We start from the raw sequence: 57,671 nt of genomic DNA, 5'->3' as shown, positions 1-57,671 counted from the left end.
TGGAAGAGAATGCGCGCTTCACCCGCAAACTCCGAGGCGAGATCGCGCAGGATCCGCGTTGCGCCGAGCATCATGGCGATATGGCAATCGTGCCCGCAGGCGTGCATCATGCCGATCTTCTCCGACGCGTACGGCAACCCCGTCCGTTCGGTCACGGGAAGGGCGTCGATGTCGCAGCGTAGGGCGATAGCGCGACAAGCTTCCCCTGAAGCCCCCGCCGCCCCCCGAACCGAAGCGATTACACCCGTTTCGGCGACGCGCCGGTACGGCACGCCGAGGGCATCGAGCCGCCCGCAGATTGACTCCGATGTCGCATGTTCTTTCCCGCTCGGTTCGGGATGGGCGTGGTAGTACCTGCGATCTGCGATGATACTCGATTCGATCGCCGCGCCGATTGCCTTGACTCTCTCCGTTGCCCTCTGCTCCACACCATATCCCATCGCTCGCTTTTATCTCAAGCTTACCATAAACGAAAGCGACGGCGCCAACCGACGGTTCCGAACGCAACCGCAGGACGCGGCGGGCAACCCGCTACTTCACGCGCACAACGATATAGGCGAACGTCAGAACCGCGAACACCGCGGAAAACGCGAAGGCGAGCTGGTAGGCGAGCGCCGGCGTTGCAGCTGTAGGCGACACGACGGTGATGAGGTACACCATGGCCGAGGTGCCGAGCGACGCGCAGGCCTGGCGTACCGCGATGCAGAACGAGCTGCCGTCGGTGACGATGCTGCGCGGCAGATCGGCGAGGCTCCACGAGATAAGGGGCGCCATCAACCCCGAAACGCCGAATGCACGAAAGGCCTGGAACAACATGGTCACGAAAAGCGGCGTGTTCTCGTCGACGAACACCATGATGATCGACCCGAACGCCAGAAGCACGCCCGATACCATCACAACCGGCCGGATGCCGATGCGGTCGACGAGCGCACCGGCGACGGGGTTGAGGAACAGCGCCGCAAGGGTGCCCGGCAGAAGGACGATTCCCGCATCGAGCGACGTGCCCCCGCACAGCCCCTCGATGTACAGGGGAATGACGAGCGTGATGCCCATGAACGAAGCGTGGAGAAAGTTCAGCGCCATGAAGCCCGAAGTGAACTGCCGTGACTTGAAGATGCCCATGTTGATAAGCGGATCGTCAACCCGGTTCTGCCTGCGCACGAACAGAACCAGAAACAGAATGCCCAACACGAGCGGCACCCAGATGAACGGGCTCGTCAGCGCGAAACCGCTCGCGTTCGAGAACGCGAGCAGCAAGCCCCCGAAGCCGAGCGTCGACTGCATGAGCGAGACCGCATCGAGCTTTGCCGCGCCGTCGGCTGGTTTTTCGGCCGCAATGCACAGTGCCGTTGCCGCCGCAAGCACGATCACCGCAGCGAGGAGCAGGTAGAAGAAACTGCGCCACCCGAACGAGAAGATCATCGCCCCGCCGATCGTGGGCCCGATGTTCGGAGCAAAGCCCATGGCGATGCCCGCGATGCCCATGGCGGTGGACCGGCGATCCGTCGGAAACTTCGTCATGGCGATCGTCTGCATGAGGGGCATGAGCAGTCCCGTCGAAACCGCCTGGAGCACGCGGCCGCCGAGCAGCATCCAGAAGTCAACCGCTATGCAGTCGAGCAGCGATCCCGCACAGAAGAACCCGAGCGCGATGAACACGTGCTGCCTGATGGAAAAACGGCGGGAGAAGAAGGTGGCAACGGGAACGGTCACGCCGAGCACGAGCATGTAGCTGGTCGTAAGCCATTGCCCGAGCCCCACGTCCACGCCGAATTCGCCGAGAATGCCGGGCATCATGGCGTTTACCGCCGTCTGCGAAAGATTCCCGAACGCGCCCGCGAGCATAACGATGGCGAACAGCGCATACACCTGCGCGCGCTCGCCTTTTATCATCGGTGTTGATGCCATACCGCCTGCCAAACCTCGTCCCTCAAACGTCCGTGCCGCCGATGCGCACATCGGACAGCCGCGAACCAGCGCCTTACCCTATGCCCCCGAAGAAAATGCCGAGCACGTAGACAAGCGCCGTAATGCCCACGAACACGTACTTGGTCAAAACCTCGAACCATCTGCCGAGCGGCTTGCCGCGGCCGAGCTCTACTTGACTGCGCGCAAAGCCCTTCGGGCAAACCCAGAAAAACATGATAGCAGCGAGCAGGGCTCCTAAGGGGATGACGAATATGGAGATGACATCCATCCAGGCGCCAACGGACGAACCGCTTTCGATGAACACGCCGACGAGCGCCGCAACGGCGGCAACAACGCCGACGGCGGCCCCGCGAGAAAGCTTCAATTCGTGCTGAAGCGCCTCGATCGGCGTTTCGAATAGGTTGACCAGCGAAGTTACCGCTGCGCACAGCACCGCGAAGAAGAACACGACCGCGATGACGGAGCCGAACGGCATCTGCTGGAATACCGCCGGAAGCGTGATGAACATGAGCGGCGGACCCGAGGCGGCGTCGAACCCGAACGAGAACACCGCGGGAATGATCACCATGGCGGCAAGCAGGGCGGCAAGGGTGTCGAACACGGCAACGGTGCGCGCCGACGAGACCACATCGACGTCCTTCTTCAGGTAGCTTCCGTACACCAGCGTCCCGCTTCCTGCCAGAGAAAGCGAGAAGAACGCCTGCCCGAGCGCGAATATCCACGTCGTGGGATTGGCGAGCGCCTCCCATCGGGGCACGAACAGGTACTCGTATCCCGCCCCGGCGCCGGGAAGCGTCGCCACGCGAACGAGCAGCACGACGAACAGGACGAAGAACAGCGGCGTCATGACCTTGTTCAGGCGCTCGATGCCGCGCGATACGCCGAGCACCATGACGGCGAACGTGAGCGTAAGGCCGACGAAGTGCCATCCGATGCTGCCGAAATCGACGGCCATGGCTCCGAAGTACGCACCGGTATCGGCCACCTGGGTAAGCTCCCCGGTAACCGCCGAAGCCAAATACTTGAGGAACCAGCCCACGACGACCGAATATCCGATGGCGAGCGCCAACGACCCGAGCATGGGAACGAAGCCGATCGCGCGCCCGATGCGCTCGCCATTGCGGGTTTTGCGCATCTTGCACGCCTTCGCAAACGCGCCGACCGGGCCCGACTCCATCGCACGACCGAACGCCATTTCGCCAAGCACGCCCGAAAAGCCGAGCAAGGCAACGAAGATGAAATACGGGATGAGAAACGCCGCGCCGCCGAACTCGGCTACACGGTACGGAAACAGCCAGATGTTGCCCATGCCTACCGCCGAGCCGATGCACGCGATGATGAACGCCGCGCGGCTCGAAAAGCCGTCGCGCGCCTTCGCCTTACCGGACGATCCGTTTCCTTCGGAAGCCGCGGATGCCATGCGGATCAGTTAAAATCCTGCTGGGTTTTGGCAAGCCCATGATCGACGAGCGAGTACACCGCCTCGGCACCGCGCGAACAGGCAACCTCGAAATCGTCCTTGGCCTCTTTGCGCGGGAGCGAGAGCACGTAGTCGGCTACGTTCATGCGCCCGGGAGGCCTGCCGATGCCGATGCGCACGCGAAACCAATCGCGCGTATTGAGCTTATCGCAGATCGAACGCAGGCCGTTGTGCCCCGCATGGCCTCCCCCGAACTTCACGCGCACCGTGCCCGGATCGATATCGAGCTCGTCGTGAATCACGATGAGGTGATCGGCGTCGACGCCGTAGGCGTTCATAAGCTGCTTGACGGGGCCGCCCGACGTGTTCATGAAGCTCTGGGGCTTGGCGAGCACGAGATCGGTATCGCGGTAGACCGCCTTCGCGGTGAGCGCACCGCCCTCGGTCTTCCAGTAGCGCACCCCGAGCCTATCGGCGATCAGGTCGATCGTATCGAACCCGGCGTTATGCCGGGTGTGCGCATACTCGTCTCCGGGGTTACCCAGCCCCGCGATCAGGTAGGTTTCGGCCATATCCGGTCTCGTCCGCGAATCCGGCGACGGCCTACAGGGCGAAGTCGGGATCGAACAGGTCGGATACCGAGCCGTTGCTGTACACGTTCGCGATGGCGCGCGCGAGCAGCGGCGCTACCGAGACGACCTTGATCTTGCCGGTCTGATGCGCCTGGGGCACAGGGATGGTGTTGCAGACGACGACTTCCTCGATCTCCGAGTTCTCGAGACGCTCGTACGCCGGGCCGCTGAAGATCGGATGCGTGGCGCACACGTACACCGTATCGGCACCCTGGGCCTTGAGCGTCGATACCGCAGCGACGAGCGTGCCGCCGGTATCGATCATGTCGTCGTTGATGATGCAGATCTTGTCGCGCACATCGCCGATGAGCGCCGTGATCTCGGCCTGGTTGTGGCCGGGACGGCCCTTGTGCATGATGGCGAGATCGGCTTCCATGATGTCGGAGAGCTTCTTAGCGGCCTTCGCGCGGCCCACATCGGGGCTCACGACGCACAGGCGGCCCATGTCGAGGTTCTTCGCCTTGAAGTAGTCGGCGAGGATCGGAAGCGCAGTCAAGTGGTTGACCGGGGTGTCGAAGAAGCCCTGGATCTGACCCTGGTGCAGGTCGATGGTAATCGTGCGATCCACGCCGGCAACCGTCATGAGGTTGGCGACGAGCTTGGCTGTGATCGGCTCGCGGGCAGCGGCCTTACGGTCCTGGCGCGAATAGCCGTAATGGGAGATGACCGCCGTCACCGTTCGGGCGGATGCGCGCTTGGCCGCATCGGTCATGATGAGCAGCTCCATGAGGGCGTCGTTCACCTGCTCGCCGGCAACCGACTGGACGATGAACACGTCGGCACCGCGAACGCTTTCGAGGTAGCGCGCGTAGATCTCTCCATTGGAAAACTTCTCAAGCTTCACATGGCCGAGCGTAATGCCGAGCGACTCGGCAATCTGATCGGCCAGTTCGGGGTTAACCGAACCGGAGAAAACGGCCATACTCTTCTGCATTTCGGTCATCGACGCGCTCCTTTTGACTCCGCCTTGAATTCAGTCGATTCGTATTGTATCCGCTCGTCGCCGCCTGATGCCGCAACAACGGCCAACTATCGTGGTTTCTTCACCATCGGCAGGGGATTCCTGAAGCCATCTGAGATTCGCACCGATAAAACGGCATGATGCAGCGGGATGCGCATCGCCGCACATCCCGCCAACGTCAAGCGTCCGTTGCCGGCTTAACCCATGCGCTCCATAGCGGGCAGCGCTGCCATCCGCTCGTAAAGCCCATATCCTCTTTTGGCACGGCAGGATACCGGTTAAAAAGGTCGAACATGCGATCACGCCACTTGGTTTGCGGGGCCACCTTTTCCAGAAGAAAGCTCAGTATGGTCACAATGCAAAACACCCGATTCGGGTCAACCGTATACGGTTCATGCCATCGACCGTCTCGCTTTGCATTCGGGATCGCCGGTTTGGTTCCGATTACCCTATTCCACAACCTTCCATGGTGTGCGCAGATGTTGCGAACCGTGTTGAGAGACACGAGCCAGGATTCCAAGACCCGGGCCGACAAACCCAGTTCGTCGGCGATTCCGCCTCTGACCTCAGCAGGAGCACCGCGATAGAGCGTGAGCACCTGCCCGAAATCCATCGTGTTCACAATCATCCAGTACGGTGGGAGGTCATGGCAGTCGCCGTACTGGTTGAGGAAGTGCTCGACAAACGGTTCCCGGGAACGTTCTATCTTGTCTCGGCAGGTATGGATGAACCGGTCGTATTGTACCGGCTTGAGGCGCGGAAGGTTATCGGGGCTCAGGTACCCGAACGGGCCGCCCTCGCGCGACAGCTCATAGGCGAGCTTCGTCCGCAAACTCACCTCGACGCGCTCGATTGCATCAAATACGAGCAAGCGAAACTGGCGGTCGAAGGCATACCTCTCCCAAACCGTCGAGAAGCACGTCCCCTCGACAAACATATCGTCCTCTCGCCTGAAGCCATGCCAATACCCGCTCAGCCGATAGTATCCAACGTCTCTCAGGTGGTTTACAAGATCCTCCCGATCGCAGATCATGCCCCGCGCAATCACGAGATCGGCTTGCTCTTCATACGACAAAGACGGCTTGGTATAATCCATCTGCTTCCCCAAAATACAAGAAGACCCGCCAGTGAGCATGAGGCAGAGGCCGGCGGGTTTACTTGTTCCATCTTAGCACATTCGATGGGCATAAAGCTTCGCTGATACGGAAACGACAACACCGACCCGTCATTCGAGGCCCCGAGCCGAACGCGCTATCGCTTCGCTGCGGTCTGGCGCGATTTCCAATCGGCGATCTCGACCTGCTTCGACCGCTCGAGCGCAAGCGAGCCCGGCGAAACGTCTTTCGTGATGACGGAGCCGGCACCGATGGTCGCGTCTTCGCCGATGCGCACGGGAGCGACGAGCATCGTATCGCTGCCCACGAACACCCCGTCGCCGATCGTCGTCTTGTGCTTGTTCGCGCCATCGTAGTTGCAGGTGATCGAACCGGCGCCGATGTTGACGCCCTCGCCCATCTCGGTATCGCCGATGTAGCTGAGATGGGGAACCTTCGAGCCTTTGCCGATCGTCGACTTCTTGATTTCGACGTGCGTTCCCGCCTTCGCACCCTCGCACAGATGCGCTCCGGGGCGCAGGTAGGCGCGCGGCCCGCAGATCGCGCCGTCGTCGATCGCGGCTTCGACGGCAACGGTTTCGTCGATCGTGCACCCCTCGCCCACCACGGTATCGGTCAAACGGGAGTTCGGGCCGACAACGGAGTCCTCGCCGACAACGGTTGCGCCGAGCAGGAAGGTGAGCGGCTCGATCACCACATCGCGCCCGATCGCGACGTCGGGGCCGATCCAGACGAGATCGGGATCCACCATGGTCACGCCCTCGGCCATATGGCGGGCGTTGATACGCCGCTGCATGAACTTGGTGGCCTGGGCAAGCTGGATGCGCGAGTTGATGCCAAGGCACTCAGCGGGGTCTTCGGTGACGAGCGCCGACACGAGACGCCCTGCCTTGCGGCAGATTTCGAGTACATCGGTAAGGTAGAACTCGTTTTGCGCGTTATCGCTTCCCACCTGCTCGAGCGCGGAGAACAGCGCCTGCGCGTCGAAGCAGTAGAAGCCCGAGTTGCACTCGGCGATGGCGGCCTCTTCGGGCGAGCAATCCTTCTGCTCGACGATGCGCTCGACCGAGCCCGCCTCGTCGCGCACGATGCGACCGTAGCCGAAAGGGTCGTCCATGTTCATGGTGAGCACCACGACCGCCGCGTTGCTCCGCTCCCGTTCTTCCACGAGCGCATGAATGGTTTCGGGCGTGATGAGCGGGCAATCGCCCGAAAGCACGACGAGCGAGCCGTCGAATCCCGCAAGCGCATCGCGGCACACGGCAACCGCGTCGGCCGTGCCCTTGCGCTCGTGCTGCACGACGATCTGCGTATCGGCCTCGACGAGCGGGATGACCTGCTCGCGCTCGTGTCCGACCACGCTCACCACCTCGCCGATGCCCGCAACGCGCGCGGCGTCGACGACCCAGCGCACGAGCGGCTTGCCCAAAAGCTCGTGGGCGACCTTCGGTTTCTTTGACTTCATGCGGGTGCCGGCTCCTGCGGCAAGAACGATAGCACGCGGTTCCATCGAGGCGATCCTCCATCAACGTAAACGTGTAGCCGGGCGAAACGAGCTCCTTGCGGTGCGCCGCGCCCGGCCGCTTTGGGTGGAAATCAGTATACCGCAACGCCTGAAAGATCGACGATCAGTCAAGCTTGACTCCATGCGATCGCCGCCCATGCGCTTTGCTCTATTCGCGTTCCCGAATCGCCACATGGATCGAATCGCCCGGCTGTTTGCCGATCGCCGCCCGGACGTCTTTGCGTATGCCGATGACATGACCGGGCGTGCCCATCCGAACGAGGCTGCCGTCGTAGGGGTGCCCGTCGAAGGCCGCATGCACTTTCACGCGCCCCCGCCCGAACTCTTCGCGCACGTCGAAGGGGAACTCCACATAGGCGCCGTCGATGCCGTCGACCTTGCGGATAACCGCATCGAACTCGTACGTTGTATCGTTCACGGAGCTCCTTTCGCGATCCCGTCCCGAAAAAGCGCTGCCCCGTACAAGCGGGGCGGCATCGCATCGTCGGTTTACTTCGTTTTGCCCGAACCGCTCGCGCCCGCATCGTCGATCCTGTCGGGATCGGCCGATCCCTCATCGGCCGCTCGGTCGCTGCGCCTATCGTCCGATCCGAGCTCGACGACGATCTCCGCGTACCCGTCGCCTTCGCGCTGAGCAGCCTCTATCTCCTCCTTGAGCAGGGGGCTTTCGATCTCTTCGAGCATGCGCTTGCCAGCCTCGACGTACTCCTTGTCGGAGGCGGGATGGCCTGCATCGTCGCTCGCCGTAGCGATGTAGGCAACGCCTTTCTTGCGTGCCGCATTCGCCTGAACGAACAGCACGAGAAATCCGACGACACCTGCGATAAGCGAAGCCGAGAGGATCGCGAGCTTTGCCGTAGTCACGATAGCGGGGTCGTCGAATGCGAGGTTGGCCACGAAGATGGCCATGGTGAACCCGACGCCTCCGAGGATGCCCGCGCCGAACATATGGCCCCAGTTCGCATGCTCAGGGAGCGATGCGAGCTTGGTTTTGACGATGATGAAGCTGAACAGCATGATGCCGATCGGCTTGCCGAGGAGCAGCCCGAAGAACACGCCGTAGAGCGCCGGATCGGCAAAGATGTTGCCGAGGCTGCCGTCAACGAACGACACGTCGGCGTTGGTGAGCGCGAACAGCGGCAAGATGGCGAAGTACACCCACGGGTAGAGCTTGTTCTCGAGACGCGTCGCAGGCGGCACCACCTGACGCGCAACACGGCTCAGGCTCGACACCGTTTTGATGTAATCCTTCTGCCCGATAACCGGATCGTTCGGCTCGTAGAGCTCCTTTGCCTCCTTGATGCGGTTGCCCGACCAGGAAATGAAGCTCTTGAGGTTGACGCGAGAACCCGAGGGAATCGCAAAGGCCAGCAGTACGCCCGCGATGGTCGAGTGCACACCCGACATGAACACGCAGTACCACAGCACGATGCCCACAAGGATATAGGGCGTCAGGGAATACACGTGCCGGCGGTTCATGACGATGAGCGCGATGAACACAACGGCGGCCGCAATGAGCCAGAACGCCGAGGGGCTCTGCCCGTAGAAAACGGCGATGACGAGGATGGCGATGATGTCGTCGGCCACGGCGAGCGTGCTCAGGAACACGCGGATGCCGTTGGGCACGCGGTTGCCCAGAAGCGCCATGATGCCGAGCGCGAACGCGATGTCGGTGGCAGTGGGAACGCCCCAGCCGTGAGCCGTGTCAGGGTTCGTCGCATTGAAGATGAGGTAGATGACGATCGGGAAGAACACGCCGCCGAACGCAGCTACGATGGGCAGCAGCGCCTGCCGGATGTTCGTGAGCTCGCCCACCGTCATCTCGTACTTTATCTCAAGGCCTACGAGCAGGAAGAACACCGCCATGAAGATGTCGTTGATAACGTGGGCAAGCGACATCTCGGCCGTTGCCTCGCCGAAGAAAAAGCCCACTTCGGTATGCCAGAACGCATAGAACTGATCGTAGAACGCCGTGTTGGCGACAACGAGGGCGACGATGGCGGCCAGCAGCATGAACGCCGCCGCCTTGGTCGAAGAGTGGAACAGCTGGATTATCCTTTTGTAGAGCGCCTGGTGTCCGGCGACTTCTTGGATGAAAAGAGAATCTTTACCGGTGTCTTTGCCCGTATTGCTACCCGTCATATGAACCCCACTGTCGGCTTATCGGCGTTTTGGCTGATCTGTTCGTGAAAGTATACTATCGCGTAATCATGCACCGATCAGGAAGTCGATAAACTGTTTACAATTTTTCAACCGGTTTCTGTGCACACGTCCAAAAGATAGCGACTATGCGCTATCCTGTTCGTATCAGCTTGACGGAAGGAGTCGGGTTTGGGTTCGTGTCGATCAAAACGCATCGCTGCGCGCCCGAAAACGTCCTGACCAAGCTGTTTTTTATTAGCCACGATCGTAAGAGGTGATTGCCATGAGCATTACCGTCACCGGACGCAAAATGCCCGTAACCGAAGCACTGCGTCAGTATGCCGAAGAGAAAATCGGGAACTCCATGAAGGTCATGGACATCGATCCCCTGGTTGCCGAAGTAGTGCTGTTCGTCGAGAAGAATCCGGCGAATCCGCGTCCTGCCGTATGCGAAGTCACCCTGCGCACCAAAGGCCATATCGTTCGCGTCGAAGAGAGCGAAGAGGACATGTACGCGGCCATCGACGTTGCCGCTGCGAAGGTTCTCCGCCAACTGCGCAAGTACAAGACCCGCGTCGTCGATCGCAAAGTGCGCGCCGGCGTTGAAAAGGCTCCCGATGCCATTCCCGCAACGGGCGCCAGCCTCGACGAGCTCATGGAGGAGCTTGCCGACGACGAGGTCGTACGCGTCAAGGAGATCGAGTTCGAGCCGCTGACCGAAGAGGAAGCACTCGTGAAGATCGACCTTCTGGGCCACGACTTCTTCGCCTACACCGATCGTGATTCCAACCTCGTCAACGTCCTGTACCGTCGCGACGACGGCGGCTACGGTCTGTTGAAGCAGGTCGAGGAATAACCGGCATCTCGGCAACAGCGCAACCCTATGGCAGGAGCCCCGATCGGGGCTCCTGTTTTTGTGCGGGGCTCCTGCTTTACGTACGCCGGCTTCCCTCCGCACGGCCCCGCATGCCCCCTCGCGCGGGACCGCATCTACGCGAACATCGGCTTGACGGGGTCTTCCCGCACGGCACCGATCCTGACCTCCACCAGATCGAGCAGCTCCTGCTGCGAATGAATGCCGAGCTTGCGGTAGATGCTGTACACGTGGCTTTTGATGGTCTCCTCGGAAACCACGAGCTCCTCGCTGATGAACTTGCGGTTCCTGCCCCGCGCGAGCAACGCGAGGGTTTCCGATTCGCGGGGCGTGAGGCCGTTCTCGACGGTAAGCAGAGAAACGACGCTTTCGATGGCGCTGTCGGGACTCACCGCATTCGCCGGACGCGCGATCCCCCATCCGGTCGTCAGGTTCCGATTGCTCAACATGAGCAGCGCCGCCATGAGCATGACAAAGCACACGACGGTCGCGGTAATCTGGATCCAATACGCCGAATCGGGCTGCTGCACGAGAGAACTCGCCGATGCGCCTCCCACCAGCTGGCCGAGCATAAGGCAGCAAGTCGGCCACGAAACCACCCATATGGCCGGCAGGCTGAAGTTCTTCGTGAGATACGAGCACAGGCCCCACATGATCAGATGCACGTAGCAGAAACCGACTAACTGGAACGATTCGCCAATCACGGGAAGGGGCTGCACGACGGCGATGAGCAGGGCGCCCGTTGCCATGATGCTGAACCCCACCTGATAGATGAGATGGTTGAAGTCCATCCTCACGAACACCGCCGTCAGGAACAGAAGGATCGCCGCCACCACGAAGGAAAGCGCGTTGAGCAGTACGACGCCCTGGTCGTTGCCCTGCGAGATCGCGCTTCCGAGCAAAACGCCCAGTGCGAGCCCATGCAACAGCGCCGTCACAAGGAACTTGTACGGAACGTTGAGCTCGGCATCGAGCCCGTGCTCGAGCATCGTCTTCCTGGGCAAGCCGCGGACCGCGCGGTAGAACCCCATCGCAAGCGGCAGGGGGATGACGACGAACAGCAGCTGCCCGACGATGCCGGGCAGAAACGACAGCGCGCAGACGAACAAAGCCGATCCGAGCATGGCCACGATGCCGTGAAACAGCACCTCTTGGGGGCCGAGGAACCCGAACACCCTTCCCCACTCGGCCAACAGGCAAGCCGTCCCGAAGCCGACGCCGAACGATCCGACGCAGTACAGGAAAAACGCTGCGGGGGTAGCGAACGAGGCGCCGTACGAATTGATCCATACGAAGCAGAGCAGTGCACCCAATGCCATGCACGCGGCAACTCCCCCTATGTACCATCGTTTGGCGAATACCGCGTTGATGCGCTTGAAGCACATACCGAGCATAAGGTACGTTACCGCGCTGATCGCAACCGGTCCCACCCACGACGGAAAAAGCCATCCCTGGGCGAGGAAGACCGAAGGGAAGAACAGCGGACTCTGAAACGCCATATTCACCCACGTCCAATACAGCGCGAGAGCGAACAGCAGTGCAGGACGCGCGGCGATGCTTCGGTAAAGCCGATGCACGACGCGAGCGCGCTCGGGCTGCTCGTTGATAAGCGAGTTGGACTTCATGCCAAAAACCGACCTCCCCCAAGCCGAAAACCGATCGGCCGTATCTCCCATGCGCTTCCCTGCAGCTCGAACATAGCCGATCATCAGAACATCTGTCCTCCCCCGAGTCGGGGGAAATGGACGAAATGGGGCCGTTCCCCCGCAGCTGGGGAAGACCATGATACCCCAAGCGAGCACACTGGCAGCAAGGGGACGAGTTACCGCCGCGCAACCGTTCGGTCATCGCGGCAGCACTGACTTGAAACCGCGCGGTTATCGATTCTCGATCGGCAGATGGAAGAATGGATACTGCGTACTCAACTGAGTTTTTGGAAGCAATGGATTAGTGTTGAGGGAGGAAAACCATGAAAACCAACACGAACATGCACGATGAGGAACCAGTAACCTGCGCCGAGAAGCGCAGCGGCATCTCGCGCCGCGCATTCCTGACGGGCGTTGCCGGCGTCGGAGCGGTTGCTGCGGTCGGCGCACTTGCCGGATGCAGCCCGCAGGACCAGGCGCCAACCGGCTCGGGGTCGGAATCGAACTCGGGATCGACGTCAACGACCGAGCCCGAGGCGCCCGCAGCACCTGCGCAGGTCGACAAAACCTACGATACCGACCTGCTCATCATCGGCGGAGGCGGAAGCGGCCTCGCGTGCGCGGTGCAAGCGGCGCTCGACGGTACGAACTTCATCCTCATCGAGAAGAACAGTCAACTCGGCGGCAACGCAAGCTTCGTCGAAGGCATGTTCGCCATCAATTCGAAGATGGCCGACGAACAGGGCATCCACGTAACCGCCGCCGAGATCGTCGAAGACGAGCTCGTACGCGGCCAGCACCGTCAGAACGCCGCATTCTGGCTCGACCTGTGCAACAAGTCGGCCGAGAACATCGACTGGTGCCTTGAGCAGGGCGTCGAATACAGCGGCACGATCGACGACTACTACGGAGGACTCCATCCCACCTTCCATTGGTTCAAGGACAACAAGGCGGCGATCGGCTACGTCGAGCCCATGATCAAGCGCGTTGAGGACCTCGACGTAGAGGTGCACCTGAGCACGGCGGCGACGCAGCTCATCATGCAGGACGGCAAGGTCGCCGGCGCCTACGCGAACGGCCCCGACGGCACCACGCAGTACAACGCACGCGCCATCGTGTTCGCAACGGGCGGCTTCGGCGGCAACCCCGATCTCATAGAAAAGCAGGGATGGGACATCGAGCACCTCTTCGTCGTGGGATCCCCCAATGCGGCAGGCGACGCTTACACCATGGCCATGGCTGTGGGAGCGAAGGATTTCATGCCCGACTCCTGCCAGTCGATCCTCTACAACATTCCCGCGCTTCCCCCGATCGACTTCCACAACGATTCGCAAAACCCCGTCAACGGCTACTTCGGCATCGCCGCAGGCGGTCCGGTGCTCTGGGTCAACGAACAATGCCAGCGCTATTCCCGCGAGAACCTCACCGACGACAACCTCGTGCTCCAGTGCATCCCCGGAAAGCAGAACATCGCCAACTACGTGGTGTTCGACCAGAACATCTTCGACACCTATTTCGGCACGACCGACGATGCCAAAAAGATGTTCGACGACGCGGTCGAGAGCGACAAGGGCGATACGCTCGTGAAGGCCGACTCCCTCGAGGATCTTCCTGCCGCATTCGATCTGGACAAAGAGGCGTTCATGGCCACGGTCGACCGCTACAACGAGCTGTGCAAGCTCGGCGTCGACGAAGACCTCGGCAAGTCCGCCGACAAGATGGTCGCCATCGAGAGCGGTCCGTTCTACATCGCCAAGCTCGGGTACAGCTACTTCTTCGAATGCGGAGGCGTGACCACCGACATCGAGCGGCGCGTACTCGACAACAACCACGAACCGATTCCAGGCCTCTATGCGATCGGCAACGACGGAAACATGAACTACCGCCACGTCTACACCATCAACATGCCCGGCACCGCATTCGGCAATCAGGTCAATTCGGGCCGCGAAGCCGCGCAGAATGCGAAAACGTATCTGGCAGGCTAGGCGATAATCGGCCCAGCGCATCGCGATAAGGCGAGCGCACGGGGCTGCTTATCGAGCTTTCACAGTCGCCGCCGTTCGGGTCGCACCCGTCGGACCACGCTCAACTGAGTCGCGCCCCATCGAGCCGCATCCCACGATGCGGCTCGATTTTGCCTGACAACCCCTGGGTGAACCCCAAACCCCGAGACGTGCACCACGGGGGCCGCCGAAGCCCCACCCGCATAGCCCGAACAGACGAAGCGCCAGCCGCCGAACCCCGAACAGCGCCAGCCGCCGAAGCCCGAACGATCGAAAACCCCAACCTCGGTTTTTCGGGAAACCGACCTTCAGATGGCGGCCAATCGTCGTTTTGCGAAAAATCGAAGCCGAAGTTAACCACCGCTCATTTTCTGACCTGCGTCTTTCCCGAACCGCCTCTTGCCAAATTGCCCGAAACCGCCTTCGAAGCCCAAAATCCTTCGCAAAACGACGGTTCGCCGCCACCAGAGAGCCGCTTCCGCGCAAAACGCATTATCGATAAAACATGGCGGCAGCGAGGCAGACGCGCTGGGGGTTTCGCATGCTTTGGCCGCATCGATGCCCCCTTACATGCCTCGACCCGCCTCAAGGTCCAATTCGCTTCGCTTTGCGTCGACCCGGCTCGATCGAACGGATATCCGAGATCGGCAACCGAAAGCGCATCTATGAAAAAGCTGACGTGCGTAGCCTGCGCGGGCACGACAACCTCGAAATATCGAGATGGGCAACACAGCTTACCGCCTTTGGCCACGCGTTGCCCGAGCGGCGCATCGTCGTGCTCGGGATGACCGACCGAGCGACTAACGCAGTTCCCGGCCTTCGTTTTCGATGATATCCAACAATTCTTGTTTGCTGTGAACCCCCATCTTGTCATAGATATGACGTGTATGGGTTTTGACCGTTCCCTTTGATATAAACAGAGAATCGGCAATGAACGGAGCACTTCTCCCCTTGCCCAGCATCGCAAGGACCTCCTCTTCCCTACCCGACAATCCATACTTAGCGCCAATGGCGCGATAAACCTGGGCGTCATCGGGTTCGCTTGCCATTTTTGGTTTTGCAATAAATAACCGCAGATCGTGTTCGGTAAATACATATGTCGATAGAAGAATCAGAACAAGGACGATCACCAGACATATGGATATCGGTATTGAAGCTGACGCCATACCCTGGTTTATGGCGAAAAATCCGAACGTAGCTCCCGCGAAACCGAAAAGATGGAACAGGCACCTTCCCCAGCCGAATACCTTAATCGTCGAGGTCTTTGTTCGGAACACGTACTCAGGCTGAAGCAACCAGACAAGACCTTCGAACGAGTAGAACCCACACATGATTGCCGAAAAAGCCATCCACCGGTATTCGTTCGGGGCAAACGGCAGGGCGATAAAGCCTGCCGCCATCAATGGAACCACGAATCGATACAGACGCACGACGGTACGTTGCCTCGGAGCCAAAACTACAAAAACGGCAACAGCGAGGGCGAAAACCGTCATACCGAGCACAATCGAATGCTGCAGCTCGTCGAAGTCAGAAGCTTCAGCAGGAGAAGAAAAAGCCCGAGCGATACCGAAGACAAAGGGGATTACAGCCATTGCAACGATGGCCTTCCATAAGAGCCTCTTCGGTTTCGCCGAAGTATCTTCCTGCTGCCTGAGAGGCTCGTCTTCGCTTGCCAACAAGGTAAAAGCAGAGCAAAGCGGCAGAGCGGCGGTAACGATCACCGCAAGAAAATCCGGAAGAACCGTAACAACGAGATACAAACAACCAGCAAACGCATTGGAAACCACCAGATGCAACCCCATGCGGTCGGTATCCATCCTGCTCCACAACGCACCCCATGTTACGATAAGGAAAGAATTGCCTATGCCCGTCATCGCCATGCCGACAACAGCAACGGCAAATTGAACGCCAGAATCCTGCAGGGGAAGAGAGATCAGCATCGTGCCCATTGCCGTCAACGAAGCGGCCATCACCAAAAGGTAATGCCGCTTACTGAGTATATCGAGTTTTTGGCTCACGAATATCAGGCAGAATAGGCAAACCGCTACACTAAGCGAGAAAAACTGGCGCGTAAACTGTAGATGGGTCGAAAAGAAATCGGGGTCGGCAAAAAGAACCGTGCTCAGCACAGCAAGATAAATCCAAGCTTGATAGTACCCAAAGCCGAACAACCGCCAAGGCTTGACCGATAGCCTCGCCAGTGGATTACCGTGCTGCGTTATTTCAATCATCTCCCCGTCATCCAGACCAAAACAACCATTCAGTTTATGGACATCTTATACTATGCGCCTATACCCTTTTGGTATATTTTGCCTCTTTCGCCAAATGCCACCTTTGGGAAGATGCCGAATCGACTCCTGCCGTGCAACGATCTTTGCGCCATAAACTCGTACGTGAAAGGAGACACGAGAAACCATGGGGACACAGCCATCAACAATCAACCGTCGTAGCTTCATTACCGGAATGCTCGCTACAGGCGCAGCATTGAGCACGGGAGCGCTTGTCGGATGCGGTGGGGAGCCGCGGAATGCGCAGGATTCCGCCTCAAACCCTTCCGCCCCAACGAGCAAGGATTGGACCTCGCCACCTTCGCCTGTCGAAAACGGCGAGATAGCCGAGACGGTGGAGGCGGATATCGTCATCATCGGAGCGGGAACCAGCGGCATCCCCGCCGCACTGACGGCAGTCGAGGGGGGCGCAAAAACGGTTCTTCTCGAAAAAGGCGACACCTACTTCGCCGCGCCAAACTGGTTTGCGGGAATAGGCAGCCGATACCAAAACGAACTTGGCCTCACATTCGATCGGAGCGAGATAGTAAACGATCTCATGTGGTATGCCAGCCACCGCGCTGACCAAAGGCTCATCAACCTCTGGTACGACAACAGCGGAGAAGCAATCGATTGGTACGGCGACGAGTTGGAAGAAAGCGGATCGCTCGAATTCGCCGTCGAAACGGACAGCAAAAACACGGGCGGAAAACACGCAAGTCCCCCTGTCGCGCATGTACCCGTAGAAAAACCCTACAAGGAAATGCAGCCGAACAAGATGGGTACAAGACTAACCCATCCGGTATTGCTCGATAAGGCGGTAGCCTTAGGGCTTGATCTTCGCTACAAAACCCCAGCGGTTCAGCTCGTCAAGGAAGACGATCGGGTCGCAGGCGTTATCGCGAAAAACGAAGCGGGCGAATACGTGCGCTTCCTTGCAAGCAAGGGAGTCGTACTTGCTTCAGGAGGCTACTCCGGCAACCGCTATCTCATGGAGAAACTCAACCCCAATCAATCCCAGAATCTAACGAACAACCCTCAAGACAACGGTGGCGACGGATTCAAAATGGGCGTATGGGCAGGAGGAGACTACGGGCGATGCGCTTGGGTAATGAGTTCAGACCGAAGCACCGAAGGAGGCGGATGGACCCCCGGCAGCCAACCTTGGCTGCGCGTCAACAAATTCGGAGAACGGTTCTGCAATGAAGATGCACCCTATGACTTCGGCGCAAACGCGGGAGCCATGAACCCTGGAAACGATTGGTGGAACATCTTCGATTCCAAGTATTGGGATGCAATGACAAAGTATCATACCACGATCTGCTCGCGCATGGTGCCCGCTCCTGGTGCCGTCTGCACTACGCTCGTACCCACAGACGCCGACAGCTTCTTCGAAATGTACATTGCACCGCAACTCGAATCGGGAAACATGGTTCAGGCCGACACGCTTGATGAGCTCGCGACGAAAATGCAGGAGAAAAGCCCCGATATCACTGTCGAATCGCTGGCCAAAACCCTCGAACGCTATAACGAGCTATGCGATAAAGGCGTTGACGACGATTTCGGCAAGATCGGATTCCGCATGGTCGGCGTAACCGAACCGCCGTACTATGCCATGCACATGATTACAGGAGAGACGGGACTTGCGGCCCTCGACGGTCTTCGTGTGAATACAAACCTCGAAGTCGTCGACGCCCAGGGGAATGCAATTCGAGGCCTTTATGCGGTCGGCAACGATCAAGGGGGATTCTATGGCATGAGCTATCCCTGGTACTACGGCGGTTTGCACGCCGGGAAAAACCTCACCTTTGCCCGCTTGGCGGTAAAACACGCCCTTCGCTCGTAGACGATGACCACAGGGGCTGCATCTTCCCGATGCAGCCCCTGTCCAGGCGAACTCGCCGCCACGCCCCGATACGGGGCTTATTCCACGGATGCGCTCGTTATACCCACGTTCGGGCTGTTCGGATATTCGAAACCCTCACCGGGGTTCGCCGGCGGCTCGACCTCTTTCGTGATGCGCACCTCGACGATATCGCGAACAAAGTAGCTCGCCGGCGTGCGCGTCATCCACAACTGGTTGTTGCCGCCGACCGACGCAGACAGATCTTCGCCGTTGATCTCGTAGGAGATAACCCCGTGGCGGCCGATGACGTACCCGAGCGGCATCGCCTGCTCGAACCCATCGGATGAGACGAACGTAATGGTATTCGCACCATCGTTGGCATCCGCGCGCTCCAACAGGTAGGTCACGGGGATACCCTTCACATCAGCGGTTACGATGGCTGCGCCGTCTGCGGGGTTCGATCCGCATGTGCACGACATCAGGTCTTCCACGCTCTCCTCGGAAGCCATATCGTCGACGGTGGCCGTAAACTCGTTCCGCACGTCGCCCGTCACCCTCAGCTTCCATCCGAGCGGGTTGTCCGCGGAGAAATCGGCCACCGAACCGCACAAGTTGGCGACGGCGTTGCGGAACAGACTCGCAATGCGCCAGTTCGGCGTCACGGTCGTCTGATCCCAGGAAAACTCGCCTTCGCTCGCTTGAGCGCCCGAAGCGTCTGCCGCGTCCTTCGAACCCGCAAGAGAAGATGTGCTCGAGACCGTTTCCTCAGCCTGCGCGATATCGGCGGTGAACATCGGCGCAGCGCCGCCCATAAGCAGCGAGGCGGCGGCCACTCCGCTTAACGTAATACGCTTGTAGTCCTTCATAGTGCTTCCTACCTTACCGTGAACATGTAATCAGTGGTGTACGTCGGCGCATGCTCCGCTCCGTCGGAACCCTGCGAGAATGCGCGGATCTTCAGGTGATACGACCCCGCCTCTTGCGGCGTGTAGTTCATGCGCCAATAAACCCAGCGGTCGATATCGGAGTTCGGTGTTTCCATGGTGATCCACGTCTTGCCTCCGTCAAGCGAGTACTCCACACGCGTGATGGGCTCGGTATAGGCATCGGCGTAGCCCTCGAACGTGATCTCCTTTCCAACCTGGTCCTCGAACACCACGCCCGTGGGATAGTTCAGGACGCCCGCATTGGGATAGAACACCACCTCGGGATCGGGCGTAACGCTCGGGGCGACGTTGGTTCCGTGGCGCGGGTGCGTCCACAGCTTATCGGGATCGTCCTCAGTTGTGATGCTTATGGACGTCACGTATTTCGGGAATTCGGCCCCAGCAGCGCCGCCTCCGACCCATACAGCCACCGGATAGCCTTGCGACGGGCGCAGCGTCTCGCCGTTCACTTCGAGCACGAGCATAGCGTCTTCATCCAAATACTCGATCGGCATGAGGTTGCCGAACCCATCGTATCCCTTCGGGGTATAGCCGTTGGCCCCCTCAAGCGGTTGCGCGAACTCGATAACGTCCTTCAGGGGAATACCCGTCACCTCAGCTTGATAGATCGTACCCTGCCCCGTACCGTTCACGTTGCAGTGGTTCTTCAAAACGGCCGTTACGGTACCGAACCGCTCCTTAAGTTCAGGGAGCGTCATGGTGACGGGATTCGACACGTCGCCTTTGATCTCGATCGTCCAGTTCTCGTAGACAGTCGGATCGATTTGCGTATCGTCGTTGGTCCACTCGGCAGGCTCTGATTTGATCGTCTTGTAGAATTGGTTCTCAAGCGGTGTGATGGTATCTTGGTCGTAGGATACCGTTGCCCCGGAATCCTTGGCGGCAACCGTCTTGTAGCCCTTGAACAGATCGTACTTGGCAACATCCCAGAGCACGAACTCGCCGTCATCGTCGATATGGTGGCACGACATGCAGTTGCCGCCCATATCTCCAAACATATCGTTATTGAAGTGCGTTTGGTGGATGTTGTCCTTGAGCTTATTCGCCGACGGCTGCCACGTATCGTGGCACATAACGCAGTTTTGGACTCCCTGCTCCACCGGATATCCCACCATTATAAGGCGATGATAGGTAGGTTGGTTCATCTGGGCGTCTTCGAGCGTCTCGTGGCACGACAAGCATCCTCGATCCTCAGCATCGAGCCACGTAACGTTGTACCCCTTGCTGTCTGCGGGAACGGGCTGTATTTCGAAACCGTTGCGATCGGTGTATACCGACGGCTGGTTGTTCTCGGCATTCGCCGCTTCCTCCTCCTCGTGGGAGTAAATATCGGACAGCTGATCGATATTGTCAATCAGGCGCCCCTCGTCGCTGTACCCGATCTTGCTGCCGATTTTTCCGTCGACGAAATTCAGATTCTCCGCAGCGCCACCAGGCTCTGCCGCCTCGCTCGTCGCTTGCTGCGGAGAGCAGGCCGCCAGCGCCGCAAGCGCACAAACGGCACATGCGGCGGCTAAAAGAACGGCCTTCTTTTTCCGTATCATATCCTTTCCTTTCTTCTCCTCGTTTCATCACGATCCGTCCGGCTTCCGGAAGCCCAAGGGGTTGCCGTTGCAGCCGGCGAGCGCGCGATTGCCCATTGTAGAGAGAAGGAAACGCCGCAACCATCGTCCAAACACCCGATTCATGACCCAAGGCCCACAACGCAAAGCATCCTCCCATAGGGAGGATGCTTTGCGGATAATCCCACGTGAGATGCCTCGTCGACACCTTTCTGCGTCAATCGCCCAAATTAAGAACCTTGTCCATAAGCTGCTGTCGGTCGCTTACGCCGACTTTGACGTAGATATGCTGCATATGCGTCTTAACCGTACTGGCGGCAAGCGTAAGCTCGTCTTGGATCGCCCCGCCCGTACGCCCCTGAACAAGCAACAGCAATACATCCCTCTCGCGCGGGGAAAGGCCGTACTGGCTGGCAACCTCGTCGCAGCGTTCGTCGATAGCGCGTGCGAGAAGCTCGCTCGCCGGCTCCCCGATCTCCACGCCTGCCCCATCGGACGCAACACCCTCGCAGACAGAATCCTTGTCCGGATCGCCCGGAATGCGCGTTTCGACCGATTCGGAACCGCCCTTGAAAGCCCTCGCATCAAGGCAATCGGGAGAACGTCGGCCGATGCACGAGCACACCATGAACACCATGAACAGTGCGTAGATGACCACGAGGATGAAGGCGCTGCCCACAGCGTTCTCCCCCGTAATAAGCACCACCCAGAGAATGGATGCCGCCGCGTACACGGCGCCCGCCAATCCGATCATCCTGTTTGCGGGAACGTTCAGAGCGTCGATGGCAACGGCGACCGTCGACCAGAACAGCAGCAAAGCGAACGGATCGTTCACGTTGACGATGCTATCCAGCAAAAACGACGGCACAGCTGACAGCGACGAGCGCAGCGCCGCCACGACCAAACTCGCCATCACCAACAGTATGCCGAGCTGAAACCGCATGGCAACGGGATGTTTGCCGGCACGAATAATGGCAAAGTAACCGAACAGGCCCAGCGAGACGATCTGAAACGCCACCGTAAACGCCACCGACCAGAACTCGAGCCCGATCGTATGGTCGGTGCCCCACATACCCGATATGCTGCATGCGCGCACGACGGAAAGCAGCAGCGCGATAGCCACCACCATAACCATCAGATACCGGCGCTCCCCCGATCCCGTATTCGCCGTGCGAGGAAGGGTGGGCACGCCGAACACGCTCCGATCGCCGACGGTTTCGGTCGCCGCGTTACGTCGCGCAGCAGCGCACGACAGCTCGAACATGAGAGCGGAAACAAGCGGCAACGCCATGGCGACCAGTACCTGAGCCTCAAGCGCCATGGTGGCGTCGAGTGTTGCAAGCGCTATCTGGCGCAGGGGAAACGCCGCAGCGAAAGACCACACCATGCAGGAAAGCCCCTGCGTCATAGAGAGCAGCAAGACAAAACGCGATACGAACCAGAAGTAGCCGAAGCCCGATGCCACTATGCCCACGACGGCAATCGTGCGCTGATCGAAGAAATCCTGGCGAAACGAAAGGGCAAACGTCACCGCCCCGGCAGCAGCCACCAAAGGAAGCACGTAGCGCAGTACGGCGTCGAAGCGACGTGCGCGCTTCGGGATAACCATGCACACAACGGCGCAAACTAAGATTCCGACCAGCCAGAACACCCGCGCGTTCGCCCAATCGCCCAACCCCGCCGAAGCCAGGAGGAACCCCGGCGAATGACCCATGAGTTTGCACCACAGGATAGCCGCCGTTATTCCAAGGGTGGCGAAAACTCCCGGACCGACCGGCATCGATGAAACTCTTTTGGCGTGCATCATTCTGATATGTAAAGCTCGGTAACGGCGGCTTCCGGACTTTTGCGGCCGTCCTCCGTAACAGAGCGAACCTTGAGTTGATAGGCGCCCGCTTCTTCGGGCTTCCAGGAAAAGGTCCAGTGCACCATGAGGTCGGGACTGCTCTTTTCGGTGGAATGGCTCACCCACGAATTGCCTCCGTCGAGCGTAAACTCAACGGCAACGATATGGCTGCCGAAATCGTCGGCATACCCCTCTAGCGTGACCGTTTGGCCAACTTTTCCTTGAACCGGAGCTATCATATTCCCCCACTTCTCACAACGGATCGTATTCTCCCACACCCCTATCCCAAAGGCAATAAAACCCTTAGGCGCCGCACGGATCGTTCGGTGCAGGCAAAGGGAGCCCGTCGCGAACGCATAGGGAACCGCACGGGAGTCGGCTCGCGTACCCGATTCCGCCCGTCCGGTACTCAAACGCAGGCGGCGGGACCCGAAGGCCCCGCCGCCTGAAGCGCCTGGCTTTGCAAAAGCCGCATCCCCGCTGGTAAAACGCAACTGGACAGAAAGCGATCGAATAGGAACCGCCCTACGCAATCGGCTCGTCGAACGTACCCATGATCTGCTTGACTGCAAGAATGCCGCCCGTCGCCGCGCGCGACAGAGAGAAACCGCCGAACCCGACCACCGGATAGTCGTAGCCGAAGAACGAGCCCTGCACGTTGCCGGAAACGTACAGGTTGGGCACCGGCGTGCCATCCTCTTTCAGGGCCCGACAGCGCTCATCGCTCGCCAAACCGCCGCACACGGCCAACTTGCCAGGCATACGCTCGATCGCGTAAAACGGCGCATCCTTGATGCCATTCCATACAAAGAATTCGCTGGCCATGCCAAAGTCCTCGTCGTTGCCCTTATCGACGAGCTCATTGTAGCGATCGATCGTCTTCTGCAATGCGGCCGCATCGAGACCCGCCATGCCGGCAAGCTCTTCGATCGTATCAGCTTTCAGTATCTGCCCTGCCTCGACCGCACCATTCAAGGCTTTTTCGTCAGCCGGACGGCCTCCGTTAGTGTAATCGAACGCATGCTCGAGTAAATGCGAATCGATAATCTGAAACGCACGGTGTTCGGGCTGCATCGCAACGGCGGTCGCAAGCGCTTGGTAGCCGACGTTCTCGTTCGTGAAGCGCTCCGCGTTGACATTAACATGGAGCCACGGCACCGCAGAGAAGGGTGCAGCCCCTTGAGGGAGCGGTGTCGGGTCGAAATGCATCATAAGCCCGACCGACGGGGTGTCCATCTTGGCTCCGGCCCACATACCCATTTTATGACCGTCTCCAGTGTTGGTAGCTACGGCGTGCAGCGTGGGCATACCGAGCATAACGGGGCAGTACGCCTCGAGCATCTCGTCGTCGTCCGAGATGTCGCCCGTCGCAAGCACAACGCCTTTCCTGGCATTGACCTGTACGTACTCTCCACCCTTTCGCTCGCCGATCGCACCGGTGACCGCGCCCGATTCGTCAACGATCAGCTGTACCGCAGGCGTGCTGTAAAGGAAGTTGACGCCATGTTCTGCCGCCTTTTCGCCCATGGCGGCATACAGATCAGCGAATGCTTTGTACCGCGTCGAGAGATCGTCGTCGTACAGCCAACGGTAAGCAACGTAACCATCGACGATGGCGGGCGACGCCTTCGGCTCGGGAATGTTCTCGATGATGAGCTTGGAGCACTCGCCCGTGCGCTCGAGAACGTTCTTCACGAGTTTGAGATTGGCCTTTCCGTTCGCAAGATCGGCGAACGCCTGCATCGTCGTAGGGATATCCCATTCGATGCCCTGTTCGGTTCCCCATTCGTTGTTCCAGGTGCCGAAGCCCTGCCCATTTGTTTGGACGGTCGCCTCCTTCTGCATGACAACCGTGTCGATGCCCTCAAGCCCCGCATACATCGCAGCTGGCACACCAGCGGCTCCTGCTCCGATGATCAGCACATCGCAATCGATCGTTTCCGCAACATCGGTGATGGGATCGGGCTTGACCGACCAGCTCCAGCGGCCCTTCTCGCCACCCGCAACATCCGCCGTCGGCGCGTCAGCCTTTGCCGGCGAACCGCCGCCCGCGCAACCGACCAATCCGGCGCCTGCCATTACCGTACCGGTTGCAAGCGCGCCTTTGAGGAAGTTCCTCCTCGAAATCGTTTCCTTCATGATTCCCTCCTTACTGGGTATGGATCTGCCGACCGCACGTTCACATCCTGAGCCGGCAGACCCATCGCAGGAGCCACGGAGTGTTCGCGCATCATCCCGCAGCACCCAACACGGGGGGATTTCAGAATCGCCGTCTCCCCCCTCGGGGTAAAAACGGGGGGATTTCGCCTCGCCCGCCGCGCAGCGCACCGCATCTGTCCTATAATCACTTGAGTTGATTTACGCGATACAGGGAGGTTCGCGTGATCCGAGATGGCAGCAACAAAAAGTTGCTCGACAGGATATGGGATAAGATTCCCCCGACCCCGTTCTGCTTTCTGGGTATGGGGATATTTCGCGTATGGACGGGTACCGTCAACGACAGCGCAGCGTTCCCCCTCGTTGATTTCAGCGCTTACGGCTACTTCGACATCGTGACCGCAGCGTTCCTGCTGTGCCTTGCCGCCCTCTCGCGCTGGATCGTTCCGCTGTGCAGGAAGCCGTTCATCTTTCCGCTGACGGGTTTTTTCATGATCGCCTGCGCCTGCATGCGATTCTACACCGTGCTGCACCCCGAGCTTGCAGCTACGCTGACAACGCCTGCGTTGTTTCTCGGCGCATTGGGCGTCGGTCTCATCCTGATGCTCTGGTCGGAATTCTACGGTTGCATCAACCCGCTGCGCGTCGCACTCTACTACTCGGCGGGAATCATCGTGAGCGTCTTTCTTCTCTGGATATTCAAAGGCCTTGCCTTCTACTGGCTGTGGGCCGGCACCTGCATCGTCCCCGTCGTCTCGCTCGGGTGCCTATGGCGCTCGTACAAAACGCTGCCAGAGGATGAATACCCGCACGCAAGCTGGGGGAAATTCTCGTTTCCCTGGAAACCGATTCTCGTCGTATGCCTGTATTCATTCGCGTTCGGACTTCACGAGAGCATCTTCCACGGCTATTTGAGCTACAGCTCGGGGGAAGGGGATCTGTTTGCGGCTTTGTTCGTGTACCTCGGGATCATGCTTCGCCGAGAGACGTTTAACTTCTCCCTCATCTGGAAGCTGGCAATGCCGCTCATGCTGCTCTCCCTCGTGCCGTTCGGTCTGCTCCTACCGGGAGGATCATGGCTCACCGATGTGAGCGCCGTTGCAAGCTACACGCTCTACACCATCCTCATCGTGGTAATCCTCAGCAACCTATCGTATCGCTACGGGGTCTGCGCGCTGTGGATATTCGGCATAGAGCGCGCCGTAAGACTGATCGCCGTGCAAGCGGGCATCGGTGCCAGCCAGTTCATCTGGGCCGCCGACGCGCCGCAAAGCGCAGCCTTCGTGCCCACCACCGTGATCATCGCCGTCATCATCGTGATCGTAACGAGGTTCTTCTTCTCGGAGAAGCAGCTCTCTTCGCCATGGGGCGTGCTGCTCGAGCAGCCGCTCGACAAGAACCGCGAAGCCTACCTCGAAAAGAACCGCATCGGCATGAAATGTCGCGAGCTCGCCAAACAATACGACCTCACCACGAGGGAAGAGGAGATTTTGCTCCTCCTTTGCCTGGGCAAGAAGCCCGCAGCGATCGAAGAAGAGCTCTATGTGGCGAAAAGCACGGTGAAGACCCACATCAAGCACATCTACCAGAAAATGGGCCTTCACTCGCGCGAAGAGCTGTTCGAGCTTGTCGGGGTTAATCCGCGTTGCTACGGAACCAGCCCAAATACTCAACCCTGATGGGAATGCCCAGCCGTTCGGCCATCGCGCGCAGATCGTCGTCGGTCACCGCGAAGTCGATCTGAGCGCCCCCGTTCGCTGCACGCGCGGTCAGATAGATGCCCGCTGCCTTTTCGAGCGTGTGCATGAGGCCGAACGCGACATCGAGGCTTGGACCCGTCGCGAACACGCCATGCTGCGCCCACACCACAGCCGTATGCTCCTCCATGGCCTTGCTCGTGGCAAGGGCGATATCCTGACTTCCCGGCACCATCCACTCGACCATGCCTACTCCCCCTGGAATCATGAACATGCACTCGGTCATGCTCTTCCACAGGGTAACCGTCAAATCACGGCTATCGAGCTCTTCAAGCAACGTGAGCGAGATAAGGTTCGGGGTATGGGCGTGGTACACTACACGGTTTTCTCCCGCCGTCACCGCCTTGCGTACGGCATGGATCATGAAGTGGCTTGGAAACTCACTGGTGGGCGCACCGTTCGGCAGGCCCCACACCAGACGCCAGGCATCGCCCGCAGGATTGATCTCAACGATGCCGATGTTCTCGGAGGGATCGAGCGGGATATTGCGAAAATGCCTGCCCGCACCGGTTACCAAGAAGAATTCGCCGCGCAGGCTGTCGGCTTGGATGCCCATAGGTACCCAAGCGCCAGGCGTTTCGTTGAAAAACGAACGGCAGGCCGAAACGTCTTCGGCCTTCATGCGGTAGCTCAGATTGCCGCCGTTGCTCTCATGCCAACCCTGGAGCCATCCGTCGTGGCAGGTGCGCACGAATGCCTTGACGAACGAGCGCTGTTCAATCGAAGTCTCCGAAACGACGGTGCGGGCTTTCGAAATCCCCTTGTCGAACAGACGGGCTGCATCGTCGAAGAAACTTTGCGCACCCGACGGCTGCGAACCTTGGGAGTTTTGCGAGTTGTTTTGGGGGTTGTTTTGGGAGGTCTGGTTATCCATGCGGTCTCCTCGGCGTCAGACGAGACCCGGGCATCGGCGCGGGTCGTTTGCCACCATGGTACCGCACCGATCGAGCCGCGCGCTACTCCTCGGTGCACCTCGACAAAAACGCCTTGGTACGCACATGCTTCGGATCGTTCACGAGGCTTCTCGCATCGCCCTCTTCAACGATCACGCCACCCTCCATGAAGATGATGCGGTCGGCCACGTCGCGGGCGAAGTTCATCTCGTGCGTCACGATGACCATCGTCATATGCTCGGCAGCCAAGTCGCGGATGACCTTCAAAACCTCCTGCGTGAGCTCGGGATCGAGCGCACTCGTCGGCTCGTCGAAGAACAGCACGTCGGGGTTGAGCGCAAGCGCCCGCGCGATGGCAACGCGCTGCTGCTGGCCGCCCGACAGCTCGCAGGGCACCATGGTTTCCTTGCCCGTAAGGCCCATTTTGGAGAGCAGCGTGCGCGCGTGCGCCTCGACCTCTTCCTTGGGGCGCTTCTGCACATGGATCGGCGCATCGACGATGTTCTTCAGCACCGTGTAGTGCGGGAACAGGTTGAAGTTCTGAAATACCAGGCCGAAGCGCGTCTTCGCTTCCTTCTGCACAGCCTTATCCGCGTACACGGCCCTGCCCGCCGCGTCGTTTTCGGCCACGACGAGACCCCCGTACGAAAGGTTTCCGCCATCGAGCGTTTCGAGAAGCGTCATGCAGCGCAGAAGGGTCGATTTGCCGCCGCCCGAGGGGCCGATCACGGCAACGACCTCGCCTTTGGCAACGGTGAGCGAAATGTCCTTCAACACCGGCGTGTCGCCGAAACTCTTACGTGCGCCCTCGATCGAAACAACGGATGCAGCTTGCGCCATGGTGGTTCTCCTCGCGTCCTTCGGGTTAATCGTGGTAGTAGTTGAGTTTCTTTTCTACACGGGTGAGTATCATCTCCAGGATGAAGTTGAACACCCAGTAGATCACACCGGCAACCAGATACGGGATCATGCTCACCTGCGAAGCGGCAAGCGCCTTTGCCTGCGAGAACATCTCGGCGATACCGAGCACGAACGCAAGCGAGGTGTCCTTGACGAGCGTGATGATCTCGTTTCCCATGGCCGGGAGAATGCGCTTGACCACCTGGGGCAGCACGATCTTCATGAACGTCTGGGCGCGCGAGTAGCCGAGAACCGATGCGGCCTCGTACTGACCACGCGGGATCGACTGGATGCCGCTGCGGTAGATTTCGGCGAAATACGCCGCATAGTTGATGATGAACCCGATCGAGCAGGCGATGTACTTCCAATCGGGACCCATCTGGAGCCCGAGCAGGTAATACGGGCCGAACATGAGCGCCATGAGCTGCAGCATGAGCGGCGTTCCGCGCATGATTGAGATGTAGATGCGCACGATCCAGGCGATCGGTTTGATCTTGCTCATGCGCCCGAGCGCCACTACCACGCCGAGGGGCAGCGCCCCGATGAGCGTGGTGAAGAATATCTGAGCCGTAAACAGCAAGCCCGACAGCAAGATCCCCATCATCGTACCAAAATCCACGGTGCAGCCTTTCTAAACGCAGCTACGGGCGAAGGTAAGCACCCTCGCCCGTTTCCGTATCGTAGGTGTGCTGCTCGGCCGATGGCGGGCAGCTCGCAAGCGCAACCGAAGCGGCGCAGGTTGCCAAATCCTATCTGAGAACCCAGTTGTCGTATGATACACCGTACTCGGCGTACTTGTCGCACAATTCCTTGATGGTGCCATCTTCGTACATGGCCTTGAGCGTTTCGGTGACCTTGTCGGCAAGCTCGGTTTCGCCCTTCTTGAAGCCGACGGCGTAATGCTCGGTCGACAGGGGGTCAAGTTGCACATACGCGTCGGGCTTGGCAGCCATCTGGTACGCAGCGATCGACAGGTCGCACGCTACCGCATCGACCATACCCGACTCAAGCTGCATGAAAGCGTTATTGTAATCGCCGATGGTCTGCAGCTCTTTGAGCGAGCCCTTGAGGGCTACCATATCCTCGTTTTCCTCGTCACTCAGCACATCGAGCGCTGCGGAATCGACCTGCGTGATGAGCGTCTTGTCCGCAAGGTCGTCGAGCGACTTGATATCGCTGTCGGCCTTCACAACCACCACCTGCTCGTTGAGCATGTACGGCTCGGAGAACAGATAGCCGTCTTCGCGGCCTTCCATGGTGAACCCGTTCCAGATGCAGTTGATGCCGCCGCTGTCGAGCAGCGCGTCTTTGGCTTCCCAATCGATGGGCTCGAGCTTGAGCTCCCAGCCGTTGCGCTCGCAGACTTCCTTCGCCATGTCGAGGTCGATGCCGGTGAAGTTGCCGTCGTCGCCTACGAAGCCGTAGGGCGGATAGCTCTGGTCGAATCCGACCGTCAGCGTGAACGCATCGGATCCCGCCGCGTCGCCGCCTTCGCTCTTCTGAGCGGAATCGCCCCCCGAGCAGCCTGCAAGCAGAACCGCAGACAGGCACAGCACGCATGCCGCGCTCAGAATGGCCAAAAGTTTCTTCTTCATGTCTAGCTTCCTCCGTGTAATCTCTCGCACCCGCGGTGATCGGTTCGCATTCCGCGCATCGCGCCGGAAGCGACGCACCCGAGGCGGGCGCTGCACCTTCCCTGGCGCTTTATCACTCTACTTCTTTACTGTGCTAAAGCATCACGAAGTATAGCACAGCAGCGCGCGAACGATGAGATGTCAACATCTCTAATCGGGAGGCGGTACGTCGCGGCCTCGAGCGCTGAGCCGCGGAACGGCACGCACGCTGCTAGATTGACGGCAGCGAAGCCGCGATGGTGGCGGGCGGAGCGCAACCAGGGCGAGCGGCGGCCTCATCCGAGAAGCACCCGCCCGCCGAGCGGGCCGCTGCGAACAGCAGAAATCCGCCCATCACGTTCAACCTTTATATCCATCAACGCGCCAAGGGGCAGCTTCGTGGCAGAAAAAGCAAGGTGTTCGTCACCGCTTGGGACTACTTCCGCAGCCGGTTTTCAAGCCGTCTCTCTGAACTGGGATGACGAGGGCCTTTTCGCTCCGCAATTACCGACCTCTTCGCATCGGAAGACTCGAGCGACGAATATCTTCACTTTTCTGCCGCAATCCAAGGGTTCCGCCGCCGACCCGAAATCGGCATGCCCCTTTTGGCACCCCTCAACGCCAGATCGCCGAACGAGCACCTTCCACGCACCCGGCCTCACAGGGAATGCATCCACGTAAAATCGATGGGCGCAACCTCGACGCGCCACATGCAGCAGAGCCGCCCGTCATCGGTATCGGGCGAAGACTCGATAAGTTCGACGCGGTGCTTTCCCGCATACGACCAAAAGCCTCCCACGTTGTACACCCTTTCAGCATCCCACCCGAGATGGATGAGCAACTGCCTCATCTGCCCCGCATAGCCCCCTGCGCCGCACATGAGGAAAATCGCTTTATCCTCGGGGAACAGTTCGCGAAGCAGCGATTCCGATTCTCGATACGCCGGCGATGCCGAAGCGACCGAGCCGTCTTCGGCCCATTCGACCGTCCATGCTGCCAGACCCTCGTAAGCCCCCGCCACCGGCAAAGGCGGCAGCGTGGCAACAAGGGGGAATGGCACGACTTTGAACCCCTCGACCGTGGCCGTCAGATCCGGGTCACCACCGATGGAGGCGTAGTCGGCCGGGTCGAACAACATGCGAACATCACGATATGCCACGTCGTCACGTTCCAGCCACTCATCGATGGTTTCGATGTTAATGCTCGAATCGACCCCGAAACCGCTTTCGGGGTCGGGGTTCGCCGGAGGCAAGTCCCTCGGTGCGCCCTGCGTCACATCGGGCGCGACGACACCCTGCCGCGCACCCGTGCTGTCATCGCCGCCCTCACGGCTGGCGGGCGAAGCGTCGGATGGCGCAGCACTGCAGCCAATTGCCGCAAGCCCGCTCGCAACAACGGCCCCTGCTGCTACTGCGCTCTTGACGAAGTTTCTCCTATCCATGCTACTCGCCTCCCGTCAACGCGTTTCGCACTGCTTCCTTCAACCCCATGCTCGTAACCGTAGCCCCCGCCACCGCGTCGACTTCGGCTGTACCCGCCTCGTCCATGCGCCGCACAAGCTCGCCGAGAGCCACCGCACCGATATCCGCATATTCGCTATGGCGAAGCACTTCGACCGAAGCGATGGATTCACCTTCTGAAGAAACCTTGACCCAGATGGGCCCACCAAGCCCCTCGCCTACGCCAACCGCCTCGCCGGAAGCGAGCTCGGAGGCATCGGGGGCCTCGTCGTACACCGAACCATCGCCCGACCCCGGACCAAAGGCACCGCCCGACGAAGCTCTATCCAGAGCGTCGCCTTTCGACGCGGCAGCCTCACTCCCGGCAATCTTACCGAAGACGATGCATTCCGAAAGGTTGCCGCCGCTTTGGGCATTGCGAGCCGTGATGCTGCCGAACTCTCCCGCTGCGTACAGATGGGGGATGGGATCGCCGTCGAGCCCGACAACCTCGGCCCTAGCAGTGCGTTCGGGTCCACCCTGCGTGTTCACAACAACAGGAAATACCTCCATGCCGTAGTACGGGCCGTCATCGAACCCTCGCATGCTTTCGGGCTTTCGCCCAAGGGGATCGGCGCCCGCCTGCGCGGCTTCGCCGAACGCATCGATGGTCGCCTTCAGAGCGGCTGCATCGAGTGAGAACGCCTCGGCAATGCCCCATAGCGTATCCGACTTCACCACCTTGCCCGATTCCACCTCCGGCGACAGATCGCTCGACCAGTTGGGAAACGGCCGCGGAACCTCCCCGGCCTCCATCGCAAGACGCTGGCTCTCATCGAACACGAAGTAGTTCTCGTCGGGACGAGCGGGCACCGCCCATGTTCCACCCACGAGGACGCGACCGTGCCGCTGCTCGAGGTCTTCTGCAATGTAGCGATTCGCGTCACCGCCCACCAGCACCACCGAGCCCCTCATGAAGAACTCGATGTTGTCGCCCATGCTGCGCATGCGATCCTGTTCGGGCGCAAGACCGACACCGCCGCTCTTCCATGCGTTTGTATGCCAGATTTTCGCACCGGCTGCCTGAACCATCCGCATACCGTCGCCTTCGTTGTACAGCGATCCCGCCGGCAACACCTTGGGCTTGTCTATCGTCTGCTGCGTCCACGAAGCACTGTTCTCATAGCCGCCCAGTGCCATCACCACGCCGTTTTTCGCGGCGATGTTCAGCTTCCTTCCGTCGCGCTCGATCTCGACGCCGACGATCGCGCCCGTCTCGGGGTTTTGAATAAGCGCCGTAACAGGAGACGAATACCAGCAGTCGATAGCTTCTTTGCGATCGACCACACCCCTCTTCAGAAAACGCCATAAAGCCCCATCGTTGATCGACGAGCCGATAAGATTCGTGCGAATGGAGGAAGCCCCGGGAAGCTCAGGATAGCTGGGAGCGAGCCGAGGAAGGTTGTTTCTCGCAGGCATGGCCGTCGGCGCAATTGCTGCCGCCTCAGGCGCTTTCATGGGAGGTGCATCCTCGGAAACACCATCGAGGCCGGTGCCGCATTTCTTGCAGTTTGTCGCATCGAGGCTGTTCGAAGCGCCGCAGTTGGGACATACGACCGTGCTTTCGGCATCGACGCTCGGCGGTCTGAAACACATGGGTCACCACTCCCTTTCCTCGCGCTATCGATTCGCCGCAAGCGCGTTGATGTCGGCATCGGTCACGTCGGTCACGTCGAGCAGCTCCGTCTGGTCAAGCCCCCACGAAACCAGAGTGCCTCGAACCTCGCACAGGCCTTCCGCATATGCGTCCAGCACGTCGTCAGGCACCGAATAACTTCCGGCAAGCGCGCGATGGTAGTCGAAGGCCTGCTGCTTGTCTTCGGCCGAAACGAACAACTGGGAGCTGTATCGGCTGTTGCCGCCCTCGCTTCCCTCAGGTGCCTTTTCTGCAACGAGCACGTGCGCACCCGCCTCGGCCGCCGAAATGGCGGCGGCCGCTCCAGCAGCGCCGAAACCCACCACGATCACATCGAATTCGCCATCCCAGGCAATATCTTCCAATGCGATCGATTCCGATTTCCTGCCGGATTGCGCAGACGCACAAGCGCCAAGCGTTCCCGCGCCTAAAACCCCCAGCCCCGCGAGAGCGCCGACCTTCAAAAACGCCCTTCGCGAAGCGATCGGCTGATCCATGGCTTCCTCCGTTCGTCGATTGCCCACCCGACCCCCAGCCCCCTTTCGGAAACGAGGGTGCTTTCGAAACCTTTCCCGCTGATGCCGACGATGGAGCCGTCGGCATCAGCGGGAAAAGCAACGGGACCCAAGCATACCGCGCTTCGGCCCCGTTCCAAAATCGCGTACCGGCAAGACCGCTTTCAGCCGTGTCGCCATTAGCAATATGCTAGTGGATCAGCGTAGCCACCGCATTTGCCACGACATCGGCATGCAGGCCGGCCATGAGGACCAAAAACCGCAACGCGCATCCGCCGAGCAAAGCGCCCGACGCCCCCACAACGGCAAGGCTGTCGGAGCTCTTCGAACGCGCCGCCAGCCCGACGATCGCCGCCACCAGAGGAAGCACGAGGCCGCATGCCACCACAAGGCCCCAGAAAAACGGAGCCAACGTACCCCACATGAGCAGATCGGCCGACAGGGCGCCCGTTGCGGCCACCGCCGCATTGTCAGAGCTTCCCGAAAGCATGGTGTTCAAGAACACGAACAGAACAACGAGCTCCACGAGAACAAGCACCACGACGAAGCGCTTGAGCAACCTGTGCGCCTTGCTCGCCTTGCGCGGGCCAACCTGTTTCCGCTCGACGGTAACTGCGATTATCTCAACGAGCGCAACGCCCGTATCAAGTGCAGACACGGCGAACAGGCACGGCAGCAGAAGAGTGTTCCACAAAGGCACGCCGGGAGCGGACATGAGCAGCACGCCGGTGTACACGGCCACCACAACGCCCAGCACGATTCCCAAAGCCGCGAGCACGTTGCGCGCCTGCGATCTCACCTTCGAAAACTTCTTCCACTTCTTCGTTGCCGCCACCACAAGTTTCCTGGTAGAAAGCAGCGCCATAAGCCCGAAGACGATAACCGCTGCGAAAACCGCCCACGCACCGAACGTCATCCACGAAGATCCGTTGCTGAAGCTCTGCCACAACAGCATGCCGCGCAACGGATTCGTCAACTCGGACAGCAGAAGCAGCAGACCGACGATCAAGCTGATAGTTGCCGCCCACGTCGCAAAGCATATCGTTTTCTCGTTGTTCTTCTTGTCGAAGAAGTACAGTACTGCAGCCGTTATGAAGGCACCGGCACCCATGCCTCCAAGGAACAAGTACAGGGCCGGCTGCCAACCCCAAACCGATTGCAATTCAGCCATCGACTACCTCCTTATTTGCTTTACCGAGCACATACCGTTTCATCCGAATCATCCCGTACGTGCCTATTGCAGCAAATACGAAGGCCCCGTCGGGGCTTCGATCTGCTTGGCCCTTCCACCCGATCCAGCCATAAGCTCTTCGAGCGTACCGTAATTCAGCGCGCGGAATTTGCATGCCCGTACGCAGTAGGGCTTTTCGCCAAGCTCGATACCGGCTGACAGGCAGCAATCGCATTTGTCCATCCCCTCAGCTGTGTAGTGAGGAACGCTGAAAGGGCATGCCTGGTAGCAGTATTTGCATCCGATGCAGCGGTCGTGGTCGACGCTCACAACGCCGCCTTCGCCTTTCGTGATGGCATGGGCGGGGCATACCGTTGCGCATGCAGGCTCCTCGCAATGCATGCAGCCCGTCGAAACGTATACCGTCTGACTCGATGCCGTCTTGTAAGGCGTCACCTCTCGACGAGCTTGAACGCCGTCGGGCGTAGCGTTTGCGCGACGGCACGCCTCCACGCACTCCTGGCAATTGACGCAGTTCGCAGTACGAACAAGAAACCCGTACTGCGCACCGTTGTACGCTGAGGCAGATTCCGCATCGCCTTGCGCGAAAGCCCTATCACGGGGAGCGGCCAATGCGCTTCCCGCCAACGCCGACACGCCAAGCACGGCAGCGCCTTGCAGCAGCACTCGCCGTGGGATACCCGTATCGTCTTGCATGTTTTCTCCAATCTCTAACCAACCGACTGCGTGAGATCGGGCTTTTTGAAAGCCCACACCCGCTCGACGGCTCCCTCAATGCGTTATCGGCCCCAAAGCCGCATCTGCCGGCCGCCGCGGAGCGCAGCTGGGAGGGAATCCAGCATGCGCCCGCACGACGAGGGACCCGAGAACGAAACCCGCATCCACCGTTCAATCGATGCCCAAACAAAACCTTCCGCTTTCGCTTGGGCATCGACCTCCCGCTTAAACCGCGTTCAACCCGCCTTGCCTTCGATGCGCAGTATATAATTGCTTGCATACGCACCGAGCAGTTCCATCGAAAGGAGCCCCATGATCGCCCCAGTCCAAGGTAGAGTCGGCCAACCCGTCACGTTCGAGGGCTATGCCGATGACTACGGCAACCACATCGTCGCTCTTGAGTTCTCTCTCGACGGCGGTAAAACCTGGGCCGTGCAAGACACGAGCAACTCAAACCCCGACCTCATGATCCATTGGACGTACACGTACACCCCCGAAGAGGAAGGAACCTATCAGCTCAAGGTTCGCTCGGTAACCGAAGACGGACGAAAAACCCCGCTCGCAGCCGTTGCCGAACTCTTCGTTGAAGCGTAACGTCCATCCTTTTTCAAGGTATCGAAACCTTTCACGGAACCTCCCGGTAAACCGGGCTTTCCGCCCGGGAGCTTCCTCCCGGGCGATTTCTCGGAATACCTCGCACCTGCAGGCGAACTATTCGGCAGAGGCAGAGAGCAGGCCAACATTGGGGCTGTTGGGATACTCCATATCCTCACCGGGGTTCGCGGGCACAACCTCTTCGTGCGTAATGCGGATCTCTACGATATCGCGCACGAAATAGTTTGCAGAGACGCCGGCCAACCACAGCTGGTTATTGCCGCCGACCGAGGCCGACAAGTCTTCGTCGTTGATCTCAAACGAGATAACCCCATGATGCCCCACCGCATAGGCAAGCGGCATGGCCACTTCCGTACCGTCGGAGGACACGAATGCAATGGTGTTGGCGTCGTTGTGAGCGCTCGCTCGCCCAGCCAGGTAATTGACCGGGATGCCCTTGACGTCTGCCGTGATGATGGCCTTGCCGTCCGAGGGATTGCCGCCGCACGAGCACGTCATCGTTTGCTGCACAGCCTGCTCTTGAGCCAGCTCGTCGATGGTTGCCGTAAAGGCGTTGTCCACATCGCCGGATACCGAGAGCTTCCATTGCAGCGGATTGTCGACCGCAAGATCGTTCGTCGCATTGCACAGGGCGCTCGTTGCCGCACGGAATACGTCGCGAATGACAGCATTCGGCGTGATGGTCGATTGATCCCATGCGAACTGCCCCGCTGCCGCATCTGCTGCCGCATAGGCGCTCGTGCCCTCAGAGGACTGCTCGACAGCAGCACTGCTGTTTTGGGCAGAATCAACCGTTTCGTCGGCAGTGGCGGCCAAAGCGGGCGCTGCGCCAGCCAGCAGCATGGAGGTTGCAGCCATCGCGCTGATGGCGACCTGTTTCTTGTTTGCCATGATGATCACCTCCGCTATTTCACGTTCAAAAGGAACTGGGTGTTGATGCCGTTTACGCGCTCTGCACCGTCAGGCTGGATGCTCGTCGTGCGAATGTCGAGCAGATAGGCGCCCTCGCTCGGCGGCGTGAACTTCATACGCCAATACGTCCAGTACTGAGGATCGTTGTTCGGGGTTTCGAGCGTGGTCCACGTCTGCCCGTGATCCCACGAGAACTCGACTTTTTGGATGGGTTCGTCGAATGCATCGGCGAAACCTTCGAGTTCGATCTCGGTTCCTGCAGCACCTTCGAGAACAACGCCGGAGGGGTAGTTCAGTACGGCGCTGTTGGGCTTGTCAGCTGGAGCACCGTCGAGGCCGGCATCCTCGAAACCGCCCAGGAAGTAGCCCGATGCGACGAGGTCCTCAGTCGTCTTGATGAAGTTAACGCCCGTGCACACCTTGAACACGCCGCCGGCAGCCGATCCGCCCGCCGTCCATACGGAGCACGGATACCCCTGCGTATTGGGAAGCGTTTCGCCGTTCACTTCGATGACCAGCAGCGAGTCGTTGTCAGTCATAGCAGTAAAGGGAATATTGTACGTCTTGCCGACGTTGGGATACGGATCCTCGGTCAAGAACTCAACGGCGTTTACATCGCCCTTCGGCTTGACGTAATCGATGATCGCCTGCATGGGCACGCCCGTCACTTCGCTTTGCATAATGATTGCGTTGCCCGCACCGTTGATGGTGCACTGCTGCTTCATGACCGCAGTTTCAGTGCCGAACTTCTCGACGAGCTCGGGGAGCGTCATCGAGATCGGATTTTCGACATCCCCGCCGATGCTGAACACCCAGTTGTTGTACAGCTCGGGGTCCATGAAGCTATCGTCGGTGCGCCAGTTGCTCGGATCGAAATCGCCGTACTCCTTGATGCTCTTGTAGAACATGTCGTCAACATCGGTCAACGTATCCTGATCGTAGGTGACGGTGAGGTCGGCGTCGCTGGCAGCGATATCGGTAATGCCCTTATACAGGTTGAACTTCTCGTAATCCCACCGCGTGAAATCGCCGTTCTCATCGACGTAGTGGCACGACTCGCAGGTGCCGCCCCTGTTTTCGAACAGCTCGTTGCCCATGTGGGTCGAATGCATGCTCGTGCGCAGAGGCTCTGCCCAAATATGGCAGGCAAAACACGTGGAAACCGTTTGCTCGGTGGGATACCCGGGGAAGATAGTCCCGTGGTAGGTATCCATCATCATCAGCGCATCTTCCAGCGCATGGCACGACGTGCATCCGCGGTTATCGGCGTTCAGATAGCTGATGTTCCACCCAGTCGGATCGTCCGGCACAGGCTGAACCGTAAAGCCGTTTCGATCAACGTAGCTCGACGGAGCGTTGAGCTCCGCGTTCTTGGCATCCAGTTCGGGGTCGATACCCGAGGGAAACTCCGCGACGTTGTCTTTGTATCTGCCTTCGGCCGTGTAGTTAACCGTAGCGGTTCCAGTGGTAGGCTCTTCGGAGCCTTCATTCACGGTAGCCGATTGGGCGCACCCCGCCATGGCAAACACAGCGATGGCTATCGCCACGGCAGAAAGCTGAACCTTCCGGTTCGCAATGAATCCTTTCATCCCTTCCATTTCTCTCCTTCCTCTATGCGTTCGTAATAGACAAAAAGATGAATTCTCGTCGCATCCTCCCCCTTATCCATCTTTTGGCTCTTTTGCGAGATGAGCCGGATAGCAGCTTCCGATACCCATCCCGCAGCCCACCGCGAGTACAGCCTGCTGGTGCGAAAGAGCCTAAACGCATGTTTTCCAGTAATCCGGATACGTTTTTGCCTGAAATTACAAGCCTCGTTTTTCCCGGTTCACTGATTTTCCATCGATATAATATCATATATCATACAAATACATGATACTTATCGTATAGATGTGTGATTCTTTTTTGAGAATAATAGATTGTCGGCCATTGCAAACAAAAGCGCCACGAGCCCTGTATCGGCTCGCGGCGCTCAGCTGATTGCCCAAGCAGGCTTTCGAATCCTGGGCGGTAAAGCGATCCCCGTAGAAAAACACTCTTTCGAAAGTTTATTTCCTCGTTATTTTCTCTAACCCCTCGAATGCATCGGACAAAGCACTGGGAATAACCACCAGCCCGCCTTTGTCCTTTACGCTCTCGGAAACGAAACTCATCGCGCGCAGCTGCAGAGCGGCGTCTTCCTCTTTGTACGTCCTCGCAGCATCAACGAACATCTCGGACACCTCCTTCTCCACTTCGGCGAGGATGATGCGGGCGTTGTATTCCCTCTCGGCGCGGGCCTCGGCCGATAGCGATTCCTGCAGCTCTTCAGGGATCTCGATATCCCTGATCTCCACCGATACGATGGTTATACCCCACTCGCTGGTCTTGCGTTCCAGGATATCGGCGATTTCCTTATCGATCTGCGTACGTCGAACGCCCATCTGCGCTATGCCGACGCCGCCCATCACGTCGCGCAGCGTCGTTTGCGCGATCCAGAACACAAGCCGCTCGTAGTTTCGCATTTCCGAGCAGGCCTTCCCTGCATCCCACACCATCCAGAACAGCACCGCATCAACGTCGACCGGAACCAAATCGGAAGTGAGTACATGCTCGGCCTTGAACGCGGTAGACCGCATACGCAGGTCAACCGTTGCAGCCGAGTATTCGACAAAGGGAATCATGAATATGAGGCCGGGGCCCGCAACACGATTGAATTTTCCGAATCGCAGTACCACCGTGCGCTCCCATTCGAGCACCACATGTGCGCAGCTGAATAAAACGATGCCCGCTACAACACCGAGAACGACAAGCGGCGGTGACGAAAAGTACCACGCGGCAGCCATGAACAGCGCAGCAACGCCTGCCGCAAGCAACCACCGCAGCAAGACAGCCCCGAACCGACTCGTCGCCGTGTCTTCGAACATGCTGTCCTCGTCAGTGATCTCGGGTTCCCCTTTGATATCGGGCTCGTCAGGTATGTTTTTGGCCATGATGCCTCCCTTAATCCGCCACGTGTTTCGAAAAACGCTCATCGACCCTCATCAGCACATCCTGCTTGGTCACGCCGGCATCTTCGGCAACCTTCACCAGCTGGTCGATCACGAGGTCGACCGGAGATTCAGGAAGCTGCAGCGCATTGCTGTTCACGTCGGCAACAAACGACCGCTTCCCCCTGCTCGAGCAGATGAGGCCATCTGCTTCGAGATCCTGATACACCTTGTGGATCGTATTGTAGTTAACCCCTAGCTGAGCAGCCAACTCGCGGACGGTCGGAAGGATATCCCCCGACTTGATCTGCTCCATCTTGATGAGAGACACCATATGGTTTCTGATCTGGACCCAAACGGGAACCCCAGATTTCTCATTGATTCGCAGCGTGTCAAACAAGCGGCCGACCTTACTCTCGATGTATCCTGCATCCGTATGATAGCATGACCGCACAGCGCGCTGCGAACCGATTGCCGGCGTTCGAAAAATACTCAGAGAACCCGTACCCTCTAAACCGGTCGGCAAACGCACGATGCGGTGGAATGATCCCGTGCGCGAAGCGAGTTTGTTCCCAGACTGACCCTCGCATGTATTGATAATGCGATTTTGCGCGAAAACGCCCCTCGGATGGCGGCCAGTCGGCGCTTTGCGAAAAGACAGACCCCCGTGCACACCGTACTTGGTTCCAAGTTACCTATTTGACCTGCGCTTTTGTTGGTTCAATCTATACGAGAGGTCTGAAAACCGGGTGAGAATCCGATTTTAATTACGCAAACCGCCCCTTGGCCGCCATCGTGAAGGTGTTTTTCAGCAAAATCGCATTATCAATAAAAGTGACTGGTTACCAACCTGGATTATCTGCTGTACATGTGAGCCAGCGGCTCACGCGAGACGAGAGGACGGCTGTCACACAGGGGCCCGAACGCAACAGCCAGCTGCCGGACTCAGCCACGGGCGGCCTGAACGCGACAGCCTGCGGCCGGCTGCGCCGCCGGCCGCAGGCAGAGACTCGCCGCGCGCATCCCGAGCGCAAAGCGGGCCCGGACATCGCTGCCCGGGCCCGCGCGTTCCCGCCTGCGCGACACAGCCGCGCACAAGCCTATTTGCCCAAATCGCCCGCAGCCTTCGCCTTCACGCGGTTGGTGTGGCCGGGGTAATATGCGAGCGGCACGTCTTCGATGTCGATGATCTCCACCGTCTCGCGCACGGCGCCTGCCGCAACCGCCGCTTCGACAGCGGCCTCGCGTGCGGCGGCAAGTGCCTCGTCACGCGGCACTTCGTCGTAATCGACGAGGGCTTCGTAGGTTCCGCTCACCTTCGAGATGGCCGAACCGATGGCGTTCGCGCAACCCGAATGCTCGGGCTTCACGACCTTCGCCGTACCGGCCAGGTCGGTCGGCAAGACGATTGATCCGCCGCCCACGAGCACGACGTCGATGCCGTCGTTCGACACCTTCATCACATCGATGCCCTCTTCCACAAGCTCGCGGATAGCCGCCATCGCACGCAGGGCCAGGTCTTCGGGAATGCCGGCGGCGAGCGAGGCATCCCCCACCTCGGCCATGCCGAGGCGCACGGCGATATCGGTCGCGGTCATCGTATCGCCGCCGAACACGAGCGCGCGCTCCGTGATGGCGTAGCCCACCGAATCGGGACCGACGCTCACCGTGCCGTCTTCGCGCTCGCGCACGATCGAGCCGCCGCCGAGGCCGATGGACACGACGTCGGGCATACGGAAGTTGGTGCGCACGCCGCCGATCGTCACCGCCACGCCGCTCTCGCGCGGGAACCCGTGCGCGAGCACGCCGAGATCGGTCGTCGTGCCGCCCACGTCGATGACGATCGCATCGTCCATGCGCGAAAGGTAACTCGCGCCGCGGATGGAGTTCGTAGGGCCGCAGGCGATCGTGAAGATCGGGTAGCGGCGCGCGTACTCCATGGTCATGAGCGTACCGTCGTTCTGCGACAGGTACACGTCGGCGCTTGTCACGCCCTTATCGGCCAGGCTTTCCGCAAATCCCTCGGTGAAGCGCTTGGCCACATCGTAGAGCGCGGCGTTCAGGATGGTCGCGTTCTCGCGCTCGATGAGGCCCATCGATCCGATCTCGCTCGAGATCGACACGTGCACCGCATCACCCAGCACCTCGGCTGCGATCGCGGCGGCACGCAGCTCGTCATCGTTGCGCACGGTCGAGAACACGCACGAGATGGCGACCGCTTCGACTTTGCCGTGCACGCTCTCGAAGAACGCGCGGCACGCCGCCTCGTCGAACTCGGCCAGGCGCTTGCCGTCGTACTCGAAGCCGCCTTCGATGATCGTTTCCGCAACGCTCACGGCGCGGATGTCGTCGGCCCAGTCGACCATGGGCGGAATGCCCACAGTGGCCGGCGCGCCGATGCGCAGCACCGCGATGGGAGCCAAGCCCTTGCGCTCCACGATGGCGTTCGTGCACTGCGTCGTGCCGAGCATGGCCTGCTTGATCTGCGTGCGGTCGACGCCGCTCGCTTCGAGCACGGCGTCCATGGCGCCCATGATGCCGCGGGTGATATCGGCGGACGTGGGATGCTTCACCGCTGCAACGATGGCGAGATCCTCGTCGATCAGAACGGCATCGGTGTTCGTGCCGCCCACATCGATTCCGAGTTTATACATGGCCGCCTCCTCTCTTCGCCGCGAGCTCTTCGATCGGGATGTAGTCGGCGTCGATGCCGAAGTAGCGCGGCCCCACCAGATCGAGTCCCGCTTGCGTACGCCACAGATGGAAGCACTCGAGGCCCACCACGAGCACGCGCTTGCCGTACTTGAGCGCATCGGTGGGAACGGGCCTAAACGTCTCGGTATCCACGAGACAGATGAGGTCGGGGGTGGTGGCGAGGATCTCGCCGTCCACGACCGCACAGAGGTTCTCGTTCTGGAACTCCACGTACGCCTCGCTGCCCTTGCAGTCGCCGATGCCGTCGAGCACCACTTTGCCGAAGTTGAACGATCCGCGCACCTCGCGCAGCACGTCGGAAATCTTGCCCTTGAACAGGCGGTGGCCGCCCACGAAATCGAGGAAGTACTCCTCGGGCGTCTTGTCGCCCGCGTTGTCCTTCGCCAGGCGGATGGCGCGCCCGATCTCCTCGGAGCGGGTTACGATGCCGTGCACGCCGTACTGCCTAAGCGTTTCGACGTCCATGCAGAACAGCGACGTCGTCAGCGTACCGCCGCATTGCGTCGTGATCGAACGGGCGATGTCCTCGGTCCACTTGTTCGTGATGGTGGAGAGTATCCCCGAATTGCCCTTCTCGTCGATCCAGGCCATCGGGGTAGCCGATGCGCCGCCGATCGTGAACGTGACCATCTGCAGCTCGGGAAACGCGCGGCCCATGCCGTCGACGTCGACCATCGGAATGCCGAGGCGCGCAGCCGCCGCGATCGGCAGCATCGAATTCACGCCGCCCGCCTCGATGGGCATCGTCGCATAGACCTCTTTGCCGTAGAAGCGCGTGATCATATCGAAGAGCTTCGCGAACTCGTTGGCGCCCACGCCTTTTTCGGCGAGGATCGACGGTGCGCCCATCGAAGCGGCGGGCATGATGAAGGACCCGTCGGGAACCTCGTCGATGCCGATCATCTTGACCGGGCCGCACTCCTTGACCGCCCCGATGGCGGTGAGCTTGCCGATATAGGGGTCGCCTCCGCCGCCCGCGCCGAGCAGCGCCGCACCTAAGGCGATATCCTCGATTTCCTGTACGCCCAACTCTCTCATATACTATCCTTTCACTTCGGAAACCCGCACGAAAACGCAGGCGTACCGACAATGCATTCCGAGCCTATCTTACCTCGGTGAGCCGCCGAACGGCCACGAACACGGCAATCGACACGAGTATCCCGTTCACGGGACCGATGAAGAACGGCACATCGAGAAACGAGAGCACCGGTATCATACCGAAGGTACCGCCGGTGACGAGCGCCGTGAGCGTACCCGCTGCGAACGCCGCGATACCGCACGCGCGAAAGCCCTTCCCGATGAAAAACTTGCTCGCATCGCCGCGGTTTGCGATCCAATAATCGGCGATCATCGCTCCGGCGAGCGCGGGTGCGCACGCCGAAAGCACGTTGAGGAATACCGTCAAGTGGTCGAGAATCCCCGCTGCAGCGAACGCAATGCCGATAACGCCCGCAACCGCCGTCGTCGATTTGCGGTTATCGGTATCGCGGCCGAGCATGACCGAGAAGCCGAGGCCTGCCGAATACACGTTGCTCGCATTGACCGTCCAGGTGGAGAGCACGAGCGCAATCAGCCCCACGGCAGGCAACCCGAACGATGCCATGATGACGGCGATGTTGGCCTCGCCGGTGGAGATCGACATGATCGCGCCCATCATGAGCACGACGATGCCCGCCGGCAGAAGGCCCGCAAGGCACGTGAGCACGGCGGTCTTCCGATCGCGTGCGTACCTGATGAAGTCGCCCGCCGTCGTGCCGAGCATCGCGATGAGCCCGATGGCGAAATTCACACCCGCCACCAAACTGATCGCCGCCTCGGGCGCGGGAACGTAGGAAAGCAGCGCAGCGATGCCGCCGCCGGACGCCACCGAGACGACCGTGCCGTACAGGCAGATGATCGCCAGAAGGGGTGCAGCCACGTATCCAAGGTAGCGCAGGCCGTTGAAGCCGTACACCGCCGTGACCACCATGACGGCGCCCCAGAACACGGTGGAGGCCCATACCGGTACATCGATGCCGGCAAGATCGTTCATCATGAGCGAAAACGAGGCACCGCACACCGCCGCCTGGATGCCGAACCACCCCAGGCACGCGATGCCGACGATGATCGCGACGAGGTAGCGTGCGCCCGCCTTGCCGAGCGCCGCGCCCGCGAACGCCGCCGTGGGAAGGCCGGTGTCGGCCGCCTCCATGACGACGAGGCACATGTAGCACATCACGAAACCGAAGCCGAACACGATGGCGAGCAGGCTGTCGGCGAGCGTGAGCCCGGCGCCGAGCGTCGCACCCACGAGCAGCGCCGATGCGCTGAACATGTTGCCGATGGGAACGGGCGCGATCGAGAGGAACCCCGTACGTTCGGCATCCTTTACCTGCAGCTGGGCAAGCGAGCCGTCGAGACCCTGTTCGGCCTCTATCCGATGGGTTGCGGCAGCCATGGATTTCGACCGCCTAGCGCCGTTTGAGGTTCGAGATGATGCCCGCCTTCTTCGGGGGCTCGGGCAGCTCGATCATCCGCGGCTCGAAATCGAAGAGCTCTTCGGTCAAAACGACGTCGGAGACGGTGATGCAGGATTTGAGGCAGATATCCTCGCACATGCGGCACTGCACGCAGTCCGCCGTGGAGAACTCGATGAAACGGGTCTTGCCGTCCTCGGCCTCGACCTCGCTCTTCTTCAGGGCGCCGGTCGGGCAGAACGTGGTGCACATGAAACACGACGTGCACTTCTCGGTGTCGATCCCGACATTGCCCCATAGCCTGGTTTCGATTTCGGGCACGATGGGCCTGCCGATGGAATCCATCGCATCGAGCACGTGCATGCGGCGCATCGCATTGAACTGCGGCAGCGATCCCTTGTCGGACATCTTGAGGCGATCGCGCAGCGACGGGGCCTTCTGCTGAAGCTCCTTTTTAAGCGCCGTGACGGCCGCCTTTTCGGCGGCGTCTTTCGCCACGTCTTTCGCTTGGGTGAAAAATCCGCGCCGCGAGACGCCGAACAGGCCCGTGGTCTCTTCGACGAGCAGCTCTTCGGGAAATTCGGACAGGCGCTCGACGCGCAGCGTTATGCCCTCGGCTTCGAGCAGCCCGTTGACCGAAGCGACCGTGGCGTCGATGCCGGGATCGCATGCGCGGTACTTGCAGGTTTTGCACGTGCCGTCGACGAGCACGAGGCGCGACACCCCGCATGAAGCGAGCTTCATGAGCACGCTTTCCTCCATACGGGCCAAGCACGGCACCTCGGCGAAACGATCGGGGTCGGCCTTACGCCTCGCAGCGGCGCGGGCGCAGGAGAACACGGCCATGCCGTCGGCGAGCACGCATGCCTGGGCGGTCGCCGTTGCCAGATCCTCGTCGAGCGGCCTCATGGGAATGAGCGCTTCGGTCGGGCACACCACGGTGCAGGCGCCGCACGAAACGCAGGCCCGCGCGTGGTAGGTCAGACGGTTGTTGCCCACCTCGAGCGCATCCGCCTGGCACGCCTCAACGCACTTGCGGCACTTCGCGTTGCGGTTGCGCACCACGACGCATCGCTCCTCGGCGGCGAACACCGCCTTGCTTTCGAGCGATTCGGCGATTTCTACGATATCGTTCAGATTGGGCATGAAACGTTATTCCTTATCTATGAGCGTCGCCTCGACGGCGGCAAGTTCTTCGGGGGTGTTGACGTTAACGAAGCAGCCTCCCATGGGTTCGGCTTCGAGAACTTTGGCTTGCGGCAGCTCCTGCACCTTCACATCGTCGAAGAACGACTGGGCGCGACGATCGCCACGCGAAAGCGCCTTGCGCACGGCGGGCAGGCATCCCATGCGGTTGTACATCGCATGGAACGGCTCGTAGCCGTGCTTGTTCGCGGGAACTACGACATCGGCTCCCGTCCGCTTCATCTCGAGCGCCTCGGCGACAACGAGCGCAGCCGACGCGAACACCATGTCGCACGCCACAATGGCCACGTAGGGGTTGCGCGCGGCCTGCAGCGCGGTGTAGAGGCCGGGCAGCGCGCCGCGGTAATCGGCGGCGTCGCAGACGAGCTGGATGCGCAGATCGGGAAACTCGCTATGGAGAAATACGAGGTTATCGGGCTCGTTCGTCGTGATGATCAGATCGTCGGCCACAGGACTCAAGCGCTCGACGAGGCGGCAGATGAGCGGGCGCCCCAGAAACGGCACCGTCGCCTTGCTGCGGCCCATGCGCCGGCTCTCTCCGCCGGCCTGGATGACCACGGTCAAGCGCGGGCGAACGTAAGAGTTCTCGATGAATTCGGCCAATCCCTCGATGTCGTCGAGCGCGAAGGCAGGTATACCGTAGATCTCCGCCGCCTCGACCGCCTCGGGAATATCGGTTGCAATCGCCTCGGTTCCCGCCATCGGAAGCTTGTTGGAAATGTCGTCGTAATCGGGAGCCTGCATCGGAAAATGCTCGGTAATCGGATTGTCGCCTTCGCCGTGCATGGGAATCTCGTCGCCGTCGTGCTCGTCGACCGGAACCATGCCGCGCGTCATCTGCGTAAAATCGGTGCCGAGCGGCCAACCGAGCTTCGCCCCCTCGCAGAACACCTGCGCAACGCGGGAATCGGCATCGTTGCCCGACCGCATGATCTCGATCGTGGGTAGGCCGCTTTTTCGATACCCCTCGACGATCACGACATCGTGGCCCGGCATCGTACGCAGGATCTCGTCGCACTCCATTTCGCCTTCGACGGTTTTGATGCGCGCCATCTGCCCCGGGGCGGCGATAACCGTCTCCGATGCGCCGGCGGCGCGATGTCGGTACGAATCTTTGCCCGGGTAATCGATATCGAACCCCACATGGCTGTGGTGCTTCACGCTACCCACGTCGTGCCCGCGCGCAACCAACTCCGCTATGAGCCTCTCGATGAGAGTCGTTTTTCCAGAATTGTGACGCCCGACGATGGAAACCGCAGGGCTCGGTACCTGAACAGCCATGAGCAAACCTTCCTTTTCGCAGCATGCAAAAGTATAGCATTGCACGGCCGAAGGCGACCCCCGCGCACGAGCCCCCACGGCGTTTACTGCGGAAGCGGGACAACCGAAACCCACCCGAGCGACAGCAAACGCCCGGACGACGCAACGCGAACGCCACCGAGTTTATCGCTCGGTGGCGTTCGATGCGCGCAGCGTCAACGCCCTCGCGTGCACAGCATGCGGAATGCCGTCTCCCTTTTACTCTTCAACCAGCAGATCAACGAACTGGAACGTGTTGCAATCAACGAGGCCGCGATTGGTCAGACGCAGATCGGGCAGACACGCGAGCGGAATGAGCGCCATCGTCATGAACGGCGAGGGCATGCTGCAGCCGATTTCCGCCCAGGCTTCCTCGAGTTTGCCGACAAGCCTGCTCATCTCCTCCGCGGAAAGATCGTTCATAAGGCCCGCAATGGGCAGCGGCACATGCCCGAGAATCTCGCCATCGGCGACCACGACCATGCCGCCCTCCGACTCGATGAGGGTGTTGGCGGCTATCGCCATATCGTCGTCGTTTGTTCCCACCACAAGCAGGTTGTGCGCATCATGGGCGACGGTGGAAGCCATGGCGCCGCGCTTGATGCCGAAGCCCTGGGTAAGCCCGAAACCGAACGTGCCCGTTTCGTGATGGCGCTCGAACACGAACGTCTTGAGAATGTCGTTTTCTACATCGCTTCGAATCTCGCCGCCTTCGACCGCGATGTTTGCGCGACGCTCTTCATCGTCGACGCGGCCGCCCATAACGCCGATCACGCGTACCGTCACCTCGGTCGCATCGGGATCCAGCTCCCCCGGCGCGATGGCGAACGATGCCGGCGTGATCGGATCTTTGATATGCACCGAATGGACAGCCCACTCCGGATATGCGAACGGCTCGGGATCGAACAGCACCTTCCCGTTCTCGGCCACCACCTCGCCGTCGATCAGCACGCGCGTAACCTCGATGCTCTCGAGATCTTTGATAAACACGATGTCGGCGCACTTGCCGGGCGCAATGCTGCCCAAATCGTCGTTCATCTTGAAGCAGGTCGCGCAATTGATGGTGCACATCTGGATAGCGGTGACGGCGTCGATGCCCTCCTCCATCGCACGCCTGATGAGGTAGTCGAGATGCCCCTTCTCGACGAGCGTATGGGGATGGTTGTCGTCGGACACGAGCACGGCGAAGCGGCTGTCGACCTTGCCGTCGGCGATCACGGGCGCAAGCGCCGCCAGGTCGTGCCAAGCACTCCCCTCGCGCATCATCGCGTACATGCCGTGGCGCATCTTTTCGAGTGCATCGACGGCACGCGTGGATTCATGGCAGCAGCAGATGCCCGAAGCGATGTAGGCGTTCAGGCCGCGATCGGTTTCGGGAAGCGAATAATGCCCGGTCACCGCATAGCCGCGCTTGAGCGTTTCGGCCACTTCGCCGTGCGCGTGATCGGAGCCGGAGAGGATGCCCGGGAAGTTCATCATCTCGCCAAGGCCGACAACGCTGTCCCACGTCATGGTTTCGGCGATGTCGTCGGGGCCGATCGCCGAACCGGTGTCCTCGAACCCGGGGACGGCGGGCACGCACGAAGGCGTGGTTATCATCGTTTTGAGGGGAACGCGGCGCGCATCCTCGTCCATGATCTTCACGCCGTCGAGGCCGAGTACGTTGCAGATCTCGTGCGGATCCATGTAAATGCCGGTCGTACCGTGAGCCACGGTGGCCCGCGCGTACTCGGTCACGCCGAGCATCGAGGACTCCACGTGGATGTGGCCGTCGAGGAAGCCGGGGGCGATGTAAGCGCCGCCGGCTTCGATTACCGTCGTCTCGTCGCCGATGCAGTGATCGGCACTCGCCCCCACGTACGCGATGCGCCCCCGGGCGATGGCCACATCGATGCCTTCTTGGATTTCGGCTGTGCATACGTTGACGAGCTTGGCACCCTTGATAACCGTATCCGCAGGCTGCAACCCCTGCGCAACCGCAACAAGCGTCGGCGTGACTTCCCACAGTTGATGTTTGCAGAACCGATTGATCATGGCAGCCTCTTTCGCTCAAAGCCTTTCGGAATTCGATACCCCGAACGCTACGCGAGCAAAGCGGATTCGTCAATGAGAAGGGGCGAGCGCCCATCTTCTCGACAAAATGCAAACGCCGCCGAGCGGATCCGCCCGCCACGGCATATCCGGCGGGCCTCCGCCGCGTTCCGACGCCCCGGGAAAAGAGGTTACACCCGCTTGCGGAGCGCTGCGTACAGCAGACTCGAACCAAGGGCGCCGCCAAACGTATCGACCGCCCAGTCGACCGGATCGCACATGCGCTCCGGCACGAAGTACTGATGGAACTCGTCGGTCACCCCGTAGGCACTCGCGCAAGCCAGCGCGACGAGGCACGCGCGGCGCAGCGGCATATGGAACCGCAGTGCGTTCGCAAGCAGAGCGCCGAATACCGAATATTCGCAGAAATGGGCGATCGAGTTGATGGCATCGGCATCGGGGCCCAAGAGCTGCGTTTGCACGTCTTTGAGCGTACGGTAGATGTTGGAGAAGAAACCCAGATCGTCGTTCAGCCCCGATCCGGTATTGGCCGACATGAAGAAGATGAAGCATGCCCATGCGGCAACGAGCGCCCAACTGATAACAAGAGCCCGCCGGGAGCGGGCGGCATGCCGGGCGCCGGCGGTGCGCGAAGCGCTTTCGCTGCCGGAAGAACCGGCTTCGGGGGGTGTTTCGGTTTTCGTTTCCATGGGACAAAAGCTTACCATGGCGGCCCCAGGGAAAGGGACGTCGAAGCTCTAAACACCGTTCGACAGCATGGGCGGATCCCCGCCGAAGCCAGCCGATCGCCTGAGCACTTACGCTTCGGGGACGGACAACCCAGCAATCACCCCGAGAAGCCCCGCGATGAAACGACAGAAAAGGCGGCGCATCCCTCTCGCCATTCCGTCAGCGAGCTGAGGAGACCTTGTGCTCGCGTGGCCATCAAGAAACATGGTTACGTTGCTCTCGCAGAACCTCGGGGCAGCGACGAGCGCCTTACCCGGCGCATCGCAGACGCTCCGCCCGTCTAGTCTTTCGATCTTTCATAGCTCGATGAATCCGCAACGCCGCGTACGCTCCGAACAGAACCGTATAAACAACGATGCTCGTCCTCGCCGTATCGCCTCGAAGAAGCGCCGCAGGCAACAGAATGCTCACAAGGTGCACGTACACCAGCCCGAAGAAGACGTACGCCCATTTTTGCAGACGCTTCCACGCCGTCGCGTCCATGCGGCGCTTCACTCCTTTGAACGAGGTGGCTCCCAGGATCAAAAGCAACGCCATCAGGGCGATCGCCGTCGCGAAGAACAGAAGGAAACCGCTATCGATCGCGCTTCCATTCAACAGGCGCGGCGCAAACGACATGAGGTACATCACCATATGCCCCAGCGCGAGCACGCAAGCGAGGATAGACAGCTCGGCGCGCACGGGTCGCAAGGCGAGGCTCACCACTGAATCCTTTCGGAAAGCCCCGATGAACATGACCACGGTAAACACAGCGAGGGAAAGCGTGCACTTCTGCATAAGAAGAAACAACGTTTGGCGCATCGCTTCAGGATAGGTCGTAAACGCACTTGAAACGTAAAGCACGTTGAGAAGCATCGCTAGGACGTAAAACGCAACAGGACATTTCAGCAGCGGTGTTTTCAAAACCCAGACAAATGCAGTCGTGCATACGAGAACGAGAACGAAGCTCATGTGGATATCCTTTCGTATATGCCGACCCAGCTCGAGCAAGGGGCCTTCCGCATGATGGCGAAAGGCCCCGTCTCGTTTACTTCAGATAGTACACGGAGGGATCCGTTCCCTGCTCAACGAGAAGCTGCGTGCTCTCACGGCTCGCGATAAGCTTCGACACCTCCGATTCGGGGTCATCGAGATCGCCGAAAAAGCGGGCGTACCCAACGCAAGCCTGAACGCACATAGGCTGCTGATCCTGTTTGACAAGGTTCGCGCACATGGTGCATTTCTCTACCGTATTGGCTATATGAACCGGCGCATCGGCAAAGCCTACGGCAAATTCCATCGCATACGCAGGCTCCCCGTCGTTGTATACGCGCACCGCATAAGGGCAAGCTTCGATGCACGATTTGCATCCGATGCACGTTTCGGGATCCTGCATGACGAGACCTGTTTCCTCGTCTTTGTATGTTGCGCCCGTGGGGCATACCGCAACGCATGCGGGCTCCTTGCAATGCTGGCAGGCAACGGGATAATGCTGCAGCTCGCAGTTCGGATAGTCCCCCGATGCCGTATCGATGGTTTTGCCGCCCTCGGTGCGGACCGTGTTCCACCAGTTGCCCGACGGCAAATTGTTGGCAAGCTTGCACGAAGTCGCGCAGGTTTGGCAGCCCATGCAACGCTCAAGATCGATAACCATTCCGTATTGCATGATAACCCCCTACTGAACCTTTTCCATTTGAACCAGGCAGTCGAACCAGTTGTCCTGCTCGAAGCGCGGCCACGTCTCATACGTTGACAGGTCGGAATAATGACCGTCGATGTAGCCGTCGCGCTCCCATCCATGATCGATGACCAGCATGCCGGGACGGACGCCTGCGTTGAGGACAACCTTGATGACAACGTAGCCGCGATCGTTCTCGATGCGCACGACATCGCCTTCGGTCACACCATAGGCTTCAGCATCCTTCGGGTTTACCTTCACGTACGGCTCGGGGTCCAATTCAAGAATCATCGGAGAGTTGTTGAACATGGTATGGGTCTTAAACTTGCAGCGCTCCGAGATAAACAGCAACGGATACTTTTCCGCCTCGTCTACCGCTTCGAAGCCGCCGATCGTCTCGGGCCACGCCTCGATGGGCGGTTCCCAAAACCAGCAGGATTCTTTCAGCATGTCCCACTCTTGCCCCACGTTTGCCATGGGCTGAATTCCCTCATGATAGAACTCGAAGCGACCGGTCGCGCTTAAAATGATATCCGTCAGACCGACCACCTGCGGCTCCTCGGGATACGTCCAAATAGCGTGCTGCTCCTGCAGAGCTTCCCAGCTCAGACCGACGGCTGCGGCAGCATCATTGGTTACGCAGGACGCCAAAAACGTAGTGAGGTCCTGCGTGAAGTAATCCTCGAAACCCATAGCCTTGCCCAACGCAGTGATGATCTCGAAATCGCCCTTAGCCTCACCTGCAGGTTCGACTGCTTTCTGGGTATACTTGACGAAGGGGTTCGAGGTAGAAGACAAGTCATCGCGCTCGTAGAGAAATGCAACTGGCAGCACATAGTCGGCATACTGAGCAGCCTCGGACATGAACATATCGGATACGACCACCATCTCCATGGCATCGAAGGACTTCAACCACTTCTGGCGATCGGGTTCGTTGGTGATGGGATTGCAGATGTAGATATAGGCAGCCTTCGGCGCCGTCATACCGGCAAACTCGCCATCCTCCATCAGCTGATGGAAATGAGGGGCATGGATGGTGCGACCCGGAGCAGCAACACCGACAAGATCGGCAGTGGCGGTATTCACCAGCCCAGGAGTGTTGGGGGCACTGAAATCAGTGCACGAGCAACCGGCACCGTGTTTGGCTTCCTGACCCGTAATATCCATGAGGGCGAACATGCCGTCGTATCCGCATTGGCCGTTGGCGTAATGATCGGGACCGAATCCGGTGAAGATGTAGGAGAGTCCGGAATTCCAAATAGCGGCCAACTCTTCGATGGTCTCAAGCGGCACGTCGGTCATTTCCGCTATGGTATCCAAGTCCCATTCGTTCAATCGATCCAGAAGAATCTGGTAAGCCGGTTTGACCGCAACGCCTTCGACCTCAAAGCTGCCGCGAATTTCCGGATTGGAGGCAGCGTCGAAGGCAACGGCCTCACCGCCTTCATACACCAGAACACGATCCTCCTCGCTCAACGGCTCAGCCTGGCCGAGGTCGGAAAGGCGCAGATACAGGCCATCCGAATCTTTCACCAAGAAAGGAGCGACCGTCATGGTTTGCAGATGGGCGACATCCTCGTGTCCGTCACGAATGGAAATAAGGGCCATCCCCGCAGCCAGCAGCCCATCGGTGGCAGGACGGATGGGTACATAGATGTCGGCTTTGGCAGCAGAAGTGGTATAGATGGGGTCGATGCAGATAACCTTGGCGCCGTTTTCCTTAGCCTGTGACACCAGGTGGTAATCTACGATGTTGGACTCGGTGGGATTGGTTCCCCAGATGAAAAGGTTGTTCGCGTTCACCATATCGCGATGCTCGTTATGGCCGATAGTGTAGGCACCCAAGCCGCCGTGGTTCATCTGCACGTTCATGCCCGTATTGTCATAGCACGGGGCGATGGTCATGGCGCCCATGAGCGCTTGGAGACGCCCTGTATACGATATAGTCGCCATGCCGGAGCCGGAACCGCTCATGAAAGCCACGGCCTCGGGGCCGTATTGCTCCTGCAGTTCTTTCCACTTTGCCGTAATCTCGCTTACCGCGTCATCCCACGAGATGCGCTCCCAATCACCCGCACCGCGCTCTCCTGCACGCTTCATGGGGTACAGCACGCGTGTAGGTGAGTACATGCGCTCGATGTTCGCATAGCCCTTCAGGCACGTTTCCTGATAGGGGCTATCGCTACCGTCGGGGCACTTCAGCTTTGCGCGGGTGATGTTTGCGATTTTGCCATCGCGAACATGCACGTAGCAAGGACATCCCCATCCAGAACAGTTGCCCATGCAGCTTTGGAAATACACTTCCTCCGCCACCTCGACCGGCGCGTCCTCCTTCGAAGCATCGCCTTCGGACGCAGGTTGACTGCATCCGGCAAGCGTCGCGAGCGAAGCTGCGCCCGCCGCCGCAAAGGCCGTTGTTTGCAGGAAGGTTCGTCTCGTGAGCGTAGACGGCTCGTTACCAGCCATGATTCCTCTCCTCTCGTCGTAAGGCATGAGCGCATAGCACGGTATTGCCATCCCGACAGAACGAGATAGACCGATGCCTCCCTTACGCGTCATGCCATAGTTTTGGAATCAGCTGAATTCCCCACATACCGTTATACAGGATTGTCGTGCGACATTCAAGATTGTTGTGCGACAATTTCCGATTGTCATTATTCTACTTTGTAGCTAATGGGGTACGTCCGCGGCTATTTGTGCTCGTGTCCCTCGCCCTGCGAAGGCGCAAAGCCCTCCGTGTACGAGCTGGGTACGACAACGGCACCCGCGTTCTCGTGTATCCCCTCGTGGATCAGGTGCATTTTCCTTAGCTCAAGAGCCACTTCATCATCGCGGTATTGGTCGGAAACTTCGGAAAGGAGTTCCGAGATATCCTTTTCTGCTTCCATGAGCATGATCCTCGAATTCCGGCGGCGTTCCGCCTGGGCCTCCAGAGAAAGCGAGTCTTGCAAGCCGCTGGGAACGATGATGTCCCTCACCTCCACAGAGATGACAGTCACCCCCCAATCGGACACCTTCCCTTCGATTGCAGCGCGCAGTTCGTGGTCAAGCTGGTTCCGCCGTACCACAACTTCGGATATTGGAGCCCTGCCAATAGCATCGCGCAAGGCGGTCTGAGCCGCCAAAGCAACGGCGAAGTGGCAGTCCTCGATTTCGGTGCACGCGCGCTCCGGGTTCCAGATCATCCATGACAAGACCGCATCGACGTCGAGGGGAACCAGATCGGAGGTGAGCGTCTCTTCCGCCCCGAACGGCGTGATCATGATGCGCTGGTCGACGCGAAGCGAGCAATACTCGATCAACGGGATAGTGAAGAATATTCCCGGCCCTGCGACGCGAGAGAACCGACCCAGCCTCAGCACCACCATGCGTTCCCATTCAAGCGCAACGTGCACCGACGACAGCGTGGCCAAGCCCGCCAAAAACGCAACGCAAACCGCGACGATGCCAATATCCGCAAAAGCGAGATAGAAAACCAGCACGACCACCGCAAAAGCGATCACGGCCAGCGCAATCTGCAAAGCAAGAGCGCCGTTGCGCGTTGCCCTTTTTCCTGGATCCGAACGGTAGGCTTCGGCGGCAACGCCGAACTCCATTTCTATGCGGCGAGCGGTATCGCGTTTCTGGGGAGCGTCGGCGTAAGGGCCTTTATTTGCCTTGTTTCTTTTCATGTTCCCTCTTTAGTTTCCGGATGGTCTTGTTGACGTGCTTGGGGATATCGTCGTAAGTCATGCCCTTTTCCAGACAGTTGTTCACAAAATCTTCCACCATCGCGTTGACATCGGGGGCATCCGATATGGCATCGGGTTCGCTGACGAATGCGCCCCTACCCTGCGTTGTTACGATATAGCCATCCCGCTCAAGCGCAACATACGCCTTGCTGACAGTGTTGTAGCTGATATAGAGCTCAGCCGCAAATTTTCTCACGGTGGGCAGCTGGTCGCCGGGCTTGTAATATCCCGTATTGATGAGGTAGACGAGCCGATCTCTCAGTCGCACCCAAAGGGGCAGATCACTCGATTCGTCTATCTCAAATGGCGGTATCGGTTTTGCTGTCATTCTTCCTCATTCACATACTGCTATGTATTCTGGCGTCGAACAAACTTAGCCGCAGGCAAAACCCGCCAAGGAGAACCAAGCATGCTATCGCCAAATCTATCCGTTCATCGTGCTGTTTCCGCGCCGACACAGCGTTCATAATCCCGGGAACCGCCAAACCGCATACGACGAATCCCGCCATGAATACGAGCGCGTTGTCCCCCGCAATCAAGCGTTTCACCGACTGGGCGCCCAAGCTTGTGCCCGAAACCGTTATCAGGTATACGGCGCATGCGGCAAACTCTAAGACGATAACCACCAGATCGGTTTTTGCCAACCGTTGCAAAATGCCCGTTTTTGTTCGATCAAGGTTAAGGCTGATTGAACACAGCATCACCAGAGCAATCCCCGTCGAAAGAGCCGACAGGAAGAACAAAGCGATCAGCCACGGAGAATTCCACAAGGCGATCGACTTCATTGATTGCAAAAACACGCCTGTGTAGGTCATCACGAGCAACGCCGCCGCAAAGCCGATAACGAGTGCCATCGGCTTTATCCGATCGAGCGAACCAGGCAGAGAGAAGCATCCCGCCGCCGCAACAAACGCAACGCAAAGCAAGAGCGCCGTCAACGAGTACGTGCCCACGCTGATATAGCTAAGCGTCGGCTGGGTAAAAAGCATGTACGCTATCTCCGGTCGACCCAAATCGGCAAGGAGGCAAATTGCCCCAAGAGCCAAGACAACAAAAGAAGCGGCGTAGCCCCTCTTGGTCAAAGTCGCGAAATACCGCTTCTCAACAGGCTGCGAGTATAAACCTGCCGAGCATGCCGAGCCCCTCCTCGCTCGAAAGGAAAAGGCGCTCGACCTGCAGTACCGAAAATCGATGCAAGCAAGTACTGCGAAAGCACCCGCCCCGGCGCCACCCAAGAACAAGTATGCAACGATCAGCTGACTCACGGCGCAGCGTATCCCCCGCTCGACAATCCCCGATTCTTACCGACCATAGAATAGCACATTGTCGCATGACTTTTTGTCGCATGACTTCCCGGGCGATAACACCGCGTCCGGAAGAATCTCAAGACGCGGCCATCGAACCCGATGCGCTTCCCGCATGCTTCCATGCGGATTTCCATTGTTCGTCCTTCCGATTCAACCGCAAGAAGCGGCTTCGTTATTCATGCCATCAGGCGCTTTACCCAAAATTGAAAAAAGTCTATTGTTCTTGTAGCAAACGTTGTATAATAACGGCTGCGTTAATGAAGGAAACACTTCAACGAGTTTCGGCAAAGATAAGGATTCTGTTTTTTGGAGGGGGCAGGATCTTTCATCTTTGCCGAAACGCTTTCAGGGGCGGTGAGCATTCACCGCCCGATTTTTTTATTGGCACCCCGAAACGATACGCTGCATCCGACTCGGCAGCACACGGCT

48 protein-coding genes (1 of these 48 running past the window's edge) are annotated in these 57,671 nt (G+C 59.6%); 5 read left to right on the top strand and 43 right to left on the bottom strand.

Translation table 11 applies throughout. The features are described 5' to 3' along the window. The 9 genes from MWL89_RS03840 to nhaA all read right to left on the bottom strand — a co-directional run. A protein-coding gene (locus tag MWL89_RS03840) for an amidohydrolase (protein WP_244411820.1) crosses the window boundary here: on the bottom strand, positions 1–428 show its 5' portion. The gene continues 772 nt to the left of window position 1, outside the view; only the first 428 of its 1,200 coding nucleotides appear in the window; its start codon is at positions 426–428; its stop codon lies off the left edge, out of view. A gap of 103 nt (positions 429–531) precedes the next feature. Further along, on the bottom strand, positions 532–1,908 hold the full coding sequence (locus MWL89_RS03835) for a DHA2 family efflux MFS transporter permease subunit (protein ID WP_244411819.1): 1,377 nt from the start codon (positions 1,906–1,908) through the stop codon (positions 532–534). 73 nt (positions 1,909–1,981) lie between these two features. Further along, positions 1,982–3,349, bottom strand: coding sequence for a sodium-dependent transporter (locus MWL89_RS03830; RefSeq protein ID WP_244411818.1), 1,368 nt, complete (start codon positions 3,347–3,349; stop codon positions 1,982–1,984). Between the two features lie 5 nt (positions 3,350–3,354). After that, the gene (gene pth / locus MWL89_RS03825) at positions 3,355–3,921 is read right to left on the bottom strand and encodes an aminoacyl-tRNA hydrolase (RefSeq protein WP_244411817.1); all 567 of its coding nucleotides are present in this window, start codon (positions 3,919–3,921) and stop codon (positions 3,355–3,357) included. Between the two features lie 31 nt (positions 3,922–3,952). Then, complete coding sequence (locus tag MWL89_RS03820) at positions 3,953–4,924, bottom strand: ribose-phosphate diphosphokinase (protein ID WP_102378928.1); 972 nt, start codon at positions 4,922–4,924, stop codon at positions 3,953–3,955. A gap of 196 nt (positions 4,925–5,120) precedes the next feature. Next, positions 5,121–6,038 carry an Abi family protein gene (locus MWL89_RS03815; protein WP_244411816.1) on the bottom strand — a complete coding sequence of 306 codons (918 nt, stop codon included), beginning with the start codon at positions 6,036–6,038 and terminating at the stop codon, positions 5,121–5,123. A gap of 155 nt (positions 6,039–6,193) precedes the next feature. Continuing rightward, a complete protein-coding gene (gene glmU, locus MWL89_RS03810) occupies positions 6,194–7,567 on the bottom strand; it encodes a bifunctional UDP-N-acetylglucosamine diphosphorylase/glucosamine-1-phosphate N-acetyltransferase GlmU (protein WP_244411815.1) in 1,374 nt (457 codons plus the stop codon). 163 nt (positions 7,568–7,730) lie between these two features. Beyond that, positions 7,731–8,000 carry a DUF1905 domain-containing protein gene (locus tag MWL89_RS03805; protein ID WP_102378930.1) on the bottom strand — a complete coding sequence of 90 codons (270 nt, stop codon included), beginning with the start codon at positions 7,998–8,000 and terminating at the stop codon, positions 7,731–7,733. A gap of 71 nt (positions 8,001–8,071) precedes the next feature. After that, positions 8,072–9,724 (bottom strand): Na+/H+ antiporter NhaA, encoded by a 1,653-nt coding sequence (nhaA, locus tag MWL89_RS03800; protein WP_102378931.1) that lies wholly within the window; start codon positions 9,722–9,724, stop codon positions 8,072–8,074. 283 nt (positions 9,725–10,007) lie between these two features. Between nhaA and hpf the strand changes: the two genes are divergently transcribed. Then, entirely contained in the window at positions 10,008–10,580 is a 573-nt protein-coding gene (gene hpf / locus MWL89_RS03795; protein WP_102378932.1) for a ribosome hibernation-promoting factor, HPF/YfiA family, read from the top strand. A gap of 134 nt (positions 10,581–10,714) precedes the next feature. On the opposite strand, the gene MWL89_RS03790 is transcribed toward hpf, so the two are convergent. After that, positions 10,715–12,274 (bottom strand): response regulator transcription factor, encoded by a 1,560-nt coding sequence (locus tag MWL89_RS03790; protein WP_244411814.1) that lies wholly within the window; start codon positions 12,272–12,274, stop codon positions 10,715–10,717. A gap of 293 nt (positions 12,275–12,567) precedes the next feature. On the opposite strand from MWL89_RS03790, the gene MWL89_RS03785 reads away from it, so the two are divergent. Next, on the top strand, positions 12,568–14,229 hold the full coding sequence (locus tag MWL89_RS03785; protein WP_244411813.1) for an FAD-dependent oxidoreductase: 1,662 nt from the start codon (positions 12,568–12,570) through the stop codon (positions 14,227–14,229). Positions 14,230–15,047: 818 nt separating this feature from the next. Here MWL89_RS03785 and MWL89_RS03780 read toward each other — a convergent pair. Next, a complete protein-coding gene (locus tag MWL89_RS03780; RefSeq protein ID WP_244411812.1) occupies positions 15,048–16,478 on the bottom strand; it encodes a helix-turn-helix domain-containing protein in 1,431 nt (476 codons plus the stop codon). A gap of 184 nt (positions 16,479–16,662) precedes the next feature. Here MWL89_RS03780 and MWL89_RS03775 point away from each other — a divergent pair, with 184 nt between their 5' ends. Then, complete coding sequence (locus MWL89_RS03775) at positions 16,663–18,360, top strand: FAD-dependent oxidoreductase (RefSeq protein ID WP_244411811.1); 1,698 nt, start codon at positions 16,663–16,665, stop codon at positions 18,358–18,360. 77 nt (positions 18,361–18,437) lie between these two features. Here MWL89_RS03775 and MWL89_RS03770 read toward each other — a convergent pair whose 3' ends face one another. The 5 genes from MWL89_RS03770 to MWL89_RS03750 all read right to left on the bottom strand — a co-directional run bounded on the left by MWL89_RS03770 (position 18,438) and on the right by MWL89_RS03750 (position 24,854). Continuing rightward, positions 18,438–19,226 (bottom strand): molybdopterin-dependent oxidoreductase, encoded by a 789-nt coding sequence (locus MWL89_RS03770; RefSeq protein WP_244411810.1) that lies wholly within the window; start codon positions 19,224–19,226, stop codon positions 18,438–18,440. Positions 19,227–19,234: 8 nt separating this feature from the next. Beyond that, complete coding sequence (locus tag MWL89_RS03765; protein ID WP_244411809.1) at positions 19,235–20,851, bottom strand: molybdopterin-dependent oxidoreductase; 1,617 nt, start codon at positions 20,849–20,851, stop codon at positions 19,235–19,237. Positions 20,852–21,086: 235 nt separating this feature from the next. Next, positions 21,087–22,649: a response regulator transcription factor gene (locus tag MWL89_RS03760; RefSeq protein WP_244411808.1), complete on the bottom strand. Its 1,563-nt coding sequence runs from the start codon at positions 22,647–22,649 to the stop codon at positions 21,087–21,089. 23 nt (positions 22,650–22,672) lie between these two features. Then, the gene (locus MWL89_RS03755) at positions 22,673–22,954 is read right to left on the bottom strand and encodes an Ig-like domain-containing protein (protein ID WP_102378938.1); all 282 of its coding nucleotides are present in this window, start codon (positions 22,952–22,954) and stop codon (positions 22,673–22,675) included. Between the two features lie 286 nt (positions 22,955–23,240). Beyond that, on the bottom strand, positions 23,241–24,854 hold the full coding sequence (locus tag MWL89_RS03750; RefSeq protein WP_102378939.1) for an FAD-binding protein: 1,614 nt from the start codon (positions 24,852–24,854) through the stop codon (positions 23,241–23,243). Between the two features lie 242 nt (positions 24,855–25,096). Between MWL89_RS03750 and MWL89_RS03745 the strand changes: the two genes are divergently transcribed. Continuing rightward, complete coding sequence (locus MWL89_RS03745; RefSeq protein ID WP_102378940.1) at positions 25,097–26,551, top strand: helix-turn-helix transcriptional regulator; 1,455 nt, start codon at positions 25,097–25,099, stop codon at positions 26,549–26,551. Here the strand turns inward: MWL89_RS03745 and rhaD are convergent. From rhaD to MWL89_RS03700, 10 genes are all read right to left on the bottom strand, one after another. Beyond that, positions 26,508–27,503, bottom strand: coding sequence for a rhamnulose-1-phosphate aldolase (gene rhaD / locus MWL89_RS03740; RefSeq protein WP_244411807.1), 996 nt, complete (start codon positions 27,501–27,503; stop codon positions 26,508–26,510). The genes MWL89_RS03745 and rhaD overlap by 44 nt on opposite strands. A gap of 82 nt (positions 27,504–27,585) precedes the next feature. After that, entirely contained in the window at positions 27,586–28,362 is a 777-nt protein-coding gene (locus MWL89_RS03735) for an amino acid ABC transporter ATP-binding protein (protein WP_102378942.1), read from the bottom strand. 25 nt (positions 28,363–28,387) lie between these two features. Further along, a complete protein-coding gene (locus MWL89_RS03730; RefSeq protein WP_102378943.1) occupies positions 28,388–29,041 on the bottom strand; it encodes an amino acid ABC transporter permease in 654 nt (217 codons plus the stop codon). Between the two features lie 130 nt (positions 29,042–29,171). Further along, a complete protein-coding gene (locus MWL89_RS03725) occupies positions 29,172–30,017 on the bottom strand; it encodes a transporter substrate-binding domain-containing protein (RefSeq protein WP_244411806.1) in 846 nt (281 codons plus the stop codon). 250 nt (positions 30,018–30,267) lie between these two features. Then, positions 30,268–30,390 carry a hypothetical protein gene (locus tag MWL89_RS16295; protein ID WP_279611955.1) on the bottom strand — a complete coding sequence of 41 codons (123 nt, stop codon included), beginning with the start codon at positions 30,388–30,390 and terminating at the stop codon, positions 30,268–30,270. 303 nt (positions 30,391–30,693) lie between these two features. After that, entirely contained in the window at positions 30,694–31,476 is a 783-nt protein-coding gene (locus MWL89_RS03720) for a hypothetical protein (protein ID WP_244411805.1), read from the bottom strand. A gap of 1 nt (position 31,477) precedes the next feature. Beyond that, on the bottom strand, positions 31,478–33,130 hold the full coding sequence (locus MWL89_RS03715; protein WP_244411804.1) for an FAD-binding protein: 1,653 nt from the start codon (positions 33,128–33,130) through the stop codon (positions 31,478–31,480). 24 nt (positions 33,131–33,154) lie between these two features. Next, a complete protein-coding gene (locus MWL89_RS03710; RefSeq protein WP_244411803.1) occupies positions 33,155–33,667 on the bottom strand; it encodes an FAD-dependent oxidoreductase in 513 nt (170 codons plus the stop codon). Positions 33,668–33,875: 208 nt separating this feature from the next. After that, complete coding sequence (nrfD, locus tag MWL89_RS03705; RefSeq protein WP_244411802.1) at positions 33,876–34,856, bottom strand: NrfD/PsrC family molybdoenzyme membrane anchor subunit; 981 nt, start codon at positions 34,854–34,856, stop codon at positions 33,876–33,878. 63 nt (positions 34,857–34,919) lie between these two features. Beyond that, entirely contained in the window at positions 34,920–35,573 is a 654-nt protein-coding gene (locus MWL89_RS03700) for a 4Fe-4S dicluster domain-containing protein (protein ID WP_102378949.1), read from the bottom strand. Between the two features lie 333 nt (positions 35,574–35,906). On the opposite strand from MWL89_RS03700, the gene MWL89_RS03695 reads away from it, so the two are divergent. Next, complete coding sequence (locus tag MWL89_RS03695; protein WP_244411801.1) at positions 35,907–36,188, top strand: Ig-like domain-containing protein; 282 nt, start codon at positions 35,907–35,909, stop codon at positions 36,186–36,188. Positions 36,189–36,305: 117 nt separating this feature from the next. Here the strand turns inward: MWL89_RS03695 and MWL89_RS03690 are convergent, their stop codons facing one another. The 17 genes from MWL89_RS03690 to nrfD (MWL89_RS03610) form a co-directional block, all read right to left on the bottom strand. Further along, positions 36,306–37,100, bottom strand: coding sequence for a molybdopterin-dependent oxidoreductase (locus MWL89_RS03690; protein WP_102379606.1), 795 nt, complete (start codon positions 37,098–37,100; stop codon positions 36,306–36,308). 14 nt (positions 37,101–37,114) lie between these two features. Further along, positions 37,115–38,719, bottom strand: a complete 1,605-nt coding sequence (locus MWL89_RS03685; protein WP_244411800.1) for a molybdopterin-dependent oxidoreductase — start codon at positions 38,717–38,719, stop codon at positions 37,115–37,117. 450 nt (positions 38,720–39,169) lie between these two features. Beyond that, positions 39,170–40,027: a slipin family protein gene (locus tag MWL89_RS03680; protein ID WP_425226284.1), complete on the bottom strand. Its 858-nt coding sequence runs from the start codon at positions 40,025–40,027 to the stop codon at positions 39,170–39,172. 76 nt (positions 40,028–40,103) lie between these two features. After that, positions 40,104–40,490, bottom strand: a complete 387-nt coding sequence (locus MWL89_RS03675) for a GntR family transcriptional regulator (RefSeq protein WP_102379607.1) — start codon at positions 40,488–40,490, stop codon at positions 40,104–40,106. Positions 40,491–41,190: 700 nt separating this feature from the next. Next, positions 41,191–42,744 carry a hydantoinase/oxoprolinase family protein gene (locus MWL89_RS03670; protein ID WP_244411798.1) on the bottom strand — a complete coding sequence of 518 codons (1,554 nt, stop codon included), beginning with the start codon at positions 42,742–42,744 and terminating at the stop codon, positions 41,191–41,193. Continuing rightward, the gene (locus tag MWL89_RS03665) at positions 42,737–43,843 is read right to left on the bottom strand and encodes a DUF917 domain-containing protein (protein ID WP_102378953.1); all 1,107 of its coding nucleotides are present in this window, start codon (positions 43,841–43,843) and stop codon (positions 42,737–42,739) included. Before MWL89_RS03665 ends, MWL89_RS03670 begins: the two co-directional genes overlap by 8 nt. Before the next feature lie 64 nt (positions 43,844–43,907). Continuing rightward, entirely contained in the window at positions 43,908–45,242 is a 1,335-nt protein-coding gene (locus MWL89_RS03660; protein WP_244411797.1) for a cytosine permease, read from the bottom strand. A gap of 13 nt (positions 45,243–45,255) precedes the next feature. Next, positions 45,256–46,407, bottom strand: coding sequence for a 4Fe-4S binding protein (locus MWL89_RS03655; RefSeq protein ID WP_244411796.1), 1,152 nt, complete (start codon positions 46,405–46,407; stop codon positions 45,256–45,258). Positions 46,408–46,413: 6 nt separating this feature from the next. Next, positions 46,414–47,748, bottom strand: a complete 1,335-nt coding sequence (gene mobB / locus MWL89_RS03650) for a molybdopterin-guanine dinucleotide biosynthesis protein B (protein WP_244411795.1) — start codon at positions 47,746–47,748, stop codon at positions 46,414–46,416. Between the two features lie 237 nt (positions 47,749–47,985). Continuing rightward, positions 47,986–49,800 (bottom strand): adenine deaminase, encoded by a 1,815-nt coding sequence (ade, locus tag MWL89_RS03645; protein ID WP_244411794.1) that lies wholly within the window; start codon positions 49,798–49,800, stop codon positions 47,986–47,988. 188 nt (positions 49,801–49,988) lie between these two features. Further along, positions 49,989–50,507, bottom strand: coding sequence for a VanZ family protein (locus tag MWL89_RS03640; RefSeq protein WP_244411793.1), 519 nt, complete (start codon positions 50,505–50,507; stop codon positions 49,989–49,991). 289 nt (positions 50,508–50,796) lie between these two features. Further along, positions 50,797–51,498 (bottom strand): ferric reductase-like transmembrane domain-containing protein, encoded by a 702-nt coding sequence (locus tag MWL89_RS03635; RefSeq protein ID WP_244411792.1) that lies wholly within the window; start codon positions 51,496–51,498, stop codon positions 50,797–50,799. A gap of 76 nt (positions 51,499–51,574) precedes the next feature. Further along, positions 51,575–52,192 carry a 4Fe-4S dicluster domain-containing protein gene (locus MWL89_RS03630; RefSeq protein WP_341801929.1) on the bottom strand — a complete coding sequence of 206 codons (618 nt, stop codon included), beginning with the start codon at positions 52,190–52,192 and terminating at the stop codon, positions 51,575–51,577. Positions 52,193–52,201: 9 nt separating this feature from the next. Further along, positions 52,202–54,670, bottom strand: a complete 2,469-nt coding sequence (locus MWL89_RS03625) for a molybdopterin-containing oxidoreductase family protein (RefSeq protein WP_244411791.1) — start codon at positions 54,668–54,670, stop codon at positions 52,202–52,204. A 224-nt stretch (positions 54,671–54,894) separates the two neighbouring features. Then, entirely contained in the window at positions 54,895–55,875 is a 981-nt protein-coding gene (locus tag MWL89_RS03620) for a slipin family protein (protein WP_244411790.1), read from the bottom strand. Further along, on the bottom strand, positions 55,853–56,263 hold the full coding sequence (locus tag MWL89_RS03615) for a GntR family transcriptional regulator (protein WP_180995110.1): 411 nt from the start codon (positions 56,261–56,263) through the stop codon (positions 55,853–55,855). The genes MWL89_RS03620 and MWL89_RS03615 overlap by 23 nt, the downstream gene beginning before the upstream one ends. 10 nt (positions 56,264–56,273) lie before the next feature. Next, entirely contained in the window at positions 56,274–57,200 is a 927-nt protein-coding gene (gene nrfD / locus MWL89_RS03610) for an NrfD/PsrC family molybdoenzyme membrane anchor subunit (protein ID WP_244411789.1), read from the bottom strand. Positions 57,201–57,671 lie beyond the last annotated feature (471 nt).

The organism is Raoultibacter timonensis, assembly GCF_022845715.1.
GTDB classification, from domain to species: domain Bacteria; phylum Actinomycetota; class Coriobacteriia; order Coriobacteriales; family Eggerthellaceae; genus Raoultibacter; species Raoultibacter timonensis.
This window is presented reverse-complemented; position numbering and strand designations above follow the sequence as displayed.

Bases quoted from the DNA above. Each gene is read 5' to 3' on its own strand.
- MWL89_RS16295 (WP_279611955.1), bottom strand. From the start codon at position 30,390: ATGGGCGGATTTCTGCTGTTCGCAGCGGCCCGCTCGGCGGGCGGGTGC.
- MWL89_RS03820 (WP_102378928.1), bottom strand. From the start codon at position 4,924: ATGACCGAAATGCAGAAGAGTATGGCCGTTTTCTCCGGTTCGGTTAAC.
- MWL89_RS03710 (WP_244411803.1), bottom strand. From the start codon at position 33,667: ATGGATCAGCCGATCGCTTCGCGAAGGGCGTTTTTGAAGGTCGGCGCT.
- MWL89_RS03755 (WP_102378938.1), bottom strand. From the start codon at position 22,954: ATGATAGCTCCGGTTCAAGGAAAAGTTGGCCAAACGGTCACGCTAGAG.
- hpf (WP_102378932.1), top strand. From the start codon at position 10,008: ATGAGCATTACCGTCACCGGACGCAAAATGCCCGTAACCGAAGCACTG.
- MWL89_RS03700 (WP_102378949.1), bottom strand. From the start codon at position 35,573: ATGCAAGACGATACGGGTATCCCACGGCGAGTGCTGCTGCAAGGCGCT.
- MWL89_RS03665 (WP_102378953.1), bottom strand. From the start codon at position 43,843: ATGAGAGAGTTGGGCGTACAGGAAATCGAGGATATCGCCTTAGGTGCG.
- MWL89_RS03775 (WP_244411811.1), top strand. From the start codon at position 16,663: ATGGGGACACAGCCATCAACAATCAACCGTCGTAGCTTCATTACCGGA.
- MWL89_RS03750 (WP_102378939.1), bottom strand. From the start codon at position 24,854: ATGAAGGAAACGATTTCGAGGAGGAACTTCCTCAAAGGCGCGCTTGCA.
- pth (WP_244411817.1), bottom strand. From the start codon at position 3,921: ATGGCCGAAACCTACCTGATCGCGGGGCTGGGTAACCCCGGAGACGAG.
- MWL89_RS03835 (WP_244411819.1), bottom strand. From the start codon at position 1,908: ATGGCATCAACACCGATGATAAAAGGCGAGCGCGCGCAGGTGTATGCG.
- MWL89_RS03685 (WP_244411800.1), bottom strand. From the start codon at position 38,719: ATGGAAGGGATGAAAGGATTCATTGCGAACCGGAAGGTTCAGCTTTCT.
- MWL89_RS03625 (WP_244411791.1), bottom strand. From the start codon at position 54,670: ATGGCTGGTAACGAGCCGTCTACGCTCACGAGACGAACCTTCCTGCAA.
- MWL89_RS03785 (WP_244411813.1), top strand. From the start codon at position 12,568: ATGAAAACCAACACGAACATGCACGATGAGGAACCAGTAACCTGCGCC.
- MWL89_RS03620 (WP_244411790.1), bottom strand. From the start codon at position 55,875: ATGAAAAGAAACAAGGCAAATAAAGGCCCTTACGCCGACGCTCCCCAG.
- MWL89_RS03765 (WP_244411809.1), bottom strand. From the start codon at position 20,851: ATGATACGGAAAAAGAAGGCCGTTCTTTTAGCCGCCGCATGTGCCGTT.
- nhaA (WP_102378931.1), bottom strand. From the start codon at position 9,724: ATGACGGGTAGCAATACGGGCAAAGACACCGGTAAAGATTCTCTTTTC.
- MWL89_RS03715 (WP_244411804.1), bottom strand. From the start codon at position 33,130: ATGTGTTTCAGACCGCCGAGCGTCGATGCCGAAAGCACGGTCGTATGT.
- ade (WP_244411794.1), bottom strand. From the start codon at position 49,800: ATGATCAATCGGTTCTGCAAACATCAACTGTGGGAAGTCACGCCGACG.
- MWL89_RS03790 (WP_244411814.1), bottom strand. From the start codon at position 12,274: ATGGGAGATACGGCCGATCGGTTTTCGGCTTGGGGGAGGTCGGTTTTT.
- MWL89_RS03725 (WP_244411806.1), bottom strand. From the start codon at position 30,017: ATGAAGAAGAAACTTTTGGCCATTCTGAGCGCGGCATGCGTGCTGTGC.
- MWL89_RS03655 (WP_244411796.1), bottom strand. From the start codon at position 46,407: ATGCCCAATCTGAACGATATCGTAGAAATCGCCGAATCGCTCGAAAGC.
- MWL89_RS03830 (WP_244411818.1), bottom strand. From the start codon at position 3,349: ATGGCATCCGCGGCTTCCGAAGGAAACGGATCGTCCGGTAAGGCGAAG.
- mobB (WP_244411795.1), bottom strand. From the start codon at position 47,748: ATGGCTGTTCAGGTACCGAGCCCTGCGGTTTCCATCGTCGGGCGTCAC.
- MWL89_RS03670 (WP_244411798.1), bottom strand. From the start codon at position 42,744: ATGTATAAACTCGGAATCGATGTGGGCGGCACGAACACCGATGCCGTT.
- glmU (WP_244411815.1), bottom strand. From the start codon at position 7,567: ATGGAACCGCGTGCTATCGTTCTTGCCGCAGGAGCCGGCACCCGCATG.
- MWL89_RS03690 (WP_102379606.1), bottom strand. From the start codon at position 37,100: ATGGCAAACAAGAAACAGGTCGCCATCAGCGCGATGGCTGCAACCTCC.
- MWL89_RS03770 (WP_244411810.1), bottom strand. From the start codon at position 19,226: ATGAAGGACTACAAGCGTATTACGTTAAGCGGAGTGGCCGCCGCCTCG.
- MWL89_RS03780 (WP_244411812.1), bottom strand. From the start codon at position 16,478: ATGATTGAAATAACGCAGCACGGTAATCCACTGGCGAGGCTATCGGTC.
- MWL89_RS03640 (WP_244411793.1), bottom strand. From the start codon at position 50,507: ATGGAAACGAAAACCGAAACACCCCCCGAAGCCGGTTCTTCCGGCAGC.
- nrfD (WP_244411802.1), bottom strand. From the start codon at position 34,856: ATGGCTGAATTGCAATCGGTTTGGGGTTGGCAGCCGGCCCTGTACTTG.
- MWL89_RS03660 (WP_244411797.1), bottom strand. From the start codon at position 45,242: ATGGCTGCCGCAACCCATCGGATAGAGGCCGAACAGGGTCTCGACGGC.
- rhaD (WP_244411807.1), bottom strand. From the start codon at position 27,503: ATGGATAACCAGACCTCCCAAAACAACCCCCAAAACAACTCGCAAAAC.
- MWL89_RS03680 (WP_425226284.1), bottom strand. From the start codon at position 40,027: ATGTTCGAAGACACGGCGACGAGTCGGTTCGGGGCTGTCTTGCTGCGG.
- MWL89_RS03760 (WP_244411808.1), bottom strand. From the start codon at position 22,649: ATGCCGGTCGGTCCGGGAGTTTTCGCCACCCTTGGAATAACGGCGGCT.
- MWL89_RS03615 (WP_180995110.1), bottom strand. From the start codon at position 56,263: ATGACAGCAAAACCGATACCGCCATTTGAGATAGACGAATCGAGTGAT.
- MWL89_RS03630 (WP_341801929.1), bottom strand. From the start codon at position 52,192: ATGCAATACGGAATGGTTATCGATCTTGAGCGTTGCATGGGCTGCCAA.
- MWL89_RS03695 (WP_244411801.1), top strand. From the start codon at position 35,907: ATGATCGCCCCAGTCCAAGGTAGAGTCGGCCAACCCGTCACGTTCGAG.
- MWL89_RS03635 (WP_244411792.1), bottom strand. From the start codon at position 51,498: ATGAGCTTCGTTCTCGTTCTCGTATGCACGACTGCATTTGTCTGGGTT.
- MWL89_RS03815 (WP_244411816.1), bottom strand. From the start codon at position 6,038: ATGGATTATACCAAGCCGTCTTTGTCGTATGAAGAGCAAGCCGATCTC.
- MWL89_RS03720 (WP_244411805.1), bottom strand. From the start codon at position 31,476: ATGGATAGGAGAAACTTCGTCAAGAGCGCAGTAGCAGCAGGGGCCGTT.
- MWL89_RS03735 (WP_102378942.1), bottom strand. From the start codon at position 28,362: ATGGCGCAAGCTGCATCCGTTGTTTCGATCGAGGGCGCACGTAAGAGT.